Origin of the sequence: Neobacillus notoginsengisoli, assembly GCF_003515685.1 — a bacterium.
Lineage (GTDB): Bacteria > Bacillota > Bacilli > Bacillales > Cytobacillaceae > Bacillus_D > Bacillus_D notoginsengisoli.
Window position 1 is genome coordinate 56990 of the sequence record NZ_QWEG01000002.1, and the last position, 55991, is coordinate 112980.

Annotated in this window: 63 protein-coding genes (2 of these 63 running past the window's edge); 17 read left to right on the plus strand and 46 right to left on the minus strand. The window is 44.5% G+C overall.

Annotation, left to right across the window (positions count from 1 at the left end; translation table 11 throughout):
- The 4 genes in view from D1B31_RS03055 to D1B31_RS03070 are tightly spaced (at most 5 nt apart) and all read right to left on the minus strand, a layout consistent with a single transcriptional unit that may run on beyond the window.
- Nucleotides 1-430: the 5' end (the start) of a sugar ABC transporter ATP-binding protein gene (locus D1B31_RS03055; protein WP_118919285.1), read on the minus strand. The gene continues 1067 nt to the left of window position 1, outside the view; only the first 430 of its 1497 coding nucleotides appear in the window; its start codon is at nt 428-430; the stop codon falls past the left edge of the window.
- Nucleotides 430-825, minus strand: coding sequence for a D-ribose pyranase (gene rbsD / locus D1B31_RS03060; RefSeq protein ID WP_118919286.1), 396 nt, complete (start codon nt 823-825; stop codon nt 430-432). The genes D1B31_RS03055 and rbsD overlap by 1 nt, the downstream gene beginning before the upstream one ends.
- Nucleotides 822-1724 carry a ribokinase gene (gene rbsK / locus D1B31_RS03065; protein ID WP_118919287.1) on the minus strand — a complete coding sequence of 301 codons (903 nt, stop codon included), beginning with the start codon at nt 1722-1724 and terminating at the stop codon, nt 822-824. Before rbsK ends, rbsD begins: the two co-directional genes overlap by 4 nt.
- 5 nt (nt 1725-1729) lie before the next feature.
- Nucleotides 1730-2716 (minus strand): LacI family DNA-binding transcriptional regulator, encoded by a 987-nt coding sequence (locus tag D1B31_RS03070; RefSeq protein ID WP_118919562.1) that lies wholly within the window; start codon nt 2714-2716, stop codon nt 1730-1732.
- Between the two features lie 355 nt (nt 2717-3071).
- Here D1B31_RS03070 and D1B31_RS03075 point away from each other — a divergent pair, with 355 nt between their 5' ends.
- Both D1B31_RS03075 and D1B31_RS03080 read left to right on the plus strand, forming a co-directional pair.
- Nucleotides 3072-4232: an FtsW/RodA/SpoVE family cell cycle protein gene (locus tag D1B31_RS03075; RefSeq protein ID WP_118919288.1), complete on the plus strand. Its 1161-nt coding sequence runs from the start codon at nt 3072-3074 to the stop codon at nt 4230-4232.
- Nucleotides 4225-4440, plus strand: a complete 216-nt coding sequence (locus D1B31_RS03080) for a hypothetical protein (protein WP_118919289.1) — start codon at nt 4225-4227, stop codon at nt 4438-4440. Before D1B31_RS03075 ends, D1B31_RS03080 begins: the two co-directional genes overlap by 8 nt.
- Before the next feature lie 47 nt (nt 4441-4487).
- Here D1B31_RS03080 and D1B31_RS03085 read toward each other — a convergent pair whose 3' ends face one another.
- Complete coding sequence (locus D1B31_RS03085) at nt 4488-5729, minus strand: helix-turn-helix domain-containing protein (protein ID WP_118919290.1); 1242 nt, start codon at nt 5727-5729, stop codon at nt 4488-4490.
- A gap of 126 nt (nt 5730-5855) precedes the next feature.
- Entirely contained in the window at nt 5856-7118 is a 1263-nt protein-coding gene (locus tag D1B31_RS03090) for a S8 family peptidase (protein WP_118919291.1), read from the minus strand.
- Between the two features lie 110 nt (nt 7119-7228).
- Between D1B31_RS03090 and D1B31_RS03095 the strand changes: the two genes are divergently transcribed.
- On the plus strand, nt 7229-7456 hold the full coding sequence (locus D1B31_RS03095; RefSeq protein ID WP_158587421.1) for a hypothetical protein: 228 nt from the start codon (nt 7229-7231) through the stop codon (nt 7454-7456).
- A gap of 84 nt (nt 7457-7540) precedes the next feature.
- Here the strand turns inward: D1B31_RS03095 and D1B31_RS03100 are convergent, their stop codons facing one another.
- The gene (locus tag D1B31_RS03100) at nt 7541-8059 is read right to left on the minus strand and encodes a GrpB family protein (protein WP_118919293.1); all 519 of its coding nucleotides are present in this window, start codon (nt 8057-8059) and stop codon (nt 7541-7543) included.
- A 155-nt stretch (nt 8060-8214) separates the two neighbouring features.
- Nucleotides 8215-8355 carry a hypothetical protein gene (locus D1B31_RS24015; protein ID WP_158587422.1) on the minus strand — a complete coding sequence of 47 codons (141 nt, stop codon included), beginning with the start codon at nt 8353-8355 and terminating at the stop codon, nt 8215-8217.
- Nucleotides 8356-8445: 90 nt separating this feature from the next.
- Here D1B31_RS24015 and D1B31_RS03105 point away from each other — a divergent pair, with 90 nt between their 5' ends.
- A complete protein-coding gene (locus D1B31_RS03105; protein ID WP_338036448.1) occupies nt 8446-8628 on the plus strand; it encodes a YozQ family protein in 183 nt (60 codons plus the stop codon).
- 199 nt (nt 8629-8827) lie between these two features.
- On the opposite strand, the gene D1B31_RS03110 is transcribed toward D1B31_RS03105, so the two are convergent.
- Entirely contained in the window at nt 8828-9271 is a 444-nt protein-coding gene (locus tag D1B31_RS03110) for a hypothetical protein (RefSeq protein WP_118919295.1), read from the minus strand.
- A 127-nt stretch (nt 9272-9398) separates the two neighbouring features.
- Nucleotides 9399-10199 (minus strand): TraR/DksA C4-type zinc finger protein, encoded by an 801-nt coding sequence (locus tag D1B31_RS03115; protein WP_118919296.1) that lies wholly within the window; start codon nt 10197-10199, stop codon nt 9399-9401.
- 205 nt (nt 10200-10404) lie between these two features.
- Between D1B31_RS03115 and D1B31_RS24020 the strand changes: the two genes are divergently transcribed.
- On the plus strand, nt 10405-10566 hold the full coding sequence (locus D1B31_RS24020) for a hypothetical protein (protein WP_158587423.1): 162 nt from the start codon (nt 10405-10407) through the stop codon (nt 10564-10566).
- 75 nt (nt 10567-10641) lie between these two features.
- Here the strand turns inward: D1B31_RS24020 and D1B31_RS03120 are convergent, their stop codons facing one another.
- From D1B31_RS03120 to D1B31_RS03135, 4 genes are all read right to left on the minus strand, one after another.
- A complete protein-coding gene (locus D1B31_RS03120) occupies nt 10642-11271 on the minus strand; it encodes a LysE family transporter (RefSeq protein WP_118919297.1) in 630 nt (209 codons plus the stop codon).
- A gap of 797 nt (nt 11272-12068) precedes the next feature.
- A complete protein-coding gene (locus D1B31_RS03125; protein WP_118919298.1) occupies nt 12069-12518 on the minus strand; it encodes a GtrA family protein in 450 nt (149 codons plus the stop codon).
- Entirely contained in the window at nt 12466-13497 is a 1032-nt protein-coding gene (locus D1B31_RS03130) for a glycosyltransferase family 2 protein (protein ID WP_118919299.1), read from the minus strand. Before D1B31_RS03130 ends, D1B31_RS03125 begins: the two co-directional genes overlap by 53 nt.
- Before the next feature lie 45 nt (nt 13498-13542).
- Entirely contained in the window at nt 13543-15225 is a 1683-nt protein-coding gene (locus tag D1B31_RS03135; RefSeq protein WP_118919300.1) for a DUF6044 family protein, read from the minus strand.
- A gap of 330 nt (nt 15226-15555) precedes the next feature.
- On the opposite strand from D1B31_RS03135, the gene D1B31_RS03140 reads away from it, so the two are divergent.
- Nucleotides 15556-16542, plus strand: a complete 987-nt coding sequence (locus tag D1B31_RS03140; RefSeq protein WP_118919301.1) for a potassium channel family protein — start codon at nt 15556-15558, stop codon at nt 16540-16542.
- Between the two features lie 271 nt (nt 16543-16813).
- Here D1B31_RS03140 and D1B31_RS03145 read toward each other — a convergent pair whose 3' ends face one another.
- The 3 genes from D1B31_RS03145 to D1B31_RS03155 all read right to left on the minus strand — a co-directional run bounded on the left by D1B31_RS03145 (nt 16814) and on the right by D1B31_RS03155 (nt 20004).
- The gene (locus tag D1B31_RS03145) at nt 16814-17215 is read right to left on the minus strand and encodes a YugN-like family protein (RefSeq protein ID WP_118919302.1); all 402 of its coding nucleotides are present in this window, start codon (nt 17213-17215) and stop codon (nt 16814-16816) included.
- A gap of 49 nt (nt 17216-17264) precedes the next feature.
- The gene (locus tag D1B31_RS03150) at nt 17265-18614 is read right to left on the minus strand and encodes a glucose-6-phosphate isomerase (RefSeq protein ID WP_118919303.1); all 1350 of its coding nucleotides are present in this window, start codon (nt 18612-18614) and stop codon (nt 17265-17267) included.
- Nucleotides 18615-18837: 223 nt separating this feature from the next.
- Nucleotides 18838-20004, minus strand: coding sequence for an iron-containing alcohol dehydrogenase (locus D1B31_RS03155; RefSeq protein WP_118919304.1), 1167 nt, complete (start codon nt 20002-20004; stop codon nt 18838-18840).
- A gap of 160 nt (nt 20005-20164) precedes the next feature.
- Here D1B31_RS03155 and D1B31_RS03160 point away from each other — a divergent pair, with 160 nt between their 5' ends.
- Nucleotides 20165-20398: a DUF378 domain-containing protein gene (locus D1B31_RS03160; RefSeq protein ID WP_118919305.1), complete on the plus strand. Its 234-nt coding sequence runs from the start codon at nt 20165-20167 to the stop codon at nt 20396-20398.
- A 75-nt stretch (nt 20399-20473) separates the two neighbouring features.
- Here the strand turns inward: D1B31_RS03160 and D1B31_RS03165 are convergent, their stop codons facing one another.
- On the minus strand, nt 20474-23560 hold the full coding sequence (locus D1B31_RS03165) for an efflux RND transporter permease subunit (protein WP_118919306.1): 3087 nt from the start codon (nt 23558-23560) through the stop codon (nt 20474-20476).
- Nucleotides 23561-23660: 100 nt separating this feature from the next.
- Between D1B31_RS03165 and D1B31_RS03170 the strand changes: the two genes are divergently transcribed.
- Nucleotides 23661-24491, plus strand: coding sequence for a TetR/AcrR family transcriptional regulator (locus D1B31_RS03170; protein ID WP_118919307.1), 831 nt, complete (start codon nt 23661-23663; stop codon nt 24489-24491).
- A 73-nt stretch (nt 24492-24564) separates the two neighbouring features.
- On the opposite strand, the gene D1B31_RS03175 is transcribed toward D1B31_RS03170, so the two are convergent.
- The 3 genes from D1B31_RS03175 to yugI all read right to left on the minus strand — a co-directional run bounded on the left by D1B31_RS03175 (nt 24565) and on the right by yugI (nt 27732).
- Complete coding sequence (locus D1B31_RS03175; protein ID WP_118919308.1) at nt 24565-25791, minus strand: Glu/Leu/Phe/Val family dehydrogenase; 1227 nt, start codon at nt 25789-25791, stop codon at nt 24565-24567.
- Nucleotides 25792-25845: 54 nt separating this feature from the next.
- Nucleotides 25846-27045: an ornithine--oxo-acid transaminase gene (locus D1B31_RS03180; RefSeq protein ID WP_118919563.1), complete on the minus strand. Its 1200-nt coding sequence runs from the start codon at nt 27043-27045 to the stop codon at nt 25846-25848.
- A 288-nt stretch (nt 27046-27333) separates the two neighbouring features.
- Complete coding sequence (yugI, locus tag D1B31_RS03185) at nt 27334-27732, minus strand: S1 domain-containing post-transcriptional regulator GSP13 (RefSeq protein ID WP_118919309.1); 399 nt, start codon at nt 27730-27732, stop codon at nt 27334-27336.
- Between the two features lie 268 nt (nt 27733-28000).
- On the opposite strand from yugI, the gene D1B31_RS03190 reads away from it, so the two are divergent.
- Both D1B31_RS03190 and D1B31_RS03195 read left to right on the plus strand, forming a co-directional pair.
- Nucleotides 28001-28342: a helix-turn-helix domain-containing protein gene (locus tag D1B31_RS03190; protein ID WP_118919310.1), complete on the plus strand. Its 342-nt coding sequence runs from the start codon at nt 28001-28003 to the stop codon at nt 28340-28342.
- 181 nt (nt 28343-28523) lie between these two features.
- Nucleotides 28524-29369, plus strand: coding sequence for an alpha/beta fold hydrolase (locus D1B31_RS03195; protein ID WP_240035144.1), 846 nt, complete (start codon nt 28524-28526; stop codon nt 29367-29369).
- A gap of 106 nt (nt 29370-29475) precedes the next feature.
- Here the strand turns inward: D1B31_RS03195 and D1B31_RS03200 are convergent, their stop codons facing one another.
- On the minus strand, nt 29476-29721 hold the full coding sequence (locus tag D1B31_RS03200; protein WP_240035145.1) for a DUF1871 family protein: 246 nt from the start codon (nt 29719-29721) through the stop codon (nt 29476-29478).
- Nucleotides 29722-29818: 97 nt separating this feature from the next.
- On the opposite strand from D1B31_RS03200, the gene D1B31_RS03205 reads away from it, so the two are divergent.
- Nucleotides 29819-30979: a MalY/PatB family protein gene (locus D1B31_RS03205; RefSeq protein ID WP_118919312.1), complete on the plus strand. Its 1161-nt coding sequence runs from the start codon at nt 29819-29821 to the stop codon at nt 30977-30979.
- 110 nt (nt 30980-31089) lie between these two features.
- On the opposite strand, the gene D1B31_RS03210 is transcribed toward D1B31_RS03205, so the two are convergent.
- A complete protein-coding gene (locus tag D1B31_RS03210) occupies nt 31090-32028 on the minus strand; it encodes a manganese-dependent inorganic pyrophosphatase (protein WP_118919313.1) in 939 nt (312 codons plus the stop codon).
- 189 nt (nt 32029-32217) lie between these two features.
- Between D1B31_RS03210 and D1B31_RS24025 the strand changes: the two genes are divergently transcribed.
- Nucleotides 32218-32370, plus strand: a complete 153-nt coding sequence (locus D1B31_RS24025) for a hypothetical protein (protein ID WP_158587424.1) — start codon at nt 32218-32220, stop codon at nt 32368-32370.
- Between the two features lie 41 nt (nt 32371-32411).
- Here the strand turns inward: D1B31_RS24025 and D1B31_RS03215 are convergent, their stop codons facing one another.
- Together D1B31_RS03215 and D1B31_RS03220 are read right to left on the minus strand one after the other, a co-directional pair.
- The gene (locus tag D1B31_RS03215; RefSeq protein WP_118919314.1) at nt 32412-32618 is read right to left on the minus strand and encodes an OPA3 family protein; all 207 of its coding nucleotides are present in this window, start codon (nt 32616-32618) and stop codon (nt 32412-32414) included.
- A gap of 93 nt (nt 32619-32711) precedes the next feature.
- Nucleotides 32712-33470 carry a peptidylprolyl isomerase gene (locus D1B31_RS03220; RefSeq protein WP_118919315.1) on the minus strand — a complete coding sequence of 253 codons (759 nt, stop codon included), beginning with the start codon at nt 33468-33470 and terminating at the stop codon, nt 32712-32714.
- 123 nt (nt 33471-33593) lie between these two features.
- On the opposite strand from D1B31_RS03220, the gene kapB reads away from it, so the two are divergent.
- Nucleotides 33594-33974, plus strand: a complete 381-nt coding sequence (kapB, locus tag D1B31_RS03225) for a kinase-associated lipoprotein KapB (protein WP_118919316.1) — start codon at nt 33594-33596, stop codon at nt 33972-33974.
- Nucleotides 33975-34087: 113 nt separating this feature from the next.
- Here the strand turns inward: kapB and kapD are convergent, their stop codons facing one another.
- Nucleotides 34088-34708 (minus strand): 3'-5' exonuclease KapD, encoded by a 621-nt coding sequence (gene kapD, locus D1B31_RS03230; protein WP_118919565.1) that lies wholly within the window; start codon nt 34706-34708, stop codon nt 34088-34090.
- A 204-nt stretch (nt 34709-34912) separates the two neighbouring features.
- On the minus strand, nt 34913-35281 hold the full coding sequence (locus tag D1B31_RS03235) for a hotdog fold thioesterase (RefSeq protein WP_192894723.1): 369 nt from the start codon (nt 35279-35281) through the stop codon (nt 34913-34915).
- A gap of 129 nt (nt 35282-35410) precedes the next feature.
- On the opposite strand from D1B31_RS03235, the gene D1B31_RS03240 reads away from it, so the two are divergent.
- A complete protein-coding gene (locus tag D1B31_RS03240; RefSeq protein ID WP_118919318.1) occupies nt 35411-35593 on the plus strand; it encodes an asparagine synthase in 183 nt (60 codons plus the stop codon).
- 21 nt (nt 35594-35614) lie between these two features.
- On the opposite strand, the gene D1B31_RS03245 is transcribed toward D1B31_RS03240, so the two are convergent.
- Complete coding sequence (locus D1B31_RS03245; RefSeq protein ID WP_118919319.1) at nt 35615-36265, minus strand: DedA family protein; 651 nt, start codon at nt 36263-36265, stop codon at nt 35615-35617.
- Between the two features lie 186 nt (nt 36266-36451).
- Here D1B31_RS03245 and D1B31_RS03250 point away from each other — a divergent pair, with 186 nt between their 5' ends.
- Complete coding sequence (locus D1B31_RS03250) at nt 36452-36790, plus strand: YuzC family spore coat inner layer protein (RefSeq protein WP_118919320.1); 339 nt, start codon at nt 36452-36454, stop codon at nt 36788-36790.
- A gap of 114 nt (nt 36791-36904) precedes the next feature.
- On the opposite strand, the gene D1B31_RS03255 is transcribed toward D1B31_RS03250, so the two are convergent.
- The 8 genes from D1B31_RS03255 to D1B31_RS03285 all read right to left on the minus strand — a co-directional run bounded on the left by D1B31_RS03255 (nt 36905) and on the right by D1B31_RS03285 (nt 43268).
- On the minus strand, nt 36905-37096 hold the full coding sequence (locus tag D1B31_RS03255) for a hypothetical protein (RefSeq protein ID WP_118919321.1): 192 nt from the start codon (nt 37094-37096) through the stop codon (nt 36905-36907).
- Nucleotides 37097-37327: 231 nt separating this feature from the next.
- Nucleotides 37328-38836, minus strand: coding sequence for a leucyl aminopeptidase (locus tag D1B31_RS03260; RefSeq protein WP_118919322.1), 1509 nt, complete (start codon nt 38834-38836; stop codon nt 37328-37330).
- A gap of 72 nt (nt 38837-38908) precedes the next feature.
- Nucleotides 38909-39286, minus strand: a complete 378-nt coding sequence (locus D1B31_RS03265) for a DUF309 domain-containing protein (RefSeq protein ID WP_118919323.1) — start codon at nt 39284-39286, stop codon at nt 38909-38911.
- Nucleotides 39287-39477: 191 nt separating this feature from the next.
- Complete coding sequence (locus tag D1B31_RS03270) at nt 39478-40197, minus strand: 3D domain-containing protein (protein WP_118919324.1); 720 nt, start codon at nt 40195-40197, stop codon at nt 39478-39480.
- Between the two features lie 134 nt (nt 40198-40331).
- Nucleotides 40332-40649, minus strand: coding sequence for a YuiB family protein (locus tag D1B31_RS03275; RefSeq protein WP_240035146.1), 318 nt, complete (start codon nt 40647-40649; stop codon nt 40332-40334).
- A 269-nt stretch (nt 40650-40918) separates the two neighbouring features.
- A complete protein-coding gene (locus tag D1B31_RS24030) occupies nt 40919-41044 on the minus strand; it encodes a YuiA family protein (RefSeq protein ID WP_158587425.1) in 126 nt (41 codons plus the stop codon).
- A 183-nt stretch (nt 41045-41227) separates the two neighbouring features.
- Nucleotides 41228-41716 carry an NUDIX domain-containing protein gene (locus D1B31_RS03280; protein ID WP_118919325.1) on the minus strand — a complete coding sequence of 163 codons (489 nt, stop codon included), beginning with the start codon at nt 41714-41716 and terminating at the stop codon, nt 41228-41230.
- A gap of 334 nt (nt 41717-42050) precedes the next feature.
- Nucleotides 42051-43268 (minus strand): NAD(P)/FAD-dependent oxidoreductase, encoded by a 1218-nt coding sequence (locus D1B31_RS03285; protein ID WP_118919567.1) that lies wholly within the window; start codon nt 43266-43268, stop codon nt 42051-42053.
- Nucleotides 43269-43714: 446 nt separating this feature from the next.
- Between D1B31_RS03285 and D1B31_RS03290 the strand changes: the two genes are divergently transcribed.
- Nucleotides 43715-44707, plus strand: coding sequence for an NAD(P)/FAD-dependent oxidoreductase (locus D1B31_RS03290; RefSeq protein ID WP_118919326.1), 993 nt, complete (start codon nt 43715-43717; stop codon nt 44705-44707).
- Nucleotides 44708-44783: 76 nt separating this feature from the next.
- On the opposite strand, the gene erpA is transcribed toward D1B31_RS03290, so the two are convergent.
- Both erpA and D1B31_RS03300 read right to left on the minus strand, forming a co-directional pair.
- Nucleotides 44784-45152: an iron-sulfur cluster insertion protein ErpA gene (gene erpA, locus D1B31_RS03295; RefSeq protein ID WP_118919327.1), complete on the minus strand. Its 369-nt coding sequence runs from the start codon at nt 45150-45152 to the stop codon at nt 44784-44786.
- An 87-nt stretch (nt 45153-45239) separates the two neighbouring features.
- A complete protein-coding gene (locus D1B31_RS03300; protein WP_118919328.1) occupies nt 45240-45479 on the minus strand; it encodes a YuzB family protein in 240 nt (79 codons plus the stop codon).
- A gap of 223 nt (nt 45480-45702) precedes the next feature.
- On the opposite strand from D1B31_RS03300, the gene D1B31_RS03305 reads away from it, so the two are divergent.
- Nucleotides 45703-46770 (plus strand): NAD(P)/FAD-dependent oxidoreductase, encoded by a 1068-nt coding sequence (locus D1B31_RS03305; protein ID WP_118919329.1) that lies wholly within the window; start codon nt 45703-45705, stop codon nt 46768-46770.
- Between the two features lie 141 nt (nt 46771-46911).
- On the opposite strand, the gene D1B31_RS03310 is transcribed toward D1B31_RS03305, so the two are convergent.
- The 8 genes from D1B31_RS03310 to D1B31_RS03345 all read right to left on the minus strand — a co-directional run.
- The gene (locus tag D1B31_RS03310; RefSeq protein ID WP_118919568.1) at nt 46912-48603 is read right to left on the minus strand and encodes an alpha-amylase family glycosyl hydrolase; all 1692 of its coding nucleotides are present in this window, start codon (nt 48601-48603) and stop codon (nt 46912-46914) included.
- A 48-nt stretch (nt 48604-48651) separates the two neighbouring features.
- Nucleotides 48652-49326: a beta-phosphoglucomutase gene (pgmB, locus tag D1B31_RS03315; protein ID WP_118919330.1), complete on the minus strand. Its 675-nt coding sequence runs from the start codon at nt 49324-49326 to the stop codon at nt 48652-48654.
- Nucleotides 49327-49342: 16 nt separating this feature from the next.
- Nucleotides 49343-51571, minus strand: coding sequence for a glycoside hydrolase family 65 protein (locus tag D1B31_RS03320; RefSeq protein ID WP_118919331.1), 2229 nt, complete (start codon nt 51569-51571; stop codon nt 49343-49345).
- A complete protein-coding gene (locus tag D1B31_RS03325) occupies nt 51568-52608 on the minus strand; it encodes a Gfo/Idh/MocA family protein (protein ID WP_118919332.1) in 1041 nt (346 codons plus the stop codon). Before D1B31_RS03325 ends, D1B31_RS03320 begins: the two co-directional genes overlap by 4 nt.
- Nucleotides 52609-52621: 13 nt before the next feature.
- A complete protein-coding gene (locus D1B31_RS03330) occupies nt 52622-53416 on the minus strand; it encodes a sugar phosphate isomerase/epimerase family protein (protein WP_118919333.1) in 795 nt (264 codons plus the stop codon).
- 77 nt (nt 53417-53493) lie between these two features.
- Complete coding sequence (locus D1B31_RS03335) at nt 53494-54543, minus strand: zinc-dependent alcohol dehydrogenase (protein ID WP_118919334.1); 1050 nt, start codon at nt 54541-54543, stop codon at nt 53494-53496.
- Nucleotides 54544-54565: 22 nt separating this feature from the next.
- Complete coding sequence (locus D1B31_RS03340; protein ID WP_420846060.1) at nt 54566-55414, minus strand: carbohydrate ABC transporter permease; 849 nt, start codon at nt 55412-55414, stop codon at nt 54566-54568.
- On the minus strand, nt 55407-55991 hold the 3' portion of the coding sequence (locus D1B31_RS03345; protein WP_118919336.1) for a carbohydrate ABC transporter permease. Its footprint extends 297 nt past the window's final position; 585 of the gene's 882 nt are visible here — the last part of the coding sequence; its start codon lies off the right edge, out of view — the gene reads right to left on this strand; its stop codon occupies nt 55407-55409. The genes D1B31_RS03340 and D1B31_RS03345 overlap by 8 nt, the downstream gene beginning before the upstream one ends.

A 55991-nucleotide genomic window follows, 5' to 3' on the forward strand; every position in this document is an offset into this window, starting at 1 on the left:
TGCCCGCCTCGATTTCGGGGTCTATTTCAATTCCAAGCCGATTTAAGTATTCTTTCGTTTTTCTTTTCATTTCCTTATCCCGGATAATCCCGAATCTGCCGACTGTCAGCTCTTTTCCGAGAAACATATTTTCTGTGACTGATAGATAGGGAATAATATTTAATTCCTGGTGAATAACCGCAATCCCAGCCTCTTCCGCTTCCTTAGCATCCCGAAAGTGAACTTCTTTTCCTTTAATTGAAATCGTGCCAGCATCACGTTCATAAATTCCCGTGAGGACTTTCATGAGCGTCGACTTACCAGCTCCGTTTTCTCCCATCAGAGCATGAACCTCTCCTGGATTAATTTCGAACGATACATTTTCAAGCACCCTGACACCGGAGAATGCCTTACTGATTCCTTCCATTACGACTAATGGGGTTTTCTCCATTAAAAAATCACCCCGGCATGCAAAATAATGTTTGCATATGGCGTTGCTTCCCCAGTTCTGATGATCGCTTTTGCCTTTTTTGTTAGCTCTTTAAATTCCTCATGGGATACCGAGGAAATTGGCAAACCTCCAAGAAGCGCTTCAATTCCATTCTTAACTTCTGGATTATGCTCGTTTATCTCCGCCGCGATTGTGGCCGACTCTGCTGCCATATCCTTCAGTAACTCTTCCAATGTCTCAAGGAAACCAGGAGATCCCATTTTTAGAGCCAGGTCAATCCTCCTAACTCCATCAGGTATTGGCAGTCCGCAGTCAGCTATGACGATTGTATCCGTGTGGCCTAGGTCGGAAAGTAATTTTGAAATATGACTGTTTAAAATACCGTTTTTCTTCATTTATTTTCACCTGCTTTTCTCAAAAATTCATTCACTTCAAATTTCGTCGGCATGCCCCCTTGCGCACCGAGCTTTGTCACTGAAAGTGCAGCAGCTGCATTTGCAAACCGGCACGCCTCAGAAAGCCCCATCCCTTCACTCAACGAATAGGCAAGCGCTCCATTGAACGTATCACCGGCTCCTGTCGTATCGATGGCTTTGACCTTGTAGCCGGGAATATCAATCTGAGTTCCGCTAAAAATGGAAACACCTTTTTCTCCCTGAGTAACAATACACTTTCTTAGAAAACTCTCCCTTTTCTCCTCGGACCAATCATGTGAGAGCAGCAACTTTTGTTCATGCTCATTTGGAGTAAAATAGTCGGCATTTTCCAAGAGCCTATCGGGGATTGGTTGGAAGGGAGCCGGATTCAAAATGACTTTCACGTTATATTTTTTTGCGATAGATGATGCCATCTCTACTGATTCCATTGGTATTTCAAGCTGCAGGAGGATGATGTCACTGGCCGCAATAAGCTCTTCATGGCCGGCTACAAATTCCGGCGTCACATGGTAATTGGCCCCGGGGACCACGATGATGCTATTGTCACCGCCGGACAAAGTAATTGAGGCGATCCCCGTTGAGACTTCCGCTACAACTTTAATTGCATCAGTGTGAATGGATTCCCGGCCAAGATGGGCAAGCAGTTCCCTGCCGAATGGATCATCCCCCACACAACCAATCATTGATACCTCCGCTCCAAGCCTCGCTGCCGCAACCGCCTGGTTGGCGCCCTTTCCACCTGGAATCGTATAAAACGCTTCACCGAGTAAAGTCTCGCCCATCATTGGCACCTGTTCTGTTTTCGTCACCAAGTCCATGTTGATACTGCCGATAACCGTAATGTTCTTTTTAGCCATACGGCTCACCTCACATTTTTTGTTGATTGGCCCTTGCTGAAAGTAACATCAAATAGGACATGCGTTTCAGCAAGCTCCTTCCCTTCTATTAATTCCAAAATTAACTTCGCTGCAGTGGCCCCCAACTCATATATCGGTTGGGCCATTGTTGTAATTTCCGGATTGGTCAGCCTGCACAAATCAATGCCATCAAACCCAATGACGGCCAGTTCTTCGGGAACCTTTTTGCCAAACGTTCCAGCCGCTTTTATCGCTCCTGCCGCCATGATGTCATTGCCAGCGAAAATGCCGTCAAGATCTGGATGCCTTTTCATTAGTTCAATTGCCGCTTCAAATGTTTCGACATGATTAAAATTCCCAGAGACAATTAAATCATCGCAATACCAGGGCTCGTGCGCTGTTTCGTGGAGATAGCCATCACTGCGGTCATCAGCACTAACAATGCCATGAGGGCCGCGGATATGAGCAATCTTTCTGCATCCAGCAGATTTTAAATGGCGGACTGCTTCCCTCGCACCATTAAAATTATCTACAGAAACCGAGGGAATTGAGTTGCCTAGTTGCCTATCGAGGGCAATAATCGGTATATCGCTTTTTTCAATTTCTTTTTTTTGCAATGTACTCGTCACGATGATGACGCCATCTACATATTTCTGCTTCATCATGTCCAGGTAGCGCTGTTCCTTTTGCGGATCCTCATCTGAATTGCAAAGGATTAATGTAAATTCCTTTTCATTCAGGACATCCTCAACCGCCCTGGCTACTTCCGGGAAAAAAGGGTTTTTGATATCAGGAACAATGAGTGCAATTGTATTCGATTGTTTTCTAAAAAGGCTTCTCGCTACTTCATTCGGCTTGTAATCTAGTTCCCTTATCGTTTCAAGGACCCGTTTTTTTGTTTCTTCATTTACTTTATCGCTATTATTCAAAACTCTTGAGACGGTTGCGACCGAAACTTTAGCTGCCTTCGCAACATCGCGAATTGTACTAATCCAAATCACCTCCAGGATAACCCCAAAAAATGAAACCGGTTACAAAAGGAAACAAAAAAAGAGATGTGTCGTCTATTACTTAAGAAGGCTTTTTATATTTCAAAATTTTAATCTGGCTTTTATATAAAGTTGAAAATAACTAGTTATTTTCCAAAACTGGAAATTGTAACCCGTTACAACGAATTCTAAACGCCCTCTGTTCAATTGTCAACAAGACAGAAATAATTATTGGTTTTTCGCCCGGAAAGTCTGCCCGGCATTGAAAAATAGGTTACACTAGAAAGTGAGAGTGAAAGATTTGGAGAGGTTCTCTTTTTCGCTTTTTTCACCAACAACGGAACCGGAGATAAGATTAATGGATAAATTTCAAAAAAACTATTTTGATACGACGCTCTTGTTTATCATATTCCTGTTTATGATCATTAGTTGCATATCGGTTTACAGCTCGCAAAAATATCTGCCTTATCAAGATAACTTTGCTTTGAAACAGGCTGTTTGGTTTGTGGCTGGACTAGGTTTTTCGTCCATCATTTACTTGTTTGATTTTGAACAAATAAAACGGATTTCGCCTTTTGTTTATATTTTTGGCATATTGGTCCTCCTTGCACTTTTTCTTGCGCCTGAGCCATTTGCAAAAGAAATTAAAGGAGCGAAGGCATGGTTCCTGATTCCTGGCTTTGGTTCGCTTCAGCCTTCCGAATTTATGAAAGTATTCCTGATCCTTTTCGTTGGCAAGATCATCGTCAATCATAATGAACTGTATTTTCATCGTACTACAGGCACAGATTTACTTTTGCTATGTAAAATCGGCTTGGCCACTGCCTTGCCTCTCGCCTTTATTTTACTTCAGCCGGATGCCGGCACTGCGATGGTGGTCACGGTCATTGTCATCGGGATGATCTTTGTTTCAGGAATCAATTGGCGGATCATTGCATTATTGGGTATCCTTGCCGCAGTCCTGCTCGGCGGCCTTGTGTATATTTATATCGAGACCCCGGATTTATTGCTGCTTGTCCTTGATCAGTACCAGCTAAACAGGGTTGACGCCTGGCTCCATCCATTTAAATACAGGGACGGAATTTCCTATCAGCTTGCAAATTCCATCCTGGCCATTGGCTCTGGCACGATGTATGGCAAAGGCTTTCATGGGGCTCAAGTAATTGTCCCTGAAGCTCATTCAGACTTTATTTTCACGATCATCGGCGAAGAATTCGGTTTCTTCGGAGCCAGCATCGTCATTTCGCTATACTTTATCTTAATCTATCGAATCATCGTCATCGCATTGCAAAACAAGGGACAATACGAAAGCATTATCGCCACCGGCGTCATCTCCATGCTCACGTTCCATATTTTCGAAAATATTGGCATGGTCATCGGCCTCGTCCCCATAACAGGAATCCCGCTCCCGCTCCTCAGCTACGGCGGAAGCTCCCTGCTCAGCACACTGCTAGCCCTATCGATCATCCTCAACATCTCCGCCAAAACCAAAAAATACATGTTTGGGGAAGATGACTGAAGCAGGGGACGGTTCCAGTGCCTCACTGCAAGCCGGCAAACAGTTTGAAGCAACAGAAAAAGCGCCTCCAAAAATCTGGAGGCGCCTTTTTTGCCGCAATAGAAGTACGTTTATAGCGGCGGATGAATCGGATGTGAAAGCGGCGGGTGAATCGGATGCGCAGATGCCTGGGACGGCGCAGCACCAGCTGCAAACAAACCTAGAGTAAAGACAGTGCAAACAACAATAAAAGCCTTTTTCATTATTTTTCCTCCTTTAGCTTATCTTATTTAAATAATAGACTGCCTTTTCAAACATTTCCATCTTTATGAAGTAGTTTGCTAAAAATTTGTAAAAATGCTCCAAGTCGTCCCGATGTTCTTTCCCTTCCTCTAGGAGTGGAATCACCTTGGTTTCAAGAAGCTCAAATGCCTTTGGGTCTGCATCTTCAAGCATCAGATAGAATGTACTAAGCAGGAGATATTTATTGCTTTCAAGTTTTTCTGCCAGCTCGAGAACTTCTTCAAAGCACTGTTTTGCCTCTTTCCGTTCACCTTCCGAATGCTTTGTCTCTCCGATAGCATATAATGTAACCAAGTAATTTATGTTTTTTTCCTCTTGCATTGATAAACTTTTTTCAAAAAAACGAACGGCATCTTCAGACCTATTCATCTTTCTCTGTAAAAATCCCATATTATGATAAATTTGTGGAAGCAGATTTGTTTCCTTCAATAGCTCCGCATTCCGAATTAAATGTTCAAAACACGATGAAGCTTCTTCATAAATTTTTGAATGGGTGAAGTTGATTCCTAGCAGCATTAGCGTATGGAGAATCCTCTTGAAATTATGCTGTTCCATAAAGTGCTGAAGGGCTTTTTTGCCGAAATGAATAACGTGTCCGGGCTGCAGCATATGGCTTTTCGCAAACGCGCGGTGGTAGAGAAATTCCCCATTATTGATTCCGACCGCAAACTCCTCATCAAGCTTTTCAAGAATCAAATCGGCTTGATGGTACCTCGCCTGCCTCATCAGATAGATGCTTGTAAAGTAATCAAACAAATTCCTTTCCTGGCGCGAGAAATTTTTCAGGTGCTTCTTCAACAAATCATGCTGCACTTCGGCCGCAACGTCCTCCCCTTTAAAGAGCATATATCTGTATTTATACAACTCGTATGTATAAATATAGGGAGTAAACGGAATCAGGCCGCCAAGCTCCTTCAGTCGGGAATAAATACGGTCAGCCTCCGTTTTTATTTGGAAAGTCATTTTGTCATCAAAGTCATCAAGTAATGTTTTGATTTCTTTCTCCTGGCCTGCAACATCCTCAATTTTAACTCCCAGCCTCTCAAGCAGCAGGGCAATTGTTTCTTTGTTTCCTTCTTTTGAATTATGTTCGATTTTGCTTAAATGCGGAATGGAACAAATTCCTTCTGCAAGCTCTTTTTGCGTCATCCCCCTTTGCGTCCTGTAATATTTGATTAAGGGCCCAAAGTCCATAAGCTCACCAACCGTTTTCATATTACTCTATCACTTATTATAGAAAATAATACAATATTATTCAAAATTATTCGACTTTTACTGAAAAATGGGACTAAACGCCCAAAACCATCCGGCTTTTTGCCGGATGGCATTGGGGATATTAGACTATTTTACTCGCGGGAAGCCGAATCCGGAGGCGTAGTCATCCCCGGTTGCCGCTCCTGTTCCGCCTTTTATGTCATATTGCTTTGCTCTGTTCTGAAGCTCGGTGCGAAGCTGGACATTGCTGAGTGATTTATTGGCAGACCAGATTTTCGCTGCAAGACCCGCAATGTGCGGAGTTGCCATTGATGTACCGCTCATTGTCGTATAACCGCCGCTAGTAGAAGTGGAGTAAATTGAACCTCCTGGCGCAGAAAGCTCGATATCGCGTTCCTGTATTCTATAGTCACCGGCTGTTGCAGGGTTTCCTCGAGAAGAGAAGTCCGAAACCTTATGGGTGCCGTTGACAAATGTATTATCAAGAGATGCGACAGCAATCGCATTCACAAGCGCCCCTGGATAGCCAATCGTATTCGATCTTGGGCCGTCATTTCCTGCAGCTGCTACAACGAGAGTGCCTTTTCCATACGCATAATCTACCGCACTCGCAATCAATGAATCTTTCCCACTTGATCCAAGCGACATTGAAATGACTGTTTTCACACCTAATCGGCTCGCCTCATCGGCCGCGTGGCGGATTGCGGCGGCAATATCATCGGAATAGCCCGATCCGCGGTCGTTCAGAACCTTGTATGCCCAAAGCTCAGATTGAGGGGCAACTCCGTAAATTCCAAGGCCGTCATATCCTCCGTTAGCAAGGACCGTCCCTGCAACATGGGTGCCATGGCCATTTCTATCGTTACATACCCCATTAACAAGAGGGTTGGATGCCTGGGTAAAGTCCTTGCACTGCTCCGCATTGTCCCGAAGATCAATATGGCCCGTATTTACTCCTGTATCGAGTACCGCAACTTTAATGCCATCCCCGCCTGAGGTCTTCGTAATTGCAGAATCATTATAAATGGCTTTGATGCCCCATGGTACCTGCTGGGACGGAACTGCCTGGATGGAAGCGCCTGGCTTTGCAGTTGCCCTGCTGTCGAGCTGGACCTCCTCAACAAGTTCGATTTTCAGATTTTTGTTTTTTTGGAGGGCTTTGTACTGGCTTTCATTGACGGTTGTCGTAAAGCCGGCCGCACCGAAATCCCAACGCTGGCCAACACTTTGTTTGGCCTTTGCCTTTTCAGAGCTTGGACCCTGGATGAAAACACGGTAGGAATCCTTCGCTGCCTGCTCCGGCGCCTGGCCGAAAGCTGCTGATGCAAAAACTGACATACCTAATGCCAAACTCAGAATTGCAGACCCCACTTTGGTTCTTTTCCTCATTTACTTTCTCCTCTCGAATATAAAGTCTGCAGCACCAAGCACCCCTGCTGCGTGCCCTAAGTATATTTTAAATTTTCTGAGAAGTGCAATTGATATCCGGACGGTATCCGTTGGGAAAATCGAGTGGGGTGATTCCATTTGTGGAAGGAGATTATATTGGGAAAACCCATGCTTTGCCGCTGCTTCCGAATAGAAATGCAGCCCGGAAAATCCTTTTTAGGATGAATGTGAGGGAGCGGCAAGCGGAGCAATTTGAAATCCTTATTCCGTCATGCTGCGGCGGAATTTTAAACATTTCTCAACTTGGGAAATACCATTCATTCATCCATAAAATATAAAAAACTGATGCAGGCGCGGCAGTTGTCTCCAGCCGGTTCCATCAGTTTTTTATGTAAAAGTGGGCATATTTTTTTATTCCATGTTCAGTTTCTCTTGATTCCTTTGTGCCATTCTAATGCACGTCGTTCCATTTGGCTGACGAAGTTCTTTTTGGCGGGGCTGTATTGGACTGTCGTATGATATTGTTTGGCAAGCTGTTCTTTAAAGGAACTATATCTGGCTGCCTCTTCCGGATGGGCTCTGAGATGGTCACGGAAAATCAAGTGCCTTGCAATTTCCAGGTTGCCTTGCTCATAAAAATGGATGTGATGGGTTCTGTTTTCTCCGCCTTTACGGAATAAACGCCTTCCGGGGATGCCCCACTCTCCTGCTGCATCATATCCGTACAAAATCATTTTTTCGTTGAAGGAATCGACCTTACCGATGTCGAGCACAATAACCATCATGTCAATAACAGGTTTCGCCACCATTCCCTTCACGGCTGTACTGCCAAAATGCTCTAATTTCAATATCAAATCTCCAAAAACTGCTTTAAGAAATAGGGCTTCCTCTTCGTACATGGCCGACCATTCCTCATTAAACTCCGAAAGCCGCACATCCATTCCGATTCCCCCACGTTGAACCATATTTATTTGCCAACCTATCTTACTCCAACCCACACAAACTAGCAAAAGCTTTATGCTCACATTTAAAAGCAAGGGGACGGTTCTGCTGCTTCTTTCGGGAACCGAATGAAGCGCTGGAACCGTCCCCTGCCTCACTCTTCCTTCTTGGGCTCAATTTCCTGTTTCAGCATTTCCTCTTCTTCTTCTACTGTGATTCGTGTGATTTGGTCCTGGAGCAGGTGGAATGCTTCATCAAGCCCTTTCCGTGACGGCAAATTTCCATTTTCCTTCATCACGTCCGCCTCCTTTTTTCTTAGTTTTTCCTAAAAGCACGGGATAAAACATTACCAATTGCAGAAAATAAGCGGGAAAGGATGATGAAGATGAAGAAACGCGTGCATTCAATTGCCGGACGGGTTTATGAGGCGTCTGATTATAAAAAAGATGACGAGGTTTCCAGGGGCCTTGCAGAAACACATGAACAAGTAAGCGATGCTTATATGGAAGGCGAAATCGGCGGGAAAATTGAACGGCCCGACGGCACCAGCGAGGATTTACCGCGTTAAAAACAGCAAAGCATCCCCTTTCGTGAAGTGTACCCCAATCGCTATGTATGTCTAACAGTTTGGGCCAGTCCTTTTGAGAGGGGATGCTTTTTAGTGGTGCCGATGCAACTATGAATAAACTAAACGAATCGAAGAGAAATCAGGAGGCATTATTGTATCCATCCAGTATTTGTTGAAGCTCCACCAATTGGTCCCTCACTTAGCCCCATGTGAATTCTCCATGTTCAATCGCTTGTTTCATGTTATTTGCCAGCCGCCAAAACTCATTCACAAACTGGATATAATAAGAATTTTTAGGGGTTCTTTTATCGAGCTTTGGAACCACTGTATCGCGAGCAGTTTCAAACTTCTCCTTTACTTTCGGATAAAGTTTCGATATGACAAGTTTAGCCTCGTCTGAGTTGACATCAATCTCCTGGTCCTGGATTCTCATTGCAAGGTTCATCATTTCAAACGTGAGGGAGCTTATTTCTTTATAATTCAAATCGCGAAGATCTTCAGGTTTCTTTGCAGACTCCGCTTTGGTCACCATTTCGCTTTGTGTCTCCAATGCACCCTTTTTGCCTGGATCATTTTCTTTGCTCTGATCAGAACAGCCAAAAAGCAGGAACAAAATGCAAATGATAAAAAGATTCCTCTTCATGTAACTCCCCCCCAGTCGTTTACAACATAGTACCAAAAAAAGCCAAGAGAGGGAATACAAAGAGCAGCAGCTCGCGACAACTGGTTATCTTATTTTGCAAAAAAGAACGGGCTTATTCTGCCCGTTCTTACTCTTTTCCGCCGGGATGCCGGTCCTGAAGGCCATCAGCCGGGTCGTCATCGACATATGGGTCATGTTCAAACGCAGGAAGGTCGCCGAAAGCCGTCATCGTTCCTGCTTCATCCAGCTCCTGTTCATACTTCCGGTGTTGGCCATTCGGGTAAATGGTAACGTGATTACCATACATGTCCACGGCGGCAAAATTTTCGTAATCCTCCACATAACCAACCGGGTCTTCACTTTCAATATAATCATCATTGTAATGATCCTTTTCATCTGTAAAGGCAAAATCGGAGGGCGTTTCAGACGTTCCGAAGGAGGCAACTTCCTGCCAAGTATCCTCGGCATCATAAGAAACACTCTCATCTTCCTCATCCTTGTCAAACTTCCCGAACGGAGGCATTAAGACGCCCTCTTCAACAGGCCGGTTATGCGATGTTATTTGATCTGGACTGTGTTCTTTGCAGTAGGTTGTATTGGGCAGCGCCTCAAGTCGCTCATAAGGAATGTCCTTCCCGCACACCTGGCATTTGCCGTAGTTCCCCTTCTCCATCGCTTCAAGCGCCCTGTTTACCGCATCTAGTTGATTATTACTATGTTCATTCAGTGCTATATCCTTTTCCCGTTCATACAGTTCGGTAGCTTCATCAGCCGGATGATTGTCATAGCTCGATAACTCCCCCATTGACTCATGCCAATGCCCGCGCTGCAGCCCGAACTCATCATTTTCCTCCAAATGCCCTTCAATATTCGCTTTTTCCTCAAGCAGCCTAGACCGCAGCTCCTCCAATTGGGATGAAGATAACATGTGCATGCCCCTTTCTTTATCTTCCGCAGCCGATTAGGTGCGGCTTATCTTTTCTATAGTTTCAAGTAAAGCAGCGTTTATTATGCAAGAAGGAGATGTGCACCTTTACCTTTTTCGTGAAAGTTTTTTGCAAAAGGGGTCTATGCCAAAGGTTTAGGATAAAGCAGTCTTATTGGCTGCACACTAAAAGCAGGAGGTGGATCACATGCCGAACCAGGATAAGCAAAAGTTCCATAAAATACAGGAAGAGCACAAAGCTGAGTATATCGGAACTGACAGAAACCAGCCTATGGGGAAGAAAAATTCCACCTTTAACGGGCAGGGTAATACCGATCAATCGCCCGGTGCCACGGGGAGAAACGTGTAAACTCAAAAAGCCCGGTAATGACCGGGCCCTCATTTTGCTAAAGACTTATACGTCCATCATAGTTGTATGTATTACTCACCAGGACAGCAGAGCGATTATTCCCTGCCAGCCGAAATAAAGGCCGAAGCCGATCAGCGACAGACCGGACAAGACGGAAATCGCTGTCAGGAGAACGGACGTGAGGAATCGTTTTGCTCCGGTTGCTAAGGCGGCCATTGTAATATCCCATATGAGCAGCCCGCTGAAAATGGCCAGGCTATAGAGGACAAGCTGTCCCCGGCCGGATGTTGCGGCTATTTTTGCCAAAACTGACCCGTAAATTCCGAGCCAAAATAAAATGGTGAGCGGATTTGATAGTGACATAAAAAAGCCCGACACGAACGATTTATAAAGCGGTTCTTTCTTACGGTTCGTCCCCATTTCGAGTCCCCTGATGCTGATCAGGCTTTCAATCCCGCTATACAGCAACACAAACGCGCCGAACAGCCACAGAAACGTCTGGACGATAGGAACTTCAATAAACCTGACGACACCGGCATACACAATCAGCATATAAAAACCGTCCGCAATCGCAGCGCCGACTCCTGTCAAATAAGAATGCCAGAAACCATACCGTATCCCCCTGTCCATCTGGGCGGCATTAATTGGTCCAATTGGCGCTGCGAGCGACAGTCCGAGCAAAACATAACTTAAATAAACAGTCATCCCATCCACCCCTTGCTGAATAAGCCTGTCTACAAAGTGTATTCAGCAAGGCGGGCTTGTACGACTGTTATTTTTAAGCTGGTGGCCTTGACAAGGAAGCTGCTCTTGGAAGGAATCGAGTCGCATAGAGACCTCTTATTCGACTTGAAAGCCGCTCTTCGAAGGAATCGAGTCGCATAGAGACCTCTTATTCGACTTGAAAGCCGCGCTTGGAAGGAACAAAGTCGCATAGCAACTACTTATGCGACATGAAAGTCGCGCTTGGAAGGAATCGAGTCGCATAGAGACCAGTTATGCGACTTGAAAGCCGCTCTTCGAAGGAATCGAGTCGCATAGAGACCTCTTATGCGACATGAAAGCCGCTCTTGGAAGGAATCGAGTCGCATAGAGACCACTTATGCGACATGAAAGCCGCGCTTGGAAGGAATCGAGTCGCATAGCGACCTCTTATGCGACTTGAAAGCCGCGCTTGGAAGGAACAAAGTCGCATAGCAACTACTTATGCGACATGAAAGTCGCGCTTGGAAGGAATCGAGTCGCATAGAGACCACTTATGCGACTTGAAAGCCGCTCTTCGAAGGAATCGAGTCGCATAGCGACCTCTTATGCGACATGAAAGCCGCTCTTGGAAGAAACAAAGTCGCATAGCGACCTCTTATGCGACTTGAAAGCCGCCCTTCGAAGACTCAAAGTCGCATAGCGAACACGTATGCGACATACAAAGCTCAGTATTCGAGGAAGCTTTCCCTTGTGGAGCGCAAATCAACAGCAACGTTAAAAGAATTAGTTCATTTTATTTAGTTGTTTTCCCGCTGTCGGAAGACGATCTTTTTTTGCCCAAAGTAGTTGCTGACGGTGTAAAACACGCTGCCGATGAGGACTGCTGCATTATCCGCCCATTCTCTCGGCAGAAATCCAACCGCACCGGCATCAACAATCCGACCGCTAAGCCAGTATGACATGAAATAACAGCCAAGGATGACAGCCAGGAATCGTGGCGCCCCTTCACGAAACCGGACTGAGCTTTCGAATGTGAATGCCTTGTTCAAAAAATAGCTGATGACAGCTCCGACCACATTTCCGGTAAAAGTGGACAGCCAGTATGAAACACTGAACACATTTAACAAGAAAAGCATGATAAAAAGACCGGCAGCTGTATTCACAACGCCGACCAATGCAAAGCGGATAAAAGGACTAGTTCGTTTCAGGGTATTGGCGGGAATCAAGTTGGTAACTCTCCATTCCATTCACAGATTCATTCTTAAGATTTAAAGGCAGGTTGAACATATCAATATCGACAACGAATTTAGGGCGCTGCTTTGATTCCTTGTAAATTTTGCCGATATATTCACCGATCAGTCCGATCGCGATCAATTGCAGGCCGCCGATCAGCCAAATGGAAATAATCAGCGATGTCCAGCCAGTCTCGGTTTCCCCGAAAAATTTAAGAAATAAAAAGGAAATACCTGATAGGATGCTAATGACAGAAGAAGCAATTCCGACGATCAGCACAAGCCTGATGGGCGTAATGGAAAATGACGTAATCCCGTCAAAGGCGAATGCAAGCATTTTTCGGAGCGGATATTTCGATTCCCCCGCTTCCCGTTCACATCGATCATAATAGACCTCGGCCGACTTGAAACCGATTAGCGGTACGACTCCTCTCAGAAACATATTCACTTCCCTGAACCGTTCCAGTTCGTTTACCGCCCTTTTGCCAAGAAGCCTAAAATCAGCGTGGTTATAGACGAGATTCACGCCCATTTTTGCCATGAGCTTGTAGAAGCCTTGCGCGGTGAAACGTTTAAACCACGTATCGCTCTCGCGGCTTTTCCGCACTCCGTAAACAACCTCGCACCCTTCATTATATTTGCGAATAAATTCCGGAATGGCAGAAGGGTCATCCTGCAGGTCCGCATCAATGGAAATGATACAGTCAGACGCGGCTTTGGCGGTGAAAATTCCGGCAAGTAAAGCATTCTGGTGGCCAGCGTTAACAGCCAGTTTCAAGCCTTTCACAAGTTCATTTTTGAGGGTTTCTTTATAGATAATCTCCCAAGTCCGGTCCTTGCTCCCGTCATCGACGAATAGAAGCCTGCTTTTTGGTGAAATAAGCTGTTCACCAATCATTCCCTTTAGCAAGCCCATCAACCTAGGCAAGGTAATCGGCAGCACTTCCTCTTCGTTATAGCATGGAACAACTATTGTCAGGACTGGCTCAGACATGATTTACAACCTCCGATGTGCCAATGGATTTTTAAAAGTTAATGGCTATAAAGCTCTGTACAAATAAATTTTCCAAGCGGACTCATTTGATTCAAAGGTCCGCTCTAATTGCAGTCCGTTAGCAGCGGCATTCCTGATTGGCAAAGCCGAGAAAATGTATTCGCCGCCCATCTTTTTAAATTGGGCTGTGTTCAATTCCAAATTTTTCAGCGACCGGCTGCTGTCTTTTTTGAACATATATCGTTTGCCCAGCTCGCTTGAAAAAACATAGCAGCGTCCGCCCCATGTGTCGAAATACTCCTGAATCGTTTTATTCTTGGCGAGCTCTTTTTCAATTATTTTCCGAAACTCGTATTTGTACGTGAGCGGATAAAAGTTATTATATGTATCAAGCGTATAGAAGCCGTTGTATTGCGCGATGGCTGGGTGAATGCCGATGCTCGCGACCCGGTATTCCTCCGTCGGTTTGCCAATATATTCGGCAATATCCGTAAATTGTTCCTCCGCATAAAACTGCTTTACAGTCGGTTTATCACGATAGACAATTTCATCATTTGCAAAAAACAAAACGGCAAGCTGACCCGCAACAAGGAGCGCGGCGGTTTTTCTCCAAGCGCTGCCTGCATCAGCCATAATTTTGAGGGCAAGAGCGAACAAAGTGTAAATGACGATAGGCCGGAGAAAGTGAAAACGCGCAAAGTTGAACGTATCCAGAAAATGAAACCGCTCCGTCAGCGGCAGCCAGCCCTTGTAAAACCAGAAAGCGTACCAAACCGACAAGACAACGTTCAGGATGAACAAGCCAATATACAGCTTTTCCTTCCGCCAACTCTTTTTTTCAAAAATGATCAGCAGTGCGATGAAAGCTGCTGCCATGATAAACAGGCTGTGGACGGTCATGACGTGGGTATGGCCTAGGAAAAAATTCCTTACCGCGAGCCAGGCAGATTCCATGAAAGTCAGCTTTGCATGGAAATATTCATCGCGGCTGTTCGGCTCATGATCAAACAAAAACGAATAAACAAGCCTGTATTCAACGATTAAAAACATAGCAGTCATCAGTGCAATCGCCAGTAAAAATCGAAGGTTCCAGTTTTTTTTCCGAATCGAATCGACCATCCAAAAGATGCCCGCCGCCACGATAAAGAAGAAAAAACCGAGTACAAAGCTTGAGTACAATGGCAAGAGGACGAGCACTAGCCAATTCACGAGCCACTTTTCACCTGCCCTTATGTTTAAAAGCGCCCAGGCTGCGAGCGGCATGCCTAGTGTGCTCAGCATCCCCGACGGCCAAAATGGCGTTAAGGCAAAAGCTGTAGCTGAGGCTGTGATGATCCAATGACGGCCCGAACCCTTTACCACGTGCTTTTTAAGCAAAAGATACATCCCGAGAAAAGCAAAGATTCGTGTAATCGCCTGGCTCACTGTATAGGCTGCCATCGAAGGAAGGAGTGCGTGCAGCCAGACGATTCCGCTCAATTCGGGGCCAAACGCGTTTCTAGATAGCTCCCCATTGATAATTTGCGGGATGGAAGCATTAACCGATCCAAAAATCTCCCCGCTTTCCACGAGAACCTTATACCAGGCGATATTGGAATCAAGATTATCATGAACTCTGATATGGGCATTTTCTCCAAGTAAGATAAGCGGAGACAAATAGACTGCCAGCATGAAAAAGGCGATGCCTATTTGAATTCTCTCTTGTTTTGCAGCATGACTTCTCGCCATCCTCTCCCCGCCTTTCCTTTCTCTAGGACGCCGAAAAATTGTCGGCTTCTCTTTTAATTTACCAGGTAAGCAAAACCCGACGTTCGCACCCGTCCTAGTATTTGTCTAGCGGCCTATTTTTATTCCCGGTTTTGCCAAATAGTTGAATATCATTTTGAGCAGGGATGGATTTTTTGTTATAACGTACACATTGTCATGTTTTTCAAAACGGTTGTTTGTCCATAATGCTAACGTAAACCGGACCCATACTGGCCAAACCCGGAAGTTCGGTCCACTCTTAATTAATTTTGTGGAAGTAATAATCTTTTCAATGCTGATAAGGAGGTTCCAATGCCAAGTCGTTTATATATAACATTTTTGCGCCTGCCGGTCCTCATCCGTATTTTATTTATAACCTTGCTCTTTTTAATCGCCTTTGGCATTGCTGTCCATTTCCTCGAACCGGAAACATTCTTAACGATTTATGATGGAATATGGTGGGCATTCATTACAGCCACAACGGTGGGTTATGGTGATTATGTCCCGCAATCGTTTTTGGGAAGAACAGCGGCTGTTCTTTTAATTTTATTCGGGGCTGGCCTCGTTTCCTTCTATCTTGTTTCACTTGCAACTGCGGCAGTGACAAAGCAAAACGCATTTTCGGAAGGAAGGCTTGCTTTTAAAGGCATGAAGCATATTGCAATCGTCGGCTGGAATGAGCGTTCAAGGGAAATTATCAGCAAGCTGAATACATCTGGAATCCCAGTGGACATCGTTTTAATTGATGAAACACTTGATGAAAACCCGATTGATTCGAGATACATTCATTTTATTAAAGGCAAGCCCCATGTTGACGGGACAATTTTGAAAGGGAATGTTTCGAAAGCTGAAATGGTGCTGATAACAGCTGATCACGGCCATGAAGAAACCCAGGCCGATATGAATTCAATCCTGACATTATTGACGATTAAAGGCCTCTGCCCTGAGGTGAAGTGTATTGTAGAAATTTTAACCCCTGAACAGGTCGTGAATGCAAAAAGGGCTGGCGCCGACCAGGTACTCCAGTCGAATAGGCTGACAAGTATTTTCATGTTGAGCAGCCTTCACTCCAAGGGAGCAGGGCTATTGATGGAGATTATCGGAGAACTTCAGGAGAACCGCCTTGACACAGGGGAAGCGGGGGATTCATTTGCAGGAAAAAGTTTTGCCGAGGTGAAAAATATTTGGGCTGGCAGGGAAAGTCTGCTGATTGGCGTCAGCAGGGGAGATGAGTTGATGATCAACCCACCTCTCTCCTTAACAGTTGAGAGTGGGGATCAGCTTATTTCCATTAAATAAAAAAAGAGGCTTTCCCAAAAGGTTGGTTTGGGATGAGCCTCAATTATTATTTTTCTAATGATAGATAATTCGCACCGATCGCAGCGAAACGATACGTGACATCTGTTAGGCACTTTACCGGTTTCCTGTCACGAATAGCTAGGAATCGAGACAGTTTCTTGTCCTAATACCGGTTTCCTGCCCCGAATAGCTAGGGATCGGGACAGTTTCTTGTCCTAATACCGATTTCTTGCCCCAAAAAACTAGAAATCGGGACAGCCGCTTTTGAAATTTAAAGAAGGGCTGCCTCCAGCTTTGCGACCAGCTCATCGGCGACTTTCAAATACTCCGAATCGATAGGAGCATCCTTATTCTCCGGCGACTGGAACTGATTGACTGAAGCAGTCACGTTCCCGACCTTCCCTTCTTCATCGACACCATCTTCATACTCGTGCGCGAGCAAAAACGGTGTTCCAATCCTTATCCTAGGGTTTCCACCATCGAGCTGTCCATCGATGGCCTGGAAAGGTATTCTGAAAAAGTGGTATGTGCCGTCATCATCGATTTTGTAATCAAAAAAGCCTTTGTCGTAATCCCAGTTGCCGCCAATACTGTAGCCAAGCGGCTTCAAAGTATCTTCAAGAGCTTTGAAGGAGAAATCCTTCCCTTCAATATTACTTTTAATCGGAATCATAGCAGCCCCTCTTTTCAGTAATTATTTTTGCAATAGTACTAGTGGTTGGCTATTTCAGGCGTTTTTCGAGCTCAGCCTTCTTTTCTTCAAAACCAGGCTTGCCGAGCAGGGCGAACATGTTCACTTTGTAGGCTTCTACTCCCGGCTGGTCGAATGGATTGACACCGAGCAGGTAGCCGCTCATTGCACATGCTTTTTCGAAGAAATAAACGAGATAGCCGAAAGTATACTCATCCATCGCCGGAATCGACACAATCAGATTTGGAACGCCGCCGTCCGTATGGGCAAGCATCGTTCCTTCAAACGCTTTATTGTTAACGAAATCGACTGTTTTTCCCGCCAGATAGTTCAGTCCGTCAAGATCATTGGCCTCGTCTTCAATTATGAGCTCATGTCTTGGTTTTTCCACTTTAATGATGGTTTCAAACAAATCGCGGCGGCCTTCCTGGACATATTGCCCTAGCGAGTGCAAATCTGTCGAGAAATTAGCTGAAGAAGGGAAAATTCCTTTTAGGTCCTTTCCTTCACTTTCGCCGAACAGTTGCTTCCACCATTCACTGAAATATTGAAGCCCTGGCTCATAGTTCACAAGCATTTCAATCGTTTTTCCTTTGTTGTAAAGGGCATTCCGCACAGCCGCATACTGGTAGGCCTCGTTGTCTTCCAACTCGGAACCGCTATAGTCATTCATCGCCTGGGCAGCGCCCTTCATCATTGCTTCAATATCCGCACCACTCACCGCGATTGGCAGCAGGCCGACTGCAGTCAGAACAGAGTAGCGGCCGCCAACATCGTCAGGAATGACAAATGTTTCGTAGCCTTCTTCATCGGCGAGCGTTTTTAAAGCGCCTCGCTCTTTGTCCGTTGTGGCGTAGACACGCTTCCTTGCTTCTTCTTCTCCATATTTTTCAATAAGTAGCTTCCTAAACAACCTGAAGGCCAAGGCTGGCTCGGTGGTTGTCCCTGATTTTGAGATTACGTTGATTGAAAAGTCTTTGCCTTCAAGGAGGCTGATTACGTCTTGCATGTAGGTGGATGAGATGTTATTGCCGGCAAAAATAATTTGCGGTGTACCTCGCTTCTCGGCAGCCATTGCATTGTAGAAGCTATTGCCGAGCATTTCCAGTGCCGCGCGGGCACCGAGATAAGAGCCACCGATGCCAATGACAATGAGGACATCGGAGTCTGACTTGATTTTTTCAGCCGCTTTTTGAATACGTGAGAATTCTTCTTTGTCATAGTTTTCAGGCAGGTCAATCCATCCAAGGTAATCGCTTCCCGCGCCTGTTTTTTCGTGCAAGGAGTGGTGGGCGACCTTTACAGCATCACGTAAGTAGGTGAGTTCATGCTCGCCGAAGAAGCTGAGCGCCTTTGAGTAGTCAAAACGGATATGTGTCATTTGGAAACCTCCGTGTTTTATTGTTATCATACCCACTTTACCCAAAGGAAATCGGATAAGCAAGGAACAGCCCCGCGTGTAAGCGCGACCATTTTTGATAAATTTCTTACAGTGCTTGTTTTGAGGAAAAAGGCAATTTTCCGGGGATTTTCCAGGATTTTTTTGCAAAAATAAAGCTGCTTCCCAATAATAAGGATAGCAGCTTTTTCCGTATTACAATCAATTATAGAGACGCTCTCAAAATGGAAACTACATCTTCGCGGTTTAGTGTGACGAAATTGCCGAAATCGCCGTTAGCCATCGCTTTGTCGGCCATCAGTTCAACTTTGCTGTCATCGATGTCATAGTCGGCGAGCCTTGAAGGGGCGCCGATGCTATTCCAAAATTCGCGCAGTTTTTCAATCCCTTCGAGTCCTGCTTCCTCATCCGTTTTGCCGGTAGGATCCACACCAAACACTCGGACAGCCAACTGCTTAAAACGTGCTGGAGCGTGTTTTAAATTGTGCTTCATCCAATTCGGGAAGAGGATCGCCAAGCCGCCGCCATGCGGGATATCATAAACAGCAGATACAGCATGTTCAATGTTGTGAGTCGCCCAGTCTCCGCGGAAACCCATATTGATCATCCCGTTCAGCGCCATTGTCCCACAGAATAAGAGCGTTTCCCGGTATTCATAATTTTCAAGGTCCTCAATTGCTTTAGGTGCTATTTCCATCACAGTTTGGAGAAGACCTTCACACATCCGATCCTGATACGGCGTGTTGGCTGTCTTATGAAAATAATGTTCGAATGTATGCGACATCATGTCGACAATCCCGTAAATCGTCTGGTCCTTCGGTACCGAAAAGGTGTGGACAGGGTCAAGAATTGAGAATTTCGGCATCGAGATAACTCCTGCTCCCCAGCCGTATTTTTCATTCGTTTCCCAATTTGTAATAACGGAGCCCGCATTCATTTCCGAACCTGTCGCTGCAAGGGTAAGGACTGTTCCTAACGGCAGGGCTTCTTTTACTTCTGCTTTTTTAATAACCAAATCCCATGGATCGCCCTCATACTTCGCCCCCGCGGCAATAAGCTTCGTGCAGTCAATGACACTGCCTCCGCCAACCGCGAGCAAAAGGTCGATTCCTTCTGATTTGCAAATATCGACTCCTTTTCTCGCCGTCGACACGCGCGGGTTCGGCTCGACACCGCCGAGTTCGAAAACCTCAGCACCACTCTCTCTTAAAAGTGTTGTGACCTTGTCATACAGGCCATTTCGTTTAACGCTTCCTCCGCCGTATACAAGGAGCACCTTCTTCCCGTATTTAGGAACCTCATTTTTCAATTCAGCCAGTTGGCCTTCGCCAAATAGTAAACGTACCGGATTGTGAAAGATAAAATTATCCATTATTTTCTCCTCCTATTCACACACTATTATTTATTATCCCGAAAGGAATTGCAAAAACTAGGAACAGTCTGGTTGATGTTTTTTCATATTTTTTTGGAGCATGTATAAAATGGGTGAATGTGTCAACATTAATAACGATAAAATTTCAAGGAGGATGACAATGAGTACGATTCAAAGACTTGCACTGATCCTTACAATTATCGGCGCCATTAACTGGGGCCTGGTTGGTTTCTTCCAATTTGATTTAGTAGCGGCGCTTTTTGGAGGACAAGATTCCGCACTCTCCCGTATTGTCTACGGTTTAGTCGGTATTGCCGGTTTAGTTAACCTCGGCCTTCTTTTTGCACCGAGCCACGAACGTGAAGAAGCAGCTCAAGCAAAACCGACAAGGTAATTCTCTAAACTACAGCTATTTGAAACTGGGAAATAAAAACAAGCCCCGCCGGATTTACTCGGCGGGGCTTGTTTCTTAATTCTCCTGTATTTCCTGACGGTTTTTCTTGAAAAGCTTAGACAAAACTTCATAAACGATTGGCACGATGATTAACGTTAATAACGTGGAGCTTGTTAACCCGCCGATGACAGTAATGCCAAGGCCTTTGGAAATCAAGCCACCACCGCCATTGCCCATCGCTAATGGAATCAACGCACCAATTGTAGCGATTGCTGTCATGAGGATCGGGCGCAATCTTGTCGCACCCGCTTCGAGGATTGCATCACGCATGGACAAGCCGCTTCGTTCCATCCGGATGATCCGGTCCACGAGTACAATTGCATTTGTGACGACGATTCCGATTAACATTAACAGCCCCATCATGACTGGTACAGAGATGGTTTCACCTGCAATGAACAGACCCGCAAATGAACCAATAACCGTGAACGGCAAGGAGAAGAGGATCGCAAATGGCGCGAGCCCTTCGCCAAACGTCACCACAAGGATAAAGTAGACGATGGCAACTGCCGCAAGCATGGCAATCCCAAGCTGTGTGAAGGTCTCCTTCATGTCCGCCTGTACCCCTGATATGTCAACTGTAACCCCTTTTGGAAGGTCCAGTTTATCGATCCCTTTTTCTATCTCTGAAGTTATTTTTGAAATATCATCGCCAATAACCGTTCCAGAAACACTTGCATAATATTCACCCTTGCTTCGGGCAAGAGTATTTAATGTTGTGCCCTTTTCCACGGTAACAAGCTCAGAAAACGGAATGGCTGTTCCTAATGGGGTCGGTACCTCCATCGCCAAAATCTCATCTATTGATTTAGGCATTGCAGCTTCTTGTTCATGCTGGACGATGACATCAAGGGTTGTTCCGTCCTTTTCGACGGTTGTGATCAAATCCTTTGAATGGTCCGGACTTAACATCATGATGAGCTGACCGGTTGTTAAGCCGTACTTCATCAATTCATCCTGTTCCGTCCTGAACGTATACTCAATGTAAGGATCCTCGTTGCTGGACGTTACTTTCTCAAGGCCATCATTCTTTTTTAAAACGTCTTCAGCCAGTTTGACCGATTTATTCAGTTTGTTCAGGTCCTCACTGTAGAGAGCGTAACTGACTTCATTAGAGTTCGCAGCCATTGAAGTGAAATTCTGGCTCTTCCATGTGCCGGATTGGCCGATATTCGTTACATACTCTTCAATCTCTTTCCGTACTTCCGGGAAGTTTTCCATTTCCGGATCAAAAATGAGGTACATCAAAGCCCCGTCTCCGGCTCCGCCCATCATCGCCGCCATCGGATCGCCACTTTCCGTCACGGAAATTTGGACAATATCAATATCGTCGCGCTTCAACATTTTATCTTCGACCAGTTGCACGTTCTTCAGAATATCTTCCTTCAGTTCACCGGCCCCGGGTGTATAGGTTAAGTACATGACCTTGTCTTCTTCACTGCCAAGGAAACTGAACCCGATGATTGGCATAAGCGCCAAGCTGCCTCCCAGCAAAACAAGGGCAATCAGTGAAGTGATGACTTTATGGTTCAGAGTCTTTTCGAGTACTCCCTTATACCATTTTGCCAGTTTTCCTGCTTCCTTATGGCTCTTTTCCGTTTTCTCACCATATAATTTCTTCTTAAATAAAGTGTGGGATAAGGCAGGGACAACTGTAATGGCAATCAAGAGAGAAGCCCCGAGCGCAAATGTCATTGTCAACGCAAACGGCGCAAACAGCTCGCCAACCATGCCGCCAACGAAAATGAGCGGGGCGAATACAGCTACTGTCACCAATGTCGATGATAAAATCGGCTTGAACATCTCAATAGTCGACTCTCGAATCAGCGCGCGGCCGTTCAGCTCTTCATCTTTTAAATGCAACCGCCTATATATATTTTCCACAACGACAATTGAATCATCGATGACACGGCCAATCGCCACTGTGATCGCACCAAGCGTCATAATATTCAACGTAATATCAAGCCAGTTTAGCAGCAATAGTGCCATCAAGATCGAAACCGGAATAGAGATGATGGAAATGATCGTCGACTTTACATCCCGCAGGAATAAAAGAATGATTAATATCGCAATTAAACCGCCAAACAGCGCTTTTTCAACCATCGTAAAGATGGCATCCTCAATCGGTTTTCCTTGGTCCAATGTTACATCAATTATCAAACCATCAACCTTTTTCTTTTCCTCTTTAACGAGCTTCTTCACACTGTCAACAACATCCACTGTGTTTGCTTGCTGCTCCTTGACGATTTGAATGGCAACCGCATCTTTCCCGTTTGTCCTTGAAACAGACTTCACCTTGCCGACTGTTTTGACTTCGGCAATATCACTCAGCTTTACAAATGGCGCTGGATTGGCTGTGGAAGGAGTGACCGGGATCAACATGTTCTTCAATTCATCGACTGTCATGAACTTGCCATCAATTGAGACTGCCTGCTTGCCCTCATCAAACTCATAAAGCCCTAAAGAAACGGCAACATTGCTGGCCTGAATCATTTGTTTTACTTTATCTTCGGTCAAGTCAAGCTCTTCCATTTTCGCTTCGTTATACGTAAGATTAACTTCTTCAATATGCTGTCCGGTTATGGAAGCAGAGGCAACACCGTCAAGCTTCTCGATTTTTGGCACAATACTTTCTTCAACTGTTGAAGTTAACTCAACGATATCCTCTTTGGAACTGCTCACACTTAACGCCGCAACAGGCATCATATTCATGCTAATGGCCGTTATGTTCGGTTTTTCCGCCCCTTCCGGCAGCTTCACCGCATCAAGAGCCGATTGCAAGGCGCGTTTTGCCTCGTCCATATCAATTCCATATTCATATTCAACCTGGATATTGGACATATTGGAGTAGGAATTGGAGTACACCGCTTTTACATTTTCGAGCCCTTCTACCGCTTTCTCAATCGGCATTGATACTTCTTCCATCACTTTTTCAGGGGTTGCCCCCGGATAAACATCCATCACCATTAGGTAAGGAATCGAGATATTCGGAATTGTCTCCATGTTCATCCGTGTGCCTGAATAAATGCCTGATGCCGTTATAATAATGGTCAGCAGCCAGACTGCCAATTTATTTTTTATAACAAAATTAACTAAACCTTTCACCTTTACACCCGCCCTAAATTGACTTGTTAAACTCAATTATTTATACTAATGACTAACCAGTCAATTGTCAACAGATGAAAAAACAGGAGCGTAAAAGACAATGTTGAAAAGACAATTAATTATGGAGAAGGCCTCTGAGCTTTTTGCGGAAAAAGGCTTTGAGGCGACTTCTATCCAGCAAATCACTGATCACTGCGGTATTTCAAAAGGTGCCTTCTATTTATCTTTTAAATCAAAAGATGAATTGGTTGTCGCTTTAATTGATCATTTTATGATGCAAATGATTTCAACGATTGACCACATAGTCAGAAACACGCCTGACGATCGGCTGCTCTATGAATTTTATTATGCGATCTATCATACTTTTCAAAAGCACTCCGATTTCGCAAAAATATTGATTAAGGAGCAGGCGCATACTTTTAATAATGAGCTCATGGTAAAAATGAGTTATTATGACAAAGTAATGGAAAATCTAATCTTATCGATGATTGAACGCCTCTATGGTGATGAGGCCAAACAAATTAAGTATGATTTGATTTATTGTATAAAAGGCTTCATGAATACGTATTCTCAGTTGTTCATTTTTTATAACGTGCCAATTGATTTGGACACATTAGCCAAGTCGCTTGCGGAAAAGACAAACCTCATCGCCAAACATGCCGGCATTCCGTTTATCACCAAGGATTTAGCTTTTATGTTTAACCAGCCCAAAAATGAAGAAGTGACAAAAGAGGCAATTGTGGAAATGATTAAACAAAAAATAGAGGAAATGGAAGACTCTATTGAAAAGGAATCGTTAATTTTGCTTAAGCGGGAGTTGTTAGAACCTTCCTTAAGCCGGGCTATCGTGAAAGGCTTGATCGAAAACCTTCAAAGCCACTCTCATTGCCAATGGATTTCTTATTTGCTTCGCAAGCAATTTCAATTTTAAAAGGCAGCAGGAGGCTCTACTCCGGCTGCCTTTTTTTGCAAAAAATTCATTTACTTCCGTACGGGGGTGGCTTTCACACCCAGCCTCTGTACATGGAAGCTTCGGCCATTTTCCTAACGCCTTCCATATATGCGGCCAATCTCATATCCAGCCGTCTCGTTTCCGCCGATTTATAGATCGTGTTGAATGCGCCGGTCATTTTCGCGCGCAGTTTCTCCTCAGCTTCTTGAAGCGGCCAGTACATCCCCTGCCTATTCTGCACCCATTCAAAATAAGAAGCAATGATTCCACCAGCTCCAGCAAGAACATCAGGAACAAGCAGAATGCCGCGATCAGTCAAGATCTTGGTCGCTTCAAGAGTTGTTGGACCTCCCGCCGCTTCCACTATTATAGATGCCTTAATATTATGGGCATTTTGTTCAGTGATTTGTTTTGAAACCGCGGCCGGAACGAGAATATCGCAGTCCTGTTCCAATAGTTCAGCATTCGTGATTGTCCCCTCAAAAAGGGAAGTCACTGTTCCGAAGCTGTCCCGTCTGTTCAGCATATAATCGATTGGAAGCCCATCCGGGTCGTAAAGTGCGCCATAAGCATCGGAAACGCCAACTACTTTGGCGCCTGCATCATGCATGTACTTCGCCAAATAACTGCCGGCATTCCCAAAGCCCTGGATAATGACCCTGGATCCTTTCATCCGCAGCCCCTTTTTCCTTGCAGCTTCCTCCACGCATATCGCGATTCCGTAACCGCTGGCTTTTTCGCGGCCCTCGGAGCCACCGAGCACAAGAGGCTTACCCGAAATAAAACCGGAGGAATCAACTCTTTTTATCTTGCTGTATTCATCCATCATCCAGGCCATGATTTGTGAATTTGTGAATAAATCAGGGCCTGGGATATCTTTCGATGCCCCCGCAATTTGCGAAATCGAACGGACATAGCCCCTGCTCAACCGTTCGAGCTCTCCAAGACTCAGCCTTCGCGGATCACAAGTAACTCCGCCCATGCCGCCGCCAAATGGCAAATCGGCCACCCCACATTTTAAGCCTGCCCATATGGCGAGCTCTTTCATGTTATCTGGATTTACACCGGGATGGAAGCGGATGCCACCCTTATACGGACCGGCAGCATGATTATGCTGTGCCCGGTATCCTGTAAATACTTTATAGGAGCCATCATCCATCCTGACCGGAATTCTGACCTCCAATAATAAGGCCGGCTCCTTTAACAGCTCGAACATATCATTGTTGAAACCGAGCTTTTCTAGGGCCTCTTTAATAACTTCCTGCGTTGGCTCAAGCATGATTGGACTCCCCCTGCCTCTTCCGTTAAAGCGGGTCCGGCTCCAGATTCACAATTATTCCAATACCTTTTGAATGCGTTCAATCGCCCAATCCAGCTCTTCTTTTGAAATCACAAGCGGAGGAGCGAAGCGGATGACTGTTTCATGGGTTTCCTTGCAAAGCAAGCCATCCTCTTTCAGTTGCTCACAATATTTACGGGCAGGCTCTGTTAGTTCAACTCCGATAAACAAGCCTTTACCGCGGACTTCTTTTATTCTTGGATTGGAGATTTCTTTTAGTTTTTCCATAAAATACTCGCCAAGCTCCAGTGACCGTTCTGCAAGTTTTTCATCAACAAGTACATCAAGCGCAGCAATTGAAACCGCACAAGCCATCGGATTGCCCCCAAATGTTGAACCGTGTGATCCAGGATTGAATACACCAAGTATATCTTTGTTCGCAACGACGCAGGAAATCGGGAAGACTCCGCCGCCCAAGGCCTTGCCCAGGATATACATATCAGGCTCGACACGTTCCCAATCACAAGCAAACATTTTGCCAGAACGGGCCAGACCAGCCTGGATTTCATCGGCGATGAACAATACGTTCTCTTCCTTACACAGATCAGATGCTTGCTTCAGGAATCCGTCCGGAGGAATAATGATTCCCGCTTCCCCTTGAATTGGTTCAATTAGGAATGCCGCGGTGTTCGGTGTGATCGCAGACTTGAGTGCATCAAGGTCGCCATAAGGTATAAGCTTGATGCCTGGAAGCATCGGACCAAAGCCTCTTTTATATTCTTCTTCAGATGAGAGCGAAACCGCTGTCATTGTCCGGCCGTGGAAATTGCCAATGCAGGCAATGACTTCCGCCTTGTTTTCCTCGACGCCTTTTACAAAATACGCCCAGCGCCTTGCAGCCTTGATCGCTGTTTCAACCGCTTCCGCTCCTGTATTCATCGGAAGAGCCATTTCTTTGTTTGCAAGTTTGCAAACCCTTTCATACCACGGACCGAGCTGATCGTTATGGAACGCGCGTGAAGTAAGTGTGACACGATCCGCCTGATCTTTCAGCGCTTGAACGATTTTCGGATGGCGGTGCCCTTGATTGACAGCGGAATAGGCACTTAACATATCCATATATTTATTGCCTTCCGGATCCTCGACCCAGACCCCTTCCGCTTTCGCAATAACGATTGGCAGCGGATGATAGTTTTGTGCACCATATTTTTCTGTCTGTTCAATGACATCCTGCGTTTTTGTTGTATGTACCAATGAAAATCCCTCCAGTTTCTGGGTTCGGATTTCTTCCTCTCCCGTAGATAGTAAAATATACTGAAAAATCACAGTTACCTCTATTGTACATAAGAGGAAAATATTTTACATAACAATTTGGGAGGAAATCATGAAAGTTTTGAATTTTGATGCCATATACCTAAATTGTTGATTGGAACGGGAGTCAACCACATGTTATTCCCGACAGAGTCCATTCCCATTTGCTACATCTTCCAACTTCTCAAATAAAAAGGCCCGTCTCTTTTCAGAGCGGGCCTCAATTGAACATTATTTATTAATTTCTTCCTTCTGGGACTGGTCAATCCATTCCTGAAGCTTTTCCTTCAAGGTATTGAATCCCTGCTGCTGTTCGGCTTCAGGCATAATCGCTGCTGCCTGGCGTTTCGGCCGTGGCTTTCTGACTCTAGGTTGCTGGGCAGGAGTTTCTTCAGTCGCGCGAATCGACAGGCTGACTTTGCCCGCTTCCTCATCAACGGAAAGAACCTTGACCTTTACCTCGTCGCCAACTTTTAAAAATTCACTTACATCTTTTACATAACCGTGCGTGATTTCAGAAATATGGACAAGCCCCTGTACATTACCATCAAGCGCAACGAAGGCTCCATAAGGCTGGATCCCAGTTACCTTACCAGTCAGGACGCTGCCTGTTTCAATTTTTTCAGACATATGAACAACTCCTAAGTTTTATACGTTTTTTCCCTTTTATACGCAATATAAAATTATATCACAGTTGGATTAATAATTCAATGTTATTTGGGAGCTTGATTCATTACTATCCGTATTCCACCTAAAGAAGCATGGTAAACGCGAATGCAAGATATGTCTGGGAATGGTTGGCATTTCGGTAACACAATTTTCGGAATTCTCTCGGGCGTCCTACCTTCCAAGTGGTAAAATGAAAGTGGTAGACCATATTCATAGGGGGGTGATTTCAATGAGCACGATTGGTGAGAACATTCGCGCGGGCAGGAAACTGCGGTCGATGTCGATTGAAGAACTGGCCAGGAAAGCACGGATTGGCGTGCATACAATTGAACAATATGAAAACGGCGAGAAAATCCCGGTTGTCCAGACAGTTTTAAAAATCAGCACCGTTCTTGACATACCTGCTTCCGAACTGCTCGAAAATGCTTATCAGCCCAATGCCGCAGGTCTTGACTATGAACTCGAGCAGCTAGTCAAAGAAATTGGCACGAAGCGGGCAAAAATGATTTTACGAAAAGCAAAAGAAATTCCCGAGGAGGAGTTTCTGAAGGCAATGGACATGCTTCATTAAAATCAATAGATGAATACTACACCATCGCAGGCCAACGGGCTTGCTTTTTTTATTTACATTTTTAATTAGACTGTTGATTTTAGTAACAATATCCCTCAATGATGAAGCAGTAGAACCGTCCCGCTGCCTCACTCTGATTAGTAGGTGGGTTAAAAAGGTATATACTAGGAGTAGAGTTTTTATGATGGAGGGTATTATGAGTCGGACTGCTGTGGCAACGATTGTGAAGATCAATGGGATTGATGTGTATTACGAGTGGTATCCTTCTAGGGACGGGGTGCGGACGATTGTGCTGCTCCATGGGTTTTTGTCTTCGGCGTTCAGTTTTCGAAAACTCGTTCCCCTCTTGAACAGGGATTACAATGTGCTGACAGTTGACTTGCCGCCATTCGGCAAAAGCGGCAAATCAGCAGGATATGAATATTCGTATAAGAACATTGCAGCCACGGTTATTGCGCTGCTGGGCGAGTTGAACATTGAGAACCCGATATTGGCCGGCCATTCAATGGGTGGCCAGTTTGTGCTCAATATGATTACCCTTCAGCCCTCTTTAACGGACAAAATTATTCTTTTTTGCAGTTCCGGCTATTTAAAACCTCCTGGCCGCCTGCTTTCATTTGGGAGCCGGCTGCCTCTTTTCCACCTCGCTGTGAAACGGTGGCTTGTCCGTTCGGGGGGAGTTAAGGAAAATTTAAAGCTTGTTGTCCATGACCAATCGATGATTGATGAAGAAATGCTTCGGGGCTATATGCAACCGTTTTTAAGCAAGCAGATGTTCCACGGGATCGGAAGGCTGATTCGGGATCGGGAGGGGGACCTGCCGCCAGAAGCTTTGCAAAAAATTGACACGCCTTGCCTGTTGATTTGGGGAGAATATGACCAAGTCGTGCCGGTCGCTGTCGGCAAAAGGCTGCAAGGCGACCTGAAAAATTCCCAGCTTATCATCCTCAAAAATACCGGGCACCTCGTACCCGAAGAGCGGCCGGAAGAAGTTTATAAGCATATGAAAAACTTTTTGGAGGGGTAAGTTTTTTTGAGGGAAGAGAGATTCGGACTCTTGGACAGCTTTTGAGGCCCCAAGAGTCCGAATACAATCAATTTTGCCAAAATAGTTTAGGCCACCGGCCACCAGCCTACAAGGAGCAGGAGCCTTGGTTTTTTATGGACAGCAGTTTTTCAGCAACTGAGAGGCATTCCTTGAAGGGAATTACCTGCTCAAAGGAGAAATCATAAATGGATTGGAGTCTTGCCGCCAGCTGGTTGGCGTCATTCAGCTCACGAACAGCTTGGATCGCATCCGCAATCTCTGGATCATAAGAGCCTCCGCCGATGCGGAATGGATCCCAATTGTTTAATTCATCGGCCATAAGAAGATTCATCAAAGAAGTTTCCATACAATCACCCGTAAAGTTTTGAAGTCATTTTATTTTATCACGAATAATGCATGAAAAAAATTCTGTTGTCCGGAGGTTTCGCATGAATTTTGATGAAAGAATAAGCCGTCTAAATACAGCTTCCGTTAAATGGGAGTTGACCAAGGAGATTTACGGGACTGATGATGTTTTGCCAATGTGGGTGGCCGATATGGATTTCAAGCCACCGCAGGAGCTCCTTGATACCATTAAAGCCAGGGTTGACCACGGGATCTTCGGCTATACATTTGTTCCACCTTCTGTTCATGAATCGATCAGCGGCTGGCTCAAGAGCCGGCATGGCTGGGAAATACGCCATTCATGGATTTTGTTTGCAAACGGTGTGGTCCCGTCTATTAGTATTGCCATCCTGGCATACACAAAGCCTGGTGACAAAGTTCTCATTCAGCCGCCTGTCTACAATCCGTTTTTTGAAATGACCGAACTGAACGGCAGGACAGTCGAATCATCCCCGCTGCTTCTAAAGAACGGCCGATATGAAATTGATTTCACCAGCTTTGAAGAGTCCTTGAAAAAAGGCTGCAGGCTGTTTCTGCTTTGCAATCCACATAATCCTGGAGGTATGGTGTGGACAAAAGAGGAGCTTAAGAAGATGGCGGATTTATGTGTAAAGCATGATTGCCTCATACTCGCAGACGAAATCCATTCTGATATTCTTTTAAATGGCCGCCGCCACATCCCGATAGCTAGCCTTGGCAAAGACATTGCGGACAGAACAATTACGTGCGTTGCTCCTAGCAAAACCTTTAACCTTGGCGGCATCCAAGTATCTGCTGCCATTATTACGAACTCGGAGCTGCGCGACAAATTCCATGCAGTGCAAAAAATGCAGGGATTTTTCGCGCCAAATATTTTCGCCACGATTGCGATTGAAGCTGCTTACAAGCATGGAGCCAAGTGGCTTGCCTCCCTCATCGCCTATATCGAGGAAAATGTTAGAATATCAAAGGAATTCATTGCGGAAAGCATTCCTGAAATTAAGCTAGTTGAACCGGAAGGCACCTATCTGCTTTGGCTCGATTGCCGTGGGCTTGGACTGTCCGATGAGGCCTTGCAGGAAAGACTAATTAAAAAGGGCAAGCTCGCCCTTGAACCGGGAGCTAAATATGGTCATGGCGGAGAAGGCTTCGTTCGCATGAACATCGCCTGTCCAAAAGAAATGCTTATTGACGGCCTAACGCGGCTGAAAGTAGCGCTTAGCTAAAGAGGATTGGTTCATCACACTGTCACAATACAATTACTAGTTGCTATTGTTCAGCTGACACCAACCTCCATACGAAAAAGCCGGCCCCATAAGGAGCCGGCTCAATTACATTATTGGTTTCTTTTCATAAACGTTTCTGTCAGGATAGGGACAATCTGCTTTTTCCTTGATACAACACCTTTTAGGATAGCCGTATTGTCAACGAGCGCGACATTGTACGCCTGTTCGATTGCTTCAACATCACGGCCGACTGCCAAGGCAACTGAATCGCTTGTAAGAATATCGGTTACGACAAGCAAAAACAAATCAAGCCCCTTTTCCTCGACAACCGACGACAGTGCCGCCTGCAGCTCTGCTTTCCTGCTCATCACATCGTTCGGGTCTACAGCATTCACCTGGGCAATCTCAACTTTGCTGTCTCCCATCTGGAATTCTTTCGCGTCTAGGGAAATCAGCTGCTCAATTGTTTTATCGCTTAAGTCAGCACCAGCCTTCAACATTGCAAGGCCATAGGTCTCCACATTGACTCCCGCGATTTCAGCAAGTTCAGCCGCTGCGTCGACATCCTCCTGAGTGCATGTAGGCGATTTGAACAGCAGGGAGTCGGAAATGATAGCCGACAGCATTAACCCTGCAATGGCTTTATCTATTTCGACGCTTTTTTCCTTGTAAATTTTATTCAGGATCGTTGCAGTGCAGCCAACCGGCTCAGCCCTATAGTAGAGCGGGCCGCTTGTTTCAAAATTAGCAATCCTATGGTGGTCAATGACTTCAAGAATTTCCACACTGCCAATATCATCAACACTTTGCTGCCTCTCATTATGATCGACAAGGATCACTCCAGCCGCTTCACCGGAAACCTTTTCCACAAGGCGCGGTGCTTCAACCCTAAACGTTTTCAGTGCATGGGCAGTTTCACCGTTTATATCCCCAAGACGGACAGCTTCCGCATCCACCCCAAGCTTCTTTTTTAATTCTGCATAAGCAATCGCCGAACAAATTGAATCCGTATCAGGATTTTTATGTCCAAAAACTAAAACCTTATTCATTGTACAATCTCTCCTTGCAGGTATATGAAATGATTTGCCTCAATCATTTTACCAGTTCTATCTCTTTTTTTCTAATCCCCCTTTTAAATCGGTTTTATTCTTTTATTTTTCTTAAACAGGGAGTTATCCGGTGACTTTGAGGGCAGAATAAAACGCAATCATCCACACGGGGAAAAGAAGTGTTTTACAGTGGTTTACAAAAATTCATCACAATACCGGGTGCCAAAAGGAAAGAAAGCAAAGTACTCAGGTGTCGAGGCATCTTATGAATATACAACAGGAAATGAAATCGGTCTTGAAGAAAAATCCACTCAACAGGAACAGAAGACAGGCCGCAGGTAACAGTCTTATGAACATTCAACCAATAAAAAGGAAACAGCCGTTTAGCTGTTTCCTTCCGATTCGTCTTTTTTCATGAGCCGGTCCTCAAGTTCCTTTGCTTTCATGGCCTCTTTTTTAGAATTACGCATGATCAGCCACATCATGACGGCTGCCCCAACCATGAAAACTAAAACCCACATTGCTGCTGGGATATATTCTGATTTATCATCCGGAAAATAGAGGTTCAATGCCATGATTAATGAATCCATTTTCGTTACTTCCTCTCTCCCCTGATTTCACTTGTAGTATACCACACCAGCCACTGGCGGGCGCCAATTATGATTTTCCATTGAAATAGGAGCTTATTTCAATATCTTGATATCCTTAATCACAACATCCTTTATAGGCTTGTCCTCGTTCGGTTTGTCTTTATGGGTTTCAACCTCGGCAATTTTATCGACAACATCCATTCCTTCAATGACCTGCCCGAATACAGTGTGCTTGAAATCAAGCCAAGGAGTGCCGCCCTTTTCATATGCAGCAACAGCTTCTTCTGGATAACCCGCCGACTGCAACTGCCCTTTCATGCCCTCATCCATCGTTTTATTCTGGACGATGAAGAATTGGCTGCCGTTTGTATTGGGTCCGGAATTAGCCATCGATAAGGCCCCCCGGAAATTCAACAGGTGCTCCGAGAATTCATCCTCGAACGGTCCGCCAAAGGCACTTTCGCCACCACGCCCGGTACCCTCGGGATCACCGCCCTGAATCATGAAATTGTTAATGACCCTATGGAAAATCATGCCGTCGTAATAATCCTTTTCACTCAATTTAATAAAGTTATCAACAGTTTTCGGCGCGAGTTCTGGAAATAGCTTTATTTTTATGGAACCCATCGATGTCACCATTTCGACGAGCCGTTCATTTTCGGCCACTTCGTCTGACAGCTGTGGGAATCCCTTTACTTCAGCGGCTTGTTTTTTCTCATCTTTAACCGTTTCTTCTTTTGGAGTGTTCCCTGCTCCAGTATTTTTTTTGTCCCCCGCTTGATCGCCCGGTGTTCCGCATGCGGATAATAGGAGCATAGCGCCTGCCAAAGACGCGATTATTTTCTGTTTCATCCAAAATCCCTCCATTTTTTTCTGATGTAACCGATTCCGTAAGCTTTTGCACTTTGTTTTTCCATGTTTTTCATTCATAATCATAAGCAACAAGTCTATTTTTTGCAAAAAGGAGTGATTGGTTTGCCTGATTTTCAAAAAGGCGAGATTGTGACCGCTATTTATAAAACAGGAAAATATATAGGCGAATTTGTTGAAGAGCGGCCGAATGGCATGCTTGTCAGGGTTCTGGCCGTAATGAAGCATCCAATGCAGGGCGATCTCCACCACCCAAAGGATGCGGAGGTTGGCTTTTTCCATGAACGCCGGGCATTGGCCTTCCGGGAAGGCGCAATGATTCCAAAGCAGATGGTGAAGAAATATGAGGCGCAAGTTCCTGATTATCAGGAATCTTTGAGAGAGGCGCTTGGCAAAATGAAAACCGAACTTGAAAACGAGTCCGGGCCTTGGGCAGAAATGAGCCTCCGCAACATCGAAACACTTGATAAGGAGTACTTTAGATAAGCACATAAACGGAGGCTGACAACCCTCAGATGAAAACATCTGCCCTAAACAGATTTCAACTGATATCGCCCTAAAAACACAAAGGCCAAATCACATGATTGTGACTTGGCCTTTTAAACGAATTCATTCAAGAGCTTTGAAAAATCAACTCTGTCGCCAATCGTTGTCGGCTTCGGTTTTTCCAGATACCGTTTATCCTTCTCGACAAGCTTGAATATATTATATGTTGTTAGGGCATCATCAAGGGCCCGATGGTGCTTTCCTGTCCCCTCTTTGCCGTACTCCTGGACAGCTTTCCAAAGCCCCGTCTGGTTTTTGTCACCGAAGAACCGCTTGTACTCCATCGACAAATCAATTTCCTTTCCTTTTAAAGGAAACAGAAGTCCTGCGGCAGCGCAATTTTGCCTAAGCACCTTCATATCCATGTTTCCCCATGTAACAATCAAGTTATCCTCGTTTCTGCCCAATTCTTCGAAATACTTGACGAGTTCCACAAAAGGAATGCCTGAATCAATCTGCTGCTGGGTAATATGTAGGAATGATTTGCAACGTTCGGTCAGAATCGGAAAATGGGCTGGTACGACATAGGTCGAAAATTGTGACTGTATTTTATTATCAATCACCGAAACGACTCCGGCTTCTATGATTTCAGGAAAAAACCCTCTTGCCCTGCTGTTCCGCTCGGGCATTGTAAATTCAAAATCAATAAACAAGTGCTGCTTTTTTGCTGACAACCCATCCACTCCTCCCCCCTGCGCTCGTACTACATTATATAGAGGAACATGTACAAATAATTGTGCGTGTGCTCATTATTAAAATATTTCTTTTTATTATAGCATGGAAACACAAAAGTTTTTTAAATTTTTTAACAATATTTCCCCGCGAAAATCAGTTTTTAAAGAGAAGCACCCAAAAGAAAAAGACAGCATGCAGCTGCCTTATTTTGTTAACTTCAAAACAGCCATTGTACACCTGGAGACACAGATGAGTTTCCCTTCCTCATCCGATATTTTGATATCCCAAACTTGGGTCGACTTACCCTGGTGCAAAACGGTCGCAACTGCTTTGACCGTACCATCTTTAACTCCCCTGATGTGGTTTGCGTTTATTTCAAGCCCTGCCACGGATTCGGTCTCCTGGTCAACAAGTTCATAAGCCCCAATACTGGCCACCGTTTCCGCAAGCGCGACCGAAGCACCACCGTGCAAGATCCCAAACGGCTGGCGCGTCCTTTCGTCGACGGGCATCGTTGCCTCAACCCGTCCCTTTTCCAAAAGGGTAATGTCAATTCCCAGATTTTCAATCATCGTATTTCCTACTTCCACCTTTATCCCCGCTTTCTACGTAAAATATTTAGCGTTAATAATATTTCAACTGCTAATACTATGTATGTCCAGAATTAAACCTGGGACAAAATTCGAATGAGGTGAGCGTGGATGAATCAATTCAGGGAAGGGCTGATTCCGACTATTCTCGGCTCAGCTGTCACTGCTGCAGGCTATGCGATGACACGGAACAACGGAGTCAACAAAACAGTTGCCAATACTGTGCTTGGCTTCGGACTGGCGCACGTCGTTCTCGGAGCAATCGACCTATTCGAACACCGCAGGGAAATGTAACTGGACTTTGGCAGGCCGGCATTAATCCGGGCTGCCTTTTTGAATGGCAGAAAGCTTTGTCGGCACGAAGTGATCGTCCTCCGAAGCTTCCCTTATTTTATTTTTGCGGAAAAATTTAAAAATTGCAAATAAGAATACGATGAAAAGGATCGTAATGAGTGAAAGCTCCCCAGAAAAGTTAGGGCTAATGTGCTCTCCAAAAAGGTATCCTGCCGAAAACATGATGAAAAGCCATAATGTTGCACCGCTATAAGCAAATAAAATGAATTTCCTGAACGATAGCTTGCTGAACCCATACAGAAAAGGAATAATGGCTCTTACGCCAGGAACGAAATAACTAATTGACAAGGAAAAGGCATGGTATTTATCCATCAGCCTCAAGGAGGAAGTTATTTTTTTTGAAAAGCGCTTCTTTTTAGCAAAAAATACAAGCAGCGGCCTTCCAATCAATCTGCCGAGGAAATAACTTGTACTAACAGCAACAAGTACGCCCGCAAGCGTTGTAAAAAAAATAGGCACAACATTAGATGGTGTTTTCGAAGCGGCCATCCCGATTGTCATCATGATGATTTCGTTTGGCAACGGCAAGGTAGTGGAACCAATAAGAATCCATAAAAACAAACCGGCATATTCGCCATTTTTCAATATATCTAAAAGAAAATCAAATTCCATCCTTATTCCTCCCTTGCCACTGTTTCCTATTTTCCCATTCCCCTTTTCTGGAATCGGCAATCCTTTGGCCAACAGTATACATGCATAACATACATCATATATATGAGAGGAATTGCTTTTAAACGATTAAGACTGCTGAATCTTTTTTGCAGGGTATCTCACTATTTTCTAAAGGGATGTGGATATATGTACTATCATCGCTATCCTTACCAAAGCGGACGTGTTACTCCCCACCCGGGGGTTTTTCCTTCAGTCAATCCCGATCGGTTCATGTCTTCTGCGAGAGCATTAAGACCGGCACTTGCAGAGGCGGGGATATTGGCAAATAAAATTGCAGGCTCGAGGGACTTTTCAAAACAGATTATGGATGCTGCCCAACAGTCAAAGCCGGACGCCGTGAGGAGGTTGATTGTTTCGGCTGGCATTAGAAAAAATGTCCAAATAACATATAATCCTGACGGGGTAACAATCGACCTTGCCGAACAGGGCTGCTGTAAAGTTTCTCTATCGATGAGATGGCGTTAATCCTCCCATTGAAAGCCCCTCCCAGAACGAGATGTATATTTTAATAGTATCACACTAAAGTCGCTTTATAAAAAGAGAAGGCTGTGCCAATTAGGTCAGCCCTCTGCTTGGAGGTCAATAAAAAGGGTAGCCGTATCCGAAGCCGTACGGTTGAAAACCTACTGGCGGGTAAAACGGATACGGTGCAAATGGACGGGGAAAGAATAGCGCGCTCCCGAGCACCCCACCCAGCAAGCCGCCAATAAACGGGCCTGCAAAAAAACGCTGTTCCCCTCCGTAATAGGGTTGATTCCTCATATCATACATGCGGGTACCTCCTTCTTTATGCACTTGCCTTCCCTATTTCATATGCAATGCCGGGCATTTCTGAGTGGGCGAAGGCATTATAAAAAAGGTCAAGAACAAAGCCGGAAGTCCCGCAAAAGCTGAGGAGTGAAGCCTCGTTTTGACGGGTAACTTTCCCGACGAAAATACCCCCGGACAAAAGCGTCCAGGAGTATGATTGACAATAAGAATTTTTTTCAAGTTTCTTAACACTTATTTTGCAAGAGGCTCAAATCTTTCTACGAACAAAGCAAGGGTTCTTGTCATGACGCCAGTAGCGCCAGAAGGACCAAGATCACTGGCTTTGGATGATGTTGCCGTACCGGCGATATCAAGGTGGACCCACGGGGTACCTTCTGCAAATTCGCCGACAAACGCACCACCCATGACCGCATGGCCTTCGGAACCTGGAGAATTGTTCAGGTCTGCAATCTTGCTGCCGCGTACACGTTCAAGATCCCTCTCAAAGATGGGCAGTTGCCACATTTGTTCTCCAGCTTCATACGCAGCCTCAAGAACCTGCTCGTAAAGTGCTTCGTTATTTGTCATCGCTCCTGTCGTATGCAGGCCGAGCGCAGTAATGACGCCCCCTGTCAAGGTTGCCACATCAACAAGAACGCTTGCGCCATGGTGCTTTGCATACGTCATGGCATCGGCGAGTACGAGGCGGCCTTCCGCATCCGTGTTCAGCACCTCAATCGTCTTTCCGCTCATCGATGTAATGACATCGTCAGGCTTGAGAGCTTTGCCGCTGATCATATTGTCGGTGGATGGAATGACGGCGATAACGTTTTGCTCCGGCTTCAATTCACCGATAATTTCCATTGCCCCAAGAACCGCGGCTGCTCCGCCCATATCCGACTTCATGCCGACAATGCCGGTCTTCGTCTTAATTGAATAACCGCCTGTGTCAAACGTAATGCCCTTGCCCACAAGCCCGATCGCATCTTCCCATTCTTCTTTCCCCTGATACTTCAGGACAATCATCCGCGGTGGTTCTTCCGATCCCTGATTTACCGCTAGTAAGGCACCCATACCAAGTTTCTTGATTTCTTCAAGACCAAGAATTTCTGTTTCAAAGCCATATTTTTCGCCGAGATCCCGGGCATACTCCGCTAAATCCGCCGCCTTCAGCAAGTTCCCAGGCGTGTTGACAAGGGTCCGAGCCGAGTTCGTTCCCTGTCCATAAGCATAGCCCACCGTCAGCGCTGATCGAATGGCCTCTTCATCCTGGGTACCAGTATAGACAGTCAGGCTTCCTAGTTTCTTTTCAGGCTCGTTCGGCTTTTGCTTGTATCCTTCGAATTGATAGGTTGCAAGTGCTAATGCTTCACTAGCCGCATAAGCTGCATCCTCCGCCTCCAAATCGCCTGTAAGAAATGAATCAAGGAAAAGTGCTGCCTCTTCCTGCTTCGTGGCTTTCAGTGCCTTAAATGCCCTCCCAAGCGCTTCTCGCAGCTTATCAAATGTAAATTCCTTTTCCCGTCCAAGACCGACAAACCAGATTTTTTTTGCGCCTGAATTGCCGAAGCTATGTATTTTGCTAATTTCCTTCAGTTTACCCGAGATATCCCCGCTTTTGGCAAGCCAGTTCAGATGACCATCAAACCTCTCGTCAAGCGGTGTTAGCCCTCCATCAAATTTAATGGGCTTGTCAAACAGCCCTACAATCAAATTTTCATGGCTGGCTGAAAAATCGACTTCAGTTTTTACAGTTAACATGTTCCATCCTCCCTCATGACTATTTTTTAATTATATCGAAAAAAACGGAAATTTCATAACCTTTGACCGAGGTCATTCCTCCAGGTAGAGAAATAGCCGGGGCAGCTCCGGAAGGTTATCTACTTCTTCATAAGTCACCCTATCTATAGAACTTGGGATCAAAGCCTGGCATGCCTCGATGTAAGTAATGACCTTTTCAAGATCAAGCCCCCAGTGCTTCGGCCTATACCCTTGTAAATAATCATTGGCCGTCTGCATCATGACTCTCGCCCCCTTGATATTCCCGTAGCTGTAATGATACAAAGCCACACTCATCTGCAAAAGCCCCTTAAAAAACAGATTCCCCTTCTCTTCCATCCACATATCTTCCAGGAGATCATGGCAAGTATAATAATCACCTTCATTAAAACAAATGAAAAACTCATAGTACTCAGGCGGATAAAACTCCAAACCACTCCCCCCCTTTAAAAACCCCGCGGATTTCTCCTCTCCACAATCATATCGACTTCAGCCTTTATTTACGAGCGCCGGAGTCTTTCAAAAGGCGAGCGGCACAATTTCCTGCGAAACACTAATCAGTCCAAATCCTTAATGACAAAAACTAAAAGCCGACAGTTTGGACTGCCGGCTTTTAATGGTCTCTATTTTTTTTCTGATTTTATGTACTGCTGCCGAAATACTTGCAGTGATTCAGTTTCGTTCATGGCCTTTAGTTCTTTTTCAGTAATTTTCCCATTACCCATTTTGATAATGAACACTTCAACTTTTCTTTTGCCCCATTCCTTAAAAACTTCATCGACTGTATCATAGTAAAGGTCAAGTTTATGGCCTTTAATGGCACTTCCAGTATCCGCTACAACGCCATACCCATAGTCCGGAATAAATAGGACTGTTCCAATTGGAAAGATTCTCGGATCGGCCGCAATGGTGGAAAACAAATCACGCTTTACCTTTACTCCTGAGTATGTAATCCCATAGGCTGGATGGCTTTTATCCTTGCCGGTCGATTCGACTCCTGCCGTATAGCCTGTAGCAATGACAGATTTTTTCTTGTATTGGCTCCAATCGATTGCGTCTTCAAGCTTAGGCGGAGCCCCTGCGACTGCTTCACTTGAAGAAATAAGATGTTCACTTCTAACTGAATGCTTTATTTTCTTAAATGTCAATCCAATTGTTTTCAATTTATGGGCAAAAAAGGTTTGTAAGCTTTCATCAAATACTGGGGCTTCTTGTCCAGATCCAGCGTAGGATACGAGCGTTTTCGCTTCTACACCCGAGATGGATTGGAAAGTGGTCGATAGCGCCAGGATAAATAAAATTGCCATGGCGAATCGTTTAGCCCATGTTTTTATTAGGTTCATAAGTTTTTCACTCCTCCCAAGACAATCTTCCCCAAGTATCAGGAAAATATTCATAAAAGGAGCAAAAAAGTCATTTTACACGGGTAAATTTGCCTATACGGACATAAAAATAGCCTTTTCTACGAAAGAAAAGGCTAGAACATTTGATATCCGTTTTTCCTTAAAAGCCTAATTGCCAGGCCTGCTGCAATCGCCCCGGCCATTCCGCTTGAAAGGATGATAATATCCGCGGATGCGAGTGAACTTAGCTGGTGGCCAAGTTCTGAAAAAGCTTCCCCGCTATTTGTAAAATAGTCAATAAAGCGGACTTCATCGACAATCAATAGGACAACAATCGGATAAATAACCGCCATGACCCATGACATTCTTAGCAGCATATTCAAAAGGAAGCCGATTCCGAAAAATAAAACAAAGAATAATAACATAGAAATAACTAATTCGACAATACTCATGCACTTTCCCCCTCAGGCGCTCTAATCTAGTTTACTTAACGTTCCTGGGGGAGTCAATTAGAAAAGCGCAAGCGCCCGTTTAGCGCCGTATGGACTGGAGGGCCCCGATGGAGATAAAGGAAACACGATGAGCGAAAGCGAATCGATGTTGACTTATCGTAGCGAGGGGATCGAAGTCGTCTCGGCGCTCGGCGCTGAAGCTAGACAAATTTCACACATTCTCTTTTTCAAGAAAAGCCCATCCTGTTTATAAGCCGGGATAAACCAGTCTATTCCTTCCTTTTGCCCGAACCGCCGCAGCAAATACAGGTTTCCGATCCTCCGAGAAGCAGCTGAAAATAACCATTCCCTCCGCAATACATACAATTCTTTGCGTCCGCCTTTTTCATTTTCATTTGAATCTCTCCTTATAAAAACTCAATTTTCTGATAATATAACAGGATTATATGAAAACGAAAAGGAGGATATTCCGTCATCCTCTTTAAAGAAAGCGCATACATAAACGAATTACTTCTATATACTCGTTATTTCAACAGTATACTGAAAATCTTAAACATTTAAACTTGCCATTAGTCTCGTTAGAAAAAAAGTCTATAAGTTGTATACCCAAAATCATTACCAGGGTTCAATCCGCTTTTTCCGGGAATGCTTTGCAAGTTGCCAAGGCCGATTAAGTAATGAATCAGAATTGACGCATCCTTGTCTTCCATCAATTCTTTAGGGCTTAGGTAAGCAACGTCAACAATTTCATTTTCCTGGCGCTTGATGATGCCTCCCTCTTTTGCCTCAAGTAAAAACAGAAGCAAATTGTCGCTGAACTCCGTATTAATCACACCTGTGCGCAGCCCGATTAATCCTTTTACAACACAGTCAAGCCCCGTTTCTTCCTTTACTTCCCTTACAGCCGCTTCATCTGCTGTCTCGCCCTCATCCACAAAGCCAGCGGGAAGGGACCATTTCCCCTTCAGTCCGCCATAGCTCTTTTTTACAACAAGCCACTTGCCCTGCTCGGATATAACAAGGCCCGCAGCGCCAAGCCAGACTTTTCCGCGTTTGTTTGATGCCATTTTAGTTTCCTCCTTTCAAAAAATGCCTATATAGGTTTTTCTTTTTAGGTGAATCTTGGTTGATTTGCGCTTCACAAAGGAAAGCTTCCGAGAAAAATCATCGCAGGGACAGGCGGTTTTTGCCTGTCACGAGGCACTTCGCTTTCCGCGGGGCGTCAGTGGAGCCGAATCCCGCAGGAGTCTTCGTGCCTTCCGCTTCAATCAACCTGCTTCCTTGGCTAATTTGTGTAAAAATTAAGTTTAACGTATATATATTTACATCTTATATGTATTTTTGCGTAGAAATTTGACTAAACCATATAACGAAGGGGCAGATTGCTCTGCCCCTCAGTCATTACAGTATATTAAATTTTCCTTTTTTCAAAACAAGTCCTGCTCCTCCAACTAGGTAGAGGGAGCGGTTATCAATGACCTTCTTCATGATTGAAGCTTTGCCGCCTGTAAGCTTTTTGCCGTAAACAACGCCAATGGCATCATCTTCACCGAGTGAGCAGACTGTGCCTTTAATATCCGGCACAAAATTCTCAAGCTCTGCCTTGCCACGGACAAGCGCGGTAAGATTTTTCGCAACGACTTCCCCTTGCTGGATAGCAATTTGCGCAGTTGGCGGATAAGGCCTGTTGATTTCTTCATTAATCACCAGTGAGCAGTCGCCAATGATGAAAACATCTTCAAAACCGGGAACCCGGAGATCCGGCTGTACCTTTACACGGCCCCTCATCGCTTCAAATCCTGATTTTTCAATAACAGAGTTACCGCGGATACCGGCTGCCCAAACAACTGTTTCGGCCTTGATTTCCATCGTTTCGTTCTCGCCTTTCGAAACAATGATTCCTTCAGGTGTGCACTCTTTAATTGCGGTTCCAATCATAAATTCCACGCCTTTTTGTTCAAGGACGGCAACAGCGTAATCAACCAATTCAGGATCGAATCCGGGCAGGACTGTTGGAGCAGCTTCAACACAAATCACACGGACTTTATTGAAATCAACATCATATTCCTGACAAAGTTCCGGAATTCTGTTCCCAAGCTCGCCTAGGAATTCTATGCCGGTGAAGCCAGCTCCGCCGACAACAATCGTCAAACGCTCGTCTTTCTTTTCTTCCTCAATATTATATGTTGCGAACTGGTACTCGATATGCTCTCGGAGTTGGCGCGAGGAATTGACGTTAGTAATCCCAAATGCGAATTCCTTCAGGCCTTTTATTCCAAATGTTTCAGGCTCGCCACCTAGTGCAACCACTAAATAGTCATAGTTGATTTCGCCGTTCTCGAGAACGACTTTCTTTTCTTCTTTGTTGATTTCCATAACAGTCCCCTGAACGAAATCAACTTTATGACGATCGATGACGCTTGTAATGTCATAGCGAACACGGTCATGATGAAGTGTCCCTGCAGATGCTTCGTGAAGCCAGGTGGTTTCGTAATGATAATCATTTTTGTTTACCAATACGACCTCCGCTTCATTTACACCAAGCTGTTTTTGCAGGCGCACCGCTGTAATGAGCCCGCCGTAGCCGGCCCCAAGGATAACAATTTTAGGGATTCTCAACGCAATCACTTCCACCTTTACAATATTTTTATTCCTTGCGCTTAGCATTTGCTTTAGCTGGACCATATAGTAAAACAAAATTCAATTGAATTTTGGATTCTGCTATAGCAGCTGAAAGCAACGGAAAAGATTGTGATTTTGTTCACGATATTAGTCAAAAAAATGTGCTGATTTTGTCACAATTTAGTAACATTATTTCCATATCCCATCTTATTCTTTTTCCAATTTATTTTCAAGGAAATTATTGATTTTCCTTTCTGCTTTCAAAATATTCTATAATTCAGTCTTTTCCTTTTCCCTATTTAAAGAGTATTTAAGCAAAAAATGGGAAACATAAAATATTTATTTTCCTTTCCCTTATTTTTTACAGGGAATGGCTTGTATTGGCAAAGTTGTGGTATGATAATGTGTGGACTACCTTTACTACTTTGCTGGGGGGATACACAGTGCAAGAAGAACAAAAGGTTTATGATATTACGATCATCGGGGGAGGGCCTGTTGGCCTGTTTACAGCTTTTTACGGAGGTATGAGACAGGCTTCGGTAAAGATCATCGAGAGCCTTCCGCAGCTGGGCGGCCAGCTGTCAGCGCTTTATCCTGAGAAATACATATATGATGTGGCCGGATTTCCAAAAGTCCGCGCACAGGAATTGGTTGATAACTTAAAGGAGCAAATGGCTAAATTCAATCCTGACGTTGCGCTTGAGCAATCAGTTGAAAAAGTTGAAAAACAGGCCGACGGTATTTTCAAGCTCACAACCAATAAAGAAACACATTTTTCAAAAACCGTCATCATTACTGCAGGAAATGGCGCATTTCAGCCACGCAGGCTTGAACTTGAAAGCGCTTCGAAATATGAGGGGACAAACCTTCATTATTTCATTGATGACCTGAACCATTTTGCCGGGAAAAAAGTTGTTGTGTTCGGCGGGGGCGACTCAGCCGTCGACTGGGCCCTTATGCTCGAGCCAATTGCTGAGAAGGTAACCATTGTTCACCGCCGGGACAAGTTCCGCGCTCATGAACACAGTGTGGAAAACCTCCATAATTCCAAAGTGGAAATCAAGACTCCATTTGTTCCGGACGAATTGATCGGCGGCGATGAAATCAGCCAGGTTGTGCTTGCAAGTGTTGATGGTTCTGAAAGGGAAGTAATCGATGTTGATGCTGTGATTGTCAACTATGGCTTTGTATCTTCTCTTGGCCCTATCAAGGAATGGGGACTCGATATTGAAAAAAATTCAATTCTTGTCAATTCTAAAATGGAAACAAATGTCCCGGGGATTTATGCCGCTGGAGACATTTGCACATACGACGGAAAAGTAAAGCTGATTGCGTGCGGATTTGGTGAGGCGCCGACTGCTGTTAACAATGCGAAAGCGTTTATCGATCCTAAAGCAAGAGTCCAGCCATTGCACAGTACTTCCATGTTTGAATAAAGTGCCCGTTAAAAGTAGAATAATTTTTTACTATAACAAATGCACCGGCCATATATGCGGCCGGTGCATCTTATTCTTAATCGCACTCTTCGGGGTTTCCAACCTGCGTTGCTGTCCTGAAGGAAGAGCCGCAACCGCATGAAGCTATTGCATTCGGGTTTTCAATCGTAAATCCCCCGCCCATCAAGGATTGCTTGTAATCGATCTTTGTTCCGCTGAGAATCGCGCTGCTCTCTTTATCGACGAGAATCTGAATGCCGAACTGTTCAAGCAGGACATCTTCTTCATTTATATCCTGGTCAAACCCCATTCCATAAGAAAGGCCGCTGCAGCCGCCCCCCTTAACACTTACCCGCAGGAATGAACCTTCTTCTTCATTATGCTTCATCATATCTTTGATTTGAAGAGCTGCCGCTTCTGTCAAATTGACAACTTGACTTTCCATCCGAATCCCTCCTTTTTCTTTCCCTTACTATCAGTATATTTCAGCAAGGCATCTATTCTCAACATGTCTGCCTACTATTGGAAAAAATTAAAACATTGGGTTATCGTCCAGGTATTGATAAATATTCTCCACCAGTTCTTCCGGAGTGCTGCCTGTTACGGGATCTCCATTTACAAGTGCATATAGCGAAGAGGCACATTTTCCGCAGTATCCAAGGCATCCATACTCAATAATATCAAGGTTGGGATCCCGTTGGAGCCGCTCCCGTGCAGCCTGCGCCCCGCTAGCGAGATTGCTGATGCAAAATTCAATCATTGGTTTAATCATGGGCTCACCTCATTTATACACCACCTTATCCTACCTCTTTTCTATGCTTCAGTCAATTACCATATCTCCATCAACATTGTCAATACAATAACTGAATTTGTTGAGATATTGTCAACATTTCGATATACTCTTACTGAGCGAAAGAAAGCGTTTCATTATTATTCCGCAAAAATTTTGCCCGTACCATTTCACTATTTTTGCCACAGACAAAAGGGGAATCTTTATGACGAATTTAGTTATCCTGGGTGGAGGATACGGCGGGATGAGACTGCTTAACGAGTTACTTCCTAGCCACCTTCCTGATGATGTATCGGTCACGCTTGTCGACCGGGTTCCTTACCACTGCCTAAAGACCGAATATTATGCGCTTGCTGCCGGGACAGTCTCAGACCGAGAGCTCCGGGTTGATTTTCCTGAGCATCCTCGCCTTGCACTCCGTTACGGTGATGTAACCGGAATTCATTTGGACGACCGGCACGTTGCATTTAGTGATGGAACAAAAGTTTCTTACGATATACTCGTGATTGGTCTCGGCTGCGAGGACAAATACCACAACGTACCCGGTGCAGACCAATACACCCTCAGCATCCAAAGCATCGGAAAATCACGGCAAACTTACCAGACATTGAGCAACCTGGCTGCCGGTTCGACTGTTGGCATTGTCGGGGCTGGCCTCAGCGGAGTTGAACTTGCTAGCGAACTGACAGAAAGCAGGCCTGACCTGAAAGTAAAGCTGTTCGACAGAGGGGCCCATATCCTGTCCGATTTTCCAGACAGGCTCAGTGAGTACGTCGAGAATTGGTTCTTGCGGCACCGCGTGGAAATCGTCAACCATTCAAATATTACAAGAGTAGAAGAAAAGCTGCTTTATAACAACGATGAACCTGTCCCTTGCGATGCCATTGTTTGGACAGCAGGTATCCAGGCAAGCCATGTTGTCCGGGAACTTAAAGTGGAAAAAGATTCATTGGGCCGGCTCAAAGTGGCCCCTCACCACCATCTTCCAACGGATGAAAATGTTTTTGTTGTCGGAGATTGCGCGAGCCTTCCGCATGCCCCAAGCGCACAGCTAGCAGAAGGACAAGCAGAGCAAATCGCTGAAGTTTTGCGAAAAAGATGGAGCGGAGAAGCACTCCCTGAAACCTTCCCGCCGATTAAACTAAAGGGCGTCCTAGGCTCCCTCGGCAAAAAACAAGGATTCGGAATGATGGCCGACCATGCTATCACCGGGCGGGTCGCAAGACTATTGAAGTCGGGCGTATTATGGCTATATAAGTATCATAAAGGCTGAGCCTGCTAACAATCTATGAAAAATCCCCTCTAACTGACAGGATGATCGGGAATCACCTTGCAGGAAGAGGGGATTTTTTTGTTGTTATCATCTGGAATGTATAGTTTATATTAACTTATTCCCACACTGTGGTGGTGTACTTTACTCTTTAATCCATACGAACTCATAAGGCTTTAATTGAAGTTTATCTTCAACTTCCTTGCCAGATAGGATGTCTATCCCTTTTCGCTCAAGATGAACGGTCGTTTCTTGATGGTCGACATTCAAAATGAATAATATAGAATCACCGGTTTTGTCATTCACTCTTTCTAACGCAAATACTTTATTGCCTAAGTCAATGACCGTTTGGCTGGCAATTGGAGAAAATGCAGACTGCTGTTTTCTAATCGCGATTAAGTCAAGGAGACTATTAAATATCGTTTGTCTCCGCTTGCTCCCGGTTAATTCCCCAGCCAATTTACCAAGCTCAAGCTTTTCGCGGTTAATCCTTCGGTTGATTCCAGACTCCTCAAGCCCCTTATAATCATTCCTTGACCCTAATAGAGAATGATAATAAATTGCCGGGACACCAACTACAGACAATAGAATCGCATGGGCTGCAATGATTTTCTGGTTTTGCTGATCTTCATCGGTATCTTCCGTTTTATTTATTAATGCATCGGAATAATTGATGTTCAATTCATATACAGACTGGCTTCCATCGGGATTATTTTTATATGAAATTTTTCCGCCGTTTTCTACTACTTTGTCAACGAGCAGCTGCCTGTCTGCGTCCGTTAGTATTCCTTCTGTTGGCCGCAGCCCAATTCCATCATGGCTTGCCAAAAAGTTAAAATAGGTAGCTTTGTCTGAAACTTTATTGATTGTTTTAGCCCATGAATTTAATTTTGTCGGGTCATGGGTTGTTAAAGTAAATAATACTAATGGCGGCAAGGTAAACTGATACACCATGTGCGCTTCATTGGTTCCATCGCCAAAATAGCTAATGTTTTCAAGATGAGGAACATTCGTCTCGGTTATAATTTGCGTATTAGGTTTAAAGTACTCAAGAATCAGATTCCAAAGTTGAATAATGGCATGCGCCTCAGGCAAATGCATGCAAGTCGTTCCTGATTCTTTCCAAATGAATCCGATTGCATCGAGCCTAATACTCGTTGCTCCTTTCTGGGCATAATCCAGTAAAATATCGGTCATTTCAAGCAGGACTGGAAAATGGCCAAAATTCACATCGACCTGGTCCTCACTGAAGGTTGTCCATGCCGTTTTAGTCCCATTTTCCCCCTTGTATTCATGAAATAGCGGGGATGTCCGCGGCCTTACTACCCCTGATGCATCAAATTGGTCGTCGCGGGGGATAAAATAATTCTCAAATTCGGGATTGTCCTTTACGTATTCCTGGAACCATCCACTGGATTTTGAGATATGGTTTGCTACAAAGTCAAACATGAGCCGGTAATCATTAGACAGTCTTTTTATATCATCCCAATCCCCTAGGTCGGGATTGATTTCCCTGTAATCAGTCACAGAGAAGCCATCGTCAGAGGTATAAGGGAACATAGGCAGAATGTGGATGTCCGTAATCCCATCTTTCACATAGGTTACTAAAAACTTATGCAAAACCTCTAGAGGGCGTAATCCTTCTTCATAAAAACTATCACCGTACGTAATTAAGTATGTCGTTTTTTCAGAAACCGGGCTAGATGTTCCGAGCTTCTTGTTCTCCCATAAATCAACTAGCTTTTGAAAATCGGCAAAATAGTGCCCCTTATAGTCTTCTCCATAAATCTCTTTTAGCTTGTCAGCTATTCCTTGCAGAAGTTTTTCTTTTGTCAAGGCAACCATCCTTTAGTTACGAGTATGGGTCTGGACTTCTTCCTTCCATTACTCTCTATTTTTCCTATTAGCAAATGAGACTTTTATTAATTCCCAAACCAGCTCACTTGTATCTTTCAGCAAATAATCGGCTTCATCCAGGCTTTCGCCAACCCCGACAGCAAACATGCCAGCGGCTTTAATGGCTTGAACACCTGCGGAAGCATCTTCAATTCCAATTGACATGGAAGGGGTTGCATCGAGTCCTTCGCATGCAGTCAGGAATATTTCCGGGTCAGGTTTTGAATTTGCAATTTTTGCAGCATCCGCGCAATAATGAAATTCTTCTACCAGATTGAGAGCGTTCAATACAGTCATCGCATTTTTCGAAACCGAAGCGAGTCCAATCGGTATTCCCTCTGCTTTAATGGCCGTTAAAAGCTCTTGGACTCCCGGCAAAATATCTTTCGGAGTCAGTTGCTTTAATAGTTCGCAATAATGGCTGTTCTTTTTGGCTGCGAGCTCTTCCTTCTCTTCGCTCGTAAAATCTTCCTGGCGGTTTCCTTCTTTTAGGATGAGCTCAAGAGAATCCATTCTGCTAATCCCCTTAAGATTTTCATTAAACTTTTCATCTATGAAAATACCTAAATCTTCAGCTAGGTCTTTCCAAGCCAGATAATGATAATGAGCGGTATCTGTAATAACGCCATCCAAATCGAAAACGACAGCTTCTATCTTCCCCATATTCCCTGCAGCCCCTTTAATAATTGATTGCCAATTCAGATGATAGCTTGTATTTTTGACCACGCACGAGAATCGGCATTGGCTGGCCGGACAGCTTGTTGATTTCGATATTCCCTTGAGTCATTTTGACCCTTAATATTCTTCCTCTAAAAGCTAACGGGAAGCTTAGTTCTTTCCATTCCTTAGGCAATTTCGGATCGATCGCTAAGCCATCCTGGTCTATTTTAACATTAGCAAAGCCGAATATGGCGCTCATCCATAAAGATCCCAGGGAGGCAGCATGAATTCCTTCGTCAGAAGAATGCGGATTAGAGCCGAGATCAATCAGGCATGCTTCACTGAAAAAGCGATAGGCATCCTTCAGAATCCCAATTCTCGCCGCGACAATGGAATGAATGGCTTTACTCAAAGAGGAGTCATGAATAGTCCGTTCTTCATAGTAATGTAAATTTTCTCTGATAACTTCCTCAGAAAATAAGTCAGGAAGAAGATAAAATAGCATGACAACGTCTGCCTGCTTCAGCACTTGCAACTCGTTTACTTCACTTCGGGAATAGTCCAGTAAAATGGCCTGGCTCCCCTGTACTTCTTTATATTTGGACAAATCAATATCCGGCTTATGTAGGAAGGTGTCATCCTGCGGAATGATTTTATCGTCATTCGGCAGCGGTAGGTATAAGTGTTTCAAAAATTTCTTTACTTTTTCCTCAAAGGCCGGCTCAAGCATTTGAAACTGTTCCATATAATAAATGGCCTGTTGGACATTGAAATATGCAAGATAATTGGTGTAGGCATTATTGTCGATATGCTCCGTATATTCATCAGGGCCAATTACATCTTTTATAGACAGGCGACCATTCTCCTCTGTAGTTCTGCTAATCCAAAACAAGCTGGTTTCCCTTAATAGGGCCAAGCCTTCTTTTCTCATGAAAGCTTCATCGCCTGTCGCAAGATAATAGTGAACTACTGCAAACGCTATATCAGCAACAATATGATGTTCCGCCGCGGCTGAAGCAACTCTTTGCCGGAGGCCCGTACGAATGTTGATGGCCGCAAATTCAGGCGTTTCTTCTTTTCCTGAAAAAGCACTTTCCCATGGGAAGAGCGCTCCATCGTAGCCATTCATCCGCGCCTTTTCCTTGGCCTGTTCAATACGATCGTATCGATATTGTAATAATTTCTTTGCTTTTTCTGGTTCAGTCAGAAGATGAAATGGCTTGATAAAGATTTCTGTATCCCAGAACACATGCCCTTTGTATCCTTCACCTGTAAGACCTTTTGCCCCAACACTGAATCGTTCATCGTGGCCGGGGGTCATAATTTCCATGTGGTAAAGGGCAAAATCCAAAGCAGTTTGGTCAAAATGGTTTAACGAGTTAACTTCCACCCTTTTTTTCTTCCAAAAATCTTCCCATTGGTCCCCGGAGCTGGCCAGCAAATCGTGGTAACCTCTTCCTGCGGCTTCCTTCGCAAGCTTTACGGCTAAATTTTCTATCTTTTGGCCGGCACTCTCCTTGTCAAGAGAGGTATAAACGCTGCCGGTTTTTTCAATGATTGCTGATTCATTTGCATAAAGGACACCTTGTGATTTTGCAGTCAGTTTCCGGTTTTTTGAAAGAAAAACGGTAGTAAAACTTTCCGGAAAATCGCAACACGCAGCAATGGCTATTTTATGCCCCGATTCAGACGTTCTGTAGGTTGCAAACATTACTTTTTCATCATAAACTCTTACATTCTCTTCTACTAGATGCTGCTTCCCGAAATTCGTCTGTTGGCCATTGATCCCCGTTTCAATTTGAATATCCGCGGAATCAGCCAATGGAGTAACTGTTATTTTCGAGGCTAACAGATGAAGGTTTGCCTTTGAAACAAAACGCTGAAACTTAAAAAGGAAGCTCTTCCCTCGCCTGTTTTTCCATTTCACTTCCCTGGTCATTTCTCCGGTTTGCATATGAAGCGTTCTGTTATAGGAAAGAATCTCACCGGAAAGAAGACTAAATGGTTCACCATCGATGATCATATCCACACCGAACACATCCGGAAGGTTAACAATGTCTGAAGAATCTTCAGGATAAGCTTTATTATAAATGCCGGATACGTACATTCCCCGGACTTGCTGTGGATAGTCTTCTTCAAGAGCTGAACGGGTCCCCATGTAACCATTGCCTAGTGCCATTAAACTCGCATATTTGTTCAAACTATTTATTTTGAATTTTTCTTCATTAATCTCGTGAACTTTTTTCATAATAAAACACTATCACCTTTTTCAGCCGACTCGTATAGAGCCCCGATTAATTCCTGAATTTTATATCCTTGTTCTGCATCGGCTATCATAACTGGTTTTCCGAGGCATCTGTCAACGAATGCTTTGATACTTTTTTGATGGCGGTTAGGGTCAGCGGTTCCACGATTCAGTAAATAGGTCAATTCACCTTTCCTATCCGTATAGATTTGAGCTGGGAACAAGCTTGCTCCTGCTTCATCCCCCAAGAACTCCACGTTCATAATCGATGTTTCTTTAATATTAAGGGCAAAGGAGCTTTCGACTTGGATTAAACCGCCTTCCTCAAGTTCAATGAACCCGAAGAACGAATCTTCAACTTCGTATTTGGAAGGGTCCCATTTACCGAGAGTTCCTTCTGATTTCTTATTGCCTATTTTCCGAAACATTTTCGCAGTAACTTTTTTTACTTTCGGAAAGCCCATGACATAAAATGCGGCATCAAGCATATGGCTTCCCAAGTCAATTAAAGGACCGCCTCCTTGAAGGTCCTTGTTTGTAAAACTCCCCCACCCCGGTACTCCGCTTCTACGCAGTGCTTTTACCTTTACAGCATAAATTTCGCCTAGCGCGCCTTGCTGAACCTGTTCCTTGATCATCCCAACATCGTCCGCAAACCTGTTGTGAAAATTGTAGGCTAATATTAAATTCTTTGAGCGGGAGTATTCAAGCATTTCCTTCGCTTCCTCGGAAGTTAAAGCAGGCGGTTTTTCACACAATACATGACAACCTGCCTTCAGTGCCTGCATGACATTGCCATAGTGTAATTTATTGGGTGTACAAACACTCACTATATCGGGCTTCTCTATTTCGTACATTTCATCTGCATTCGTGTAATATCGTGGTATTCCGTTTCTTTTGGCAAATTCCCTAGCTTTGTCAATGTTATTATGATGAACGGCCGCAACGAGCTCCACATCATTCCGGGTGGCATAATAGGCAGCATGCACCTTTTCAGCAATTTGTCCGGGACCAATAATGGCCACTTTCAACTTTCTCATCGTGACGCCCCTTTCAGCTTAACGATCTTTTTAAATGGTTCATTCCTTCTAAAAATGCCGTTTCAGGATGTTCGCCACGCAACCGCCCTTCAAACATGATATAACCTTTATAACCATCCTTCCTCAACTGATTGAAATGCTTCCCAAAATCAATTGATCCACTGCCAGGCTGGTACCGGTGGTTATCCGCAACATGGATATGGCCAATAATATCCTTGTGAAGATGCAAGGTCTGAGATATTCCATCTTCTTCGATATTCATATGATAAAAGTCTGCTGCTACTTTACAATTTTGCAAGTTATACTCTTCTATATACGTTCTCGCATCAGAAACAGTGTTGATCATATGATCCTGATAACGGTTCAGCGGTTCAAGCAACACCATCGTTCCGGTTTCTTTGGCAATCATATCTAAATACTGAAGAGACTCGCTAACTGCTTTCCTGTCCCCTGCACTGCTGCGCGGAGAAACCATAGGAGGAAGCCTGTACGTAAACATCCCCCAGGCAGCTGGGACAACAATTCCTTTGCCGCCAATTTCCTTTAGGGCATATAGAATCTCCTTTATTTCTTCAAGGCCGTTCAAGCGTCGTTCCTCAATAAAATCGCCAATCCAGCCAGTGTAACCTCCACAAACTGTTGGAACTTCAATTCCTGTTTCAGCCATCGCTTCCTTCACTTCATCCAGACGCTCAACTAACAGTTTTCCATCTATTTCAAATGCGTCGATACCAGCTTCTTTTAAATAGAGAAACTTCTCTTTTATACCTTCAGGGAAAAAAGCCTGATTTTGCGTGCCTAGTTTCACTTGAATTCCTCCTTGGAATCACTGCTTATTAGTTGTGACTTCACCGGAGCCCAGTATGGACTCCGGAACAATCACTACTAGAACGTAATCCCCATTTTAATGCTCAATTCCGGCTCCTGGTCCACATACTTCATATACGCACCAGGACTGAACTCGAAAGGCACAATCGGATAAATTAAATCCTCACAGTTTAAATAACCGTTCATGAGCAGCTCCCAGCACGTATCTTCAATCCGCTTCCGATTCCACCTTGGGTAATCAGGATTCGGTTCACTTGATGCACGGGAAAACACTATTTTCGCATTGTTGAAGTGCGCTTCCCGCCCAAAGTTCAAGTTAACGAATGGTTTTGCGAATGCGACATACGAAATTATGCCTCCATAAGCGATCCCTTTTAGAGCACCCTGCAGGGCAGAATCATTTCCACTCGTTTCAATAATGGAATCAGCACCTAATTTGTTCGTAAGCTTTTTCACTTCATATCCTGGGTCGACAGAAATTGGATCGAAGCAATAGTCGGCGCCATGCTTTAATGCAATTTCCCTGCGGCGTTCGATAGGATCGATCCCTATCACCATGCTCGCTCCAGCTTTCTTTGCCAGCTGTACTGCAATCTGGCCAATTGCGCCTAGCCCAACGACTACGACATAGTCCCCTGCCCTGACATGGGCATCGCGCACTCCGCTCATCGCAAACTGTGCCGGGTCATAGCAAACAGCATTTTGCCATTTTGCTCCTTCCGGCATTTTCCTAAGCTTATAATTATCAACCCCGTTTACAGTGACCGTTTCCATGATTGGGCCGTATGTGCAAACCGTGTCTCCTAATTGGTAATCTGTTACTTCATTGCCTAGTTCAATTATTTTTCCAACAACCATATTGCCTAATGGAAATTCGCCAAAAACGATTCCTGGAGTGGCACCTTTTTCGCGGGGCATGAACATCCGCCATTCTTCATTGAATTCTTCCTCAAAGAATGGTGAATGGCCTCTAAAGTCAACCACCTCTGTGCCATGCTTTGGGGAGGCAAAGTCCACTTTAATTTTCACTTCATTAGGCTTGACTGGTACGTCTTCATAATCCACTAATTCAGCTAATCTTGGCTTAGTTGCTATCAATTTTTTCATGTTGAACCTTCTCTCACTTTTATTAACCTTTCACTCCGCCATCGGTTGCTCCACCCTTTATAAAATGTTCCGAAATAGAGTACATGAACACAACTGGAATGGCGGTTACGAGTGAAGCAGCCATCATTCTGCCCCATATATAATCCGGAGTGCTAAACAATGAATTCAGTCCGATTGGCAACGTGAAATTCTCTGAATCTGACAGGAAGATGGATGCAAACAAATAATCATTCCATGCAACCATAAACGAATAAACAAATACCGAAACAATCCCCGAAATTGCAAGTGGAATAATAATATAGAAAATAATCTGGATTCTATTCAGCCCATCAATCATGGCTGCTTCCTCAAGGTCTTCTGGAATTGTATCAAAATAGCTTTTCAGCATGAAAATTGCCGTTGGCAGAGTTTGGACGATCATCGTAATGATCAGGGATGTCCTCGTATCATATAGCCCCAAACCGGAAATAATTTTGAACAAAGGGACAACAAGCAGAATACCTGAAAACATATAAACTGTGTAAAAGCTGGCATTGATTGTAACCCTGCCTATGAATTTCAGTTTTGATAAAGCATAGGCGCCAAAGATTCCTATCAAGACAGCTAGCGAAGCAGCTGTCAAGGCTACTGTCAAGCTGTTTTTAAAATAGGTCAGATATGGAAAAATATCCGGATTGAAAATATCGACATAGTGTTGGAAAGTCCACTCCTTCGGCAGCATTGTCGGGTTCGTTGCCACCGCTTCCTTTGATGTTTTAAAGGAAGTCATGAGCATGATAAAAAACGGGAATAAACTTACAAACAATAAAGCAATCAGAGAGACATAAAAAGCAATTTTCTTCCCGATCTTTTTTCTCCTCGTGTTAGCCATTGCCATTCGGGTTCACCCGCTTTCGTGAAAGGATGATTGCAATAAATAGAATGATGAAAAGGATGACCGATATAGATGCGGCTTTCCCTAGGTCATTAAAGGCAAAGGCCGTCTTATACAGGTAGATTCCTAGAATATCCACCTTGCTTGTTAGCAGATACACATCCGTAAACATATAGAACATCCATATCGAACGGAGTGTCAGTACGGTGATCATTACTGGCGCAATAGCTGGCAGCGTGACAATCTTGAATTTATTCCAGGCGTTCGCCCCGTCAATTTCCGCCGCTTCATAAAGAGTATTATCAATGGTCTGCAGGATTGCCAAGAATGAGATAAACGCATATGGGAAATACCGCCATATTGCAAAAATAACAACCAGAGCAAAACTGCTTACAGGGTTATCAAACCAGAGTGGAGCATCTTTAAATAGATGGAATACATCTGTCCCAAGATAATTAATCACTCCGTAACTGTTGTTGAACATGTATTTCCAGGCAAAAACCAATGAAATAGATGGGGTTACATAGGAAAGAATGACGAGTGATCGTGCAGTTTTCCGAAATCTGAAGGGCCT

Excerpts from the sequence above, each read along its gene's own strand:
- rbsD (WP_118919286.1), bottom strand. The coding sequence starts at position 825 with ATGAAGAAAAACGGTATTTTAAACAGTCATATTTCAAAATTACTTTCC.
- rbsK (WP_118919287.1), bottom strand. The coding sequence starts at position 1,724 with ATGGCTAAAAAGAACATTACGGTTATCGGCAGTATCAACATGGACTTG.
- D1B31_RS03075 (WP_118919288.1), top strand. The coding sequence starts at position 3,072 with ATGGATAAATTTCAAAAAAACTATTTTGATACGACGCTCTTGTTTATC.
- D1B31_RS03080 (WP_118919289.1), top strand. The coding sequence starts at position 4,225 with ATGACTGAAGCAGGGGACGGTTCCAGTGCCTCACTGCAAGCCGGCAAA.
- D1B31_RS03085 (WP_118919290.1), bottom strand. The coding sequence starts at position 5,729 with ATGAAAACGGTTGGTGAGCTTATGGACTTTGGGCCCTTAATCAAATAT.
- D1B31_RS03090 (WP_118919291.1), bottom strand. The coding sequence starts at position 7,118 with ATGAGGAAAAGAACCAAAGTGGGGTCTGCAATTCTGAGTTTGGCATTA.
- D1B31_RS03100 (WP_118919293.1), bottom strand. The coding sequence starts at position 8,059 with ATGGATGTGCGGCTTTCGGAGTTTAATGAGGAATGGTCGGCCATGTAC.
- D1B31_RS24015 (WP_158587422.1), bottom strand. The coding sequence starts at position 8,355 with ATGAAGGAAAATGGAAATTTGCCGTCACGGAAAGGGCTTGATGAAGCA.
- D1B31_RS03105 (WP_338036448.1), top strand. The coding sequence starts at position 8,446 with ATGAAGAAACGCGTGCATTCAATTGCCGGACGGGTTTATGAGGCGTCT.
- D1B31_RS03110 (WP_118919295.1), bottom strand. The coding sequence starts at position 9,271 with ATGAAGAGGAATCTTTTTATCATTTGCATTTTGTTCCTGCTTTTTGGC.
- D1B31_RS03115 (WP_118919296.1), bottom strand. The coding sequence starts at position 10,199 with ATGTTATCTTCATCCCAATTGGAGGAGCTGCGGTCTAGGCTGCTTGAG.
- D1B31_RS24020 (WP_158587423.1), top strand. The coding sequence starts at position 10,405 with ATGCCGAACCAGGATAAGCAAAAGTTCCATAAAATACAGGAAGAGCAC.
- D1B31_RS03120 (WP_118919297.1), bottom strand. The coding sequence starts at position 11,271 with ATGACTGTTTATTTAAGTTATGTTTTGCTCGGACTGTCGCTCGCAGCG.
- D1B31_RS03125 (WP_118919298.1), bottom strand. The coding sequence starts at position 12,518 with ATGGAATGGAGAGTTACCAACTTGATTCCCGCCAATACCCTGAAACGA.
- D1B31_RS03130 (WP_118919299.1), bottom strand. The coding sequence starts at position 13,497 with ATGTCTGAGCCAGTCCTGACAATAGTTGTTCCATGCTATAACGAAGAG.
- D1B31_RS03135 (WP_118919300.1), bottom strand. The coding sequence starts at position 15,225 with ATGGCGAGAAGTCATGCTGCAAAACAAGAGAGAATTCAAATAGGCATC.
- D1B31_RS03140 (WP_118919301.1), top strand. The coding sequence starts at position 15,556 with ATGCCAAGTCGTTTATATATAACATTTTTGCGCCTGCCGGTCCTCATC.
- D1B31_RS03145 (WP_118919302.1), bottom strand. The coding sequence starts at position 17,215 with ATGATTCCGATTAAAAGTAATATTGAAGGGAAGGATTTCTCCTTCAAA.
- D1B31_RS03150 (WP_118919303.1), bottom strand. The coding sequence starts at position 18,614 with ATGACACATATCCGTTTTGACTACTCAAAGGCGCTCAGCTTCTTCGGC.
- D1B31_RS03155 (WP_118919304.1), bottom strand. The coding sequence starts at position 20,004 with ATGGATAATTTTATCTTTCACAATCCGGTACGTTTACTATTTGGCGAA.
- D1B31_RS03160 (WP_118919305.1), top strand. The coding sequence starts at position 20,165 with ATGAGTACGATTCAAAGACTTGCACTGATCCTTACAATTATCGGCGCC.
- D1B31_RS03170 (WP_118919307.1), top strand. The coding sequence starts at position 23,661 with ATGTTGAAAAGACAATTAATTATGGAGAAGGCCTCTGAGCTTTTTGCG.
- D1B31_RS03175 (WP_118919308.1), bottom strand. The coding sequence starts at position 25,791 with ATGCTTGAGCCAACGCAGGAAGTTATTAAAGAGGCCCTAGAAAAGCTC.
- yugI (WP_118919309.1), bottom strand. The coding sequence starts at position 27,732 with ATGTCTGAAAAAATTGAAACAGGCAGCGTCCTGACTGGTAAGGTAACT.
- D1B31_RS03190 (WP_118919310.1), top strand. The coding sequence starts at position 28,001 with ATGAGCACGATTGGTGAGAACATTCGCGCGGGCAGGAAACTGCGGTCG.
- D1B31_RS03195 (WP_240035144.1), top strand. The coding sequence starts at position 28,524 with ATGATGGAGGGTATTATGAGTCGGACTGCTGTGGCAACGATTGTGAAG.
- D1B31_RS03200 (WP_240035145.1), bottom strand. The coding sequence starts at position 29,721 with ATGAATCTTCTTATGGCCGATGAATTAAACAATTGGGATCCATTCCGC.
- D1B31_RS03205 (WP_118919312.1), top strand. The coding sequence starts at position 29,819 with ATGAATTTTGATGAAAGAATAAGCCGTCTAAATACAGCTTCCGTTAAA.
- D1B31_RS03210 (WP_118919313.1), bottom strand. The coding sequence starts at position 32,028 with ATGAATAAGGTTTTAGTTTTTGGACATAAAAATCCTGATACGGATTCA.
- D1B31_RS03215 (WP_118919314.1), bottom strand. The coding sequence starts at position 32,618 with ATGGATTCATTAATCATGGCATTGAACCTCTATTTTCCGGATGATAAA.
- D1B31_RS03220 (WP_118919315.1), bottom strand. The coding sequence starts at position 33,470 with ATGAAACAGAAAATAATCGCGTCTTTGGCAGGCGCTATGCTCCTATTA.
- D1B31_RS03235 (WP_192894723.1), bottom strand. The coding sequence starts at position 35,281 with ATGATTGAAAATCTGGGAATTGACATTACCCTTTTGGAAAAGGGACGG.
- D1B31_RS03240 (WP_118919318.1), top strand. The coding sequence starts at position 35,411 with ATGAATCAATTCAGGGAAGGGCTGATTCCGACTATTCTCGGCTCAGCT.
- D1B31_RS03245 (WP_118919319.1), bottom strand. The coding sequence starts at position 36,265 with ATGGAATTTGATTTTCTTTTAGATATATTGAAAAATGGCGAATATGCC.
- D1B31_RS03250 (WP_118919320.1), top strand. The coding sequence starts at position 36,452 with ATGTACTATCATCGCTATCCTTACCAAAGCGGACGTGTTACTCCCCAC.
- D1B31_RS03255 (WP_118919321.1), bottom strand. The coding sequence starts at position 37,096 with ATGTATGATATGAGGAATCAACCCTATTACGGAGGGGAACAGCGTTTT.
- D1B31_RS03260 (WP_118919322.1), bottom strand. The coding sequence starts at position 38,836 with ATGTTAACTGTAAAAACTGAAGTCGATTTTTCAGCCAGCCATGAAAAT.
- D1B31_RS03270 (WP_118919324.1), bottom strand. The coding sequence starts at position 40,197 with ATGAACCTAATAAAAACATGGGCTAAACGATTCGCCATGGCAATTTTA.
- D1B31_RS03275 (WP_240035146.1), bottom strand. The coding sequence starts at position 40,649 with ATGAGTATTGTCGAATTAGTTATTTCTATGTTATTATTCTTTGTTTTA.
- D1B31_RS24030 (WP_158587425.1), bottom strand. The coding sequence starts at position 41,044 with ATGAAAATGAAAAAGGCGGACGCAAAGAATTGTATGTATTGCGGAGGG.
- D1B31_RS03280 (WP_118919325.1), bottom strand. The coding sequence starts at position 41,716 with ATGGCATCAAACAAACGCGGAAAAGTCTGGCTTGGCGCTGCGGGCCTT.
- erpA (WP_118919327.1), bottom strand. The coding sequence starts at position 45,152 with ATGGAAAGTCAAGTTGTCAATTTGACAGAAGCGGCAGCTCTTCAAATC.
- D1B31_RS03300 (WP_118919328.1), bottom strand. The coding sequence starts at position 45,479 with ATGATTAAACCAATGATTGAATTTTGCATCAGCAATCTCGCTAGCGGG.
- D1B31_RS03305 (WP_118919329.1), top strand. The coding sequence starts at position 45,703 with ATGACGAATTTAGTTATCCTGGGTGGAGGATACGGCGGGATGAGACTG.
- pgmB (WP_118919330.1), bottom strand. The coding sequence starts at position 49,326 with ATGGGGAAGATAGAAGCTGTCGTTTTCGATTTGGATGGCGTTATTACA.
- D1B31_RS03320 (WP_118919331.1), bottom strand. The coding sequence starts at position 51,571 with ATGAAAAAAGTTCACGAGATTAATGAAGAAAAATTCAAAATAAATAGT.
- D1B31_RS03325 (WP_118919332.1), bottom strand. The coding sequence starts at position 52,608 with ATGAGAAAGTTGAAAGTGGCCATTATTGGTCCCGGACAAATTGCTGAA.
- D1B31_RS03335 (WP_118919334.1), bottom strand. The coding sequence starts at position 54,543 with ATGAAAAAATTGATAGCAACTAAGCCAAGATTAGCTGAATTAGTGGAT.
- D1B31_RS03340 (WP_420846060.1), bottom strand. The coding sequence starts at position 55,414 with ATGGCTAACACGAGGAGAAAAAAGATCGGGAAGAAAATTGCTTTTTAT.